At 65.6% G+C, this 56,163-nt stretch carries 55 protein-coding genes (1 of these 55 cut by a window edge); 18 read left to right on the top strand and 37 right to left on the bottom strand.

Annotation, left to right across the window (positions count from 1 at the left end; all coding sequences use genetic code 11):
- From mtrB to truB, 8 genes are all read right to left on the bottom strand, one after another.
- Positions 1-1,601, bottom strand: partial view of an MtrAB system histidine kinase MtrB gene (gene mtrB / locus ACXR2T_RS08610; RefSeq protein WP_458838396.1) — the 5' portion only. The gene continues 88 nt to the left of window position 1, outside the view; only the first 1,601 of its 1,689 coding nucleotides appear in the window; its start codon is at positions 1,599-1,601; the stop codon falls past the left edge of the window.
- Between the two features lie 5 nt (positions 1,602-1,606).
- A complete protein-coding gene (mtrA, locus tag ACXR2T_RS08605) occupies positions 1,607-2,290 on the bottom strand; it encodes an MtrAB system response regulator MtrA (protein WP_458811958.1) in 684 nt (227 codons plus the stop codon).
- 58 nt (positions 2,291-2,348) lie between these two features.
- Positions 2,349-2,801, bottom strand: coding sequence for a metallopeptidase family protein (locus ACXR2T_RS08600; RefSeq protein WP_458811961.1), 453 nt, complete (start codon positions 2,799-2,801; stop codon positions 2,349-2,351).
- An 18-nt stretch (positions 2,802-2,819) separates the two neighbouring features.
- On the bottom strand, positions 2,820-4,211 hold the full coding sequence (locus ACXR2T_RS08595) for a DUF5719 family protein (RefSeq protein WP_458838395.1): 1,392 nt from the start codon (positions 4,209-4,211) through the stop codon (positions 2,820-2,822).
- A complete protein-coding gene (locus ACXR2T_RS08590; protein WP_458838394.1) occupies positions 4,208-7,105 on the bottom strand; it encodes a glycosyltransferase in 2,898 nt (965 codons plus the stop codon). Before ACXR2T_RS08590 ends, ACXR2T_RS08595 begins: the two co-directional genes overlap by 4 nt.
- 129 nt (positions 7,106-7,234) lie before the next feature.
- A complete protein-coding gene (locus ACXR2T_RS08585; RefSeq protein ID WP_458838399.1) occupies positions 7,235-7,585 on the bottom strand; it encodes a WhiB family transcriptional regulator in 351 nt (116 codons plus the stop codon).
- 112 nt (positions 7,586-7,697) lie between these two features.
- Positions 7,698-8,054 carry a hypothetical protein gene (locus ACXR2T_RS08580; protein ID WP_458838393.1) on the bottom strand — a complete coding sequence of 119 codons (357 nt, stop codon included), beginning with the start codon at positions 8,052-8,054 and terminating at the stop codon, positions 7,698-7,700.
- Entirely contained in the window at positions 8,051-9,007 is a 957-nt protein-coding gene (gene truB, locus ACXR2T_RS08575) for a tRNA pseudouridine(55) synthase TruB (RefSeq protein WP_458838392.1), read from the bottom strand. Before truB ends, ACXR2T_RS08580 begins: the two co-directional genes overlap by 4 nt.
- A 91-nt stretch (positions 9,008-9,098) precedes the next feature.
- Between truB and ACXR2T_RS08570 the strand changes: the two genes are divergently transcribed.
- Both ACXR2T_RS08570 and ACXR2T_RS08565 read left to right on the top strand, forming a co-directional pair.
- Entirely contained in the window at positions 9,099-9,554 is a 456-nt protein-coding gene (locus tag ACXR2T_RS08570; RefSeq protein WP_458811979.1) for a DUF2871 domain-containing protein, read from the top strand.
- Between the two features lie 10 nt (positions 9,555-9,564).
- Positions 9,565-10,449, top strand: coding sequence for an HhH-GPD family protein (locus ACXR2T_RS08565; RefSeq protein ID WP_458838391.1), 885 nt, complete (start codon positions 9,565-9,567; stop codon positions 10,447-10,449).
- A gap of 16 nt (positions 10,450-10,465) precedes the next feature.
- Here ACXR2T_RS08565 and rbfA read toward each other — a convergent pair whose 3' ends face one another.
- A complete protein-coding gene (gene rbfA / locus ACXR2T_RS08560; protein ID WP_458811985.1) occupies positions 10,466-10,900 on the bottom strand; it encodes a 30S ribosome-binding factor RbfA in 435 nt (144 codons plus the stop codon).
- Positions 10,901-11,059: 159 nt separating this feature from the next.
- Here rbfA and ACXR2T_RS08555 point away from each other — a divergent pair, with 159 nt between their 5' ends.
- Together ACXR2T_RS08555 and ACXR2T_RS08550 are read left to right on the top strand one after the other, a co-directional pair.
- The gene (locus ACXR2T_RS08555) at positions 11,060-11,698 is read left to right on the top strand and encodes a DUF805 domain-containing protein (RefSeq protein WP_458811988.1); all 639 of its coding nucleotides are present in this window, start codon (positions 11,060-11,062) and stop codon (positions 11,696-11,698) included.
- A gap of 118 nt (positions 11,699-11,816) precedes the next feature.
- Complete coding sequence (locus ACXR2T_RS08550) at positions 11,817-12,704, top strand: DUF805 domain-containing protein (RefSeq protein WP_458838390.1); 888 nt, start codon at positions 11,817-11,819, stop codon at positions 12,702-12,704.
- 485 nt (positions 12,705-13,189) lie between these two features.
- On the opposite strand, the gene infB is transcribed toward ACXR2T_RS08550, so the two are convergent.
- The 10 genes from infB to ACXR2T_RS08500 form a co-directional block, all read right to left on the bottom strand.
- Positions 13,190-16,030: a translation initiation factor IF-2 gene (infB, locus tag ACXR2T_RS08545; RefSeq protein WP_458838389.1), complete on the bottom strand. Its 2,841-nt coding sequence runs from the start codon at positions 16,028-16,030 to the stop codon at positions 13,190-13,192.
- A 74-nt stretch (positions 16,031-16,104) separates the two neighbouring features.
- Entirely contained in the window at positions 16,105-16,362 is a 258-nt protein-coding gene (locus ACXR2T_RS08540) for a YlxR family protein (protein ID WP_458838388.1), read from the bottom strand.
- Positions 16,363-16,446: 84 nt separating this feature from the next.
- Complete coding sequence (gene nusA, locus ACXR2T_RS08535; RefSeq protein ID WP_458811997.1) at positions 16,447-17,442, bottom strand: transcription termination factor NusA; 996 nt, start codon at positions 17,440-17,442, stop codon at positions 16,447-16,449.
- A gap of 116 nt (positions 17,443-17,558) precedes the next feature.
- The gene (locus ACXR2T_RS08530; RefSeq protein ID WP_458838387.1) at positions 17,559-18,347 is read right to left on the bottom strand and encodes a hypothetical protein; all 789 of its coding nucleotides are present in this window, start codon (positions 18,345-18,347) and stop codon (positions 17,559-17,561) included.
- Positions 18,344-19,927, bottom strand: coding sequence for an alpha/beta hydrolase (locus ACXR2T_RS08525; protein WP_489945511.1), 1,584 nt, complete (start codon positions 19,925-19,927; stop codon positions 18,344-18,346). The genes ACXR2T_RS08530 and ACXR2T_RS08525 overlap by 4 nt, the downstream gene beginning before the upstream one ends.
- A gap of 254 nt (positions 19,928-20,181) precedes the next feature.
- On the bottom strand, positions 20,182-20,508 hold the full coding sequence (locus tag ACXR2T_RS08520; RefSeq protein ID WP_458838385.1) for a hypothetical protein: 327 nt from the start codon (positions 20,506-20,508) through the stop codon (positions 20,182-20,184).
- A gap of 78 nt (positions 20,509-20,586) precedes the next feature.
- Positions 20,587-20,880, bottom strand: a complete 294-nt coding sequence (locus ACXR2T_RS08515) for a WXG100 family type VII secretion target (protein WP_458812009.1) — start codon at positions 20,878-20,880, stop codon at positions 20,587-20,589.
- Between the two features lie 293 nt (positions 20,881-21,173).
- Complete coding sequence (locus ACXR2T_RS08510; protein ID WP_458838384.1) at positions 21,174-22,964, bottom strand: proline--tRNA ligase; 1,791 nt, start codon at positions 22,962-22,964, stop codon at positions 21,174-21,176.
- A 121-nt stretch (positions 22,965-23,085) separates the two neighbouring features.
- Positions 23,086-23,763 carry a LuxR C-terminal-related transcriptional regulator gene (locus ACXR2T_RS08505; RefSeq protein WP_458812015.1) on the bottom strand — a complete coding sequence of 226 codons (678 nt, stop codon included), beginning with the start codon at positions 23,761-23,763 and terminating at the stop codon, positions 23,086-23,088.
- The gene (locus ACXR2T_RS08500; RefSeq protein WP_458838383.1) at positions 23,760-25,055 is read right to left on the bottom strand and encodes an ATP-binding protein; all 1,296 of its coding nucleotides are present in this window, start codon (positions 25,053-25,055) and stop codon (positions 23,760-23,762) included. Before ACXR2T_RS08500 ends, ACXR2T_RS08505 begins: the two co-directional genes overlap by 4 nt.
- A 113-nt stretch (positions 25,056-25,168) precedes the next feature.
- Here ACXR2T_RS08500 and ACXR2T_RS08495 point away from each other — a divergent pair, with 113 nt between their 5' ends.
- Together ACXR2T_RS08495 and ACXR2T_RS08490 are read left to right on the top strand one after the other, a co-directional pair.
- Positions 25,169-26,581 (top strand): PspC domain-containing protein, encoded by a 1,413-nt coding sequence (locus tag ACXR2T_RS08495; RefSeq protein ID WP_458838382.1) that lies wholly within the window; start codon positions 25,169-25,171, stop codon positions 26,579-26,581.
- Positions 26,581-26,841: a hypothetical protein gene (locus ACXR2T_RS08490; protein WP_458838381.1), complete on the top strand. Its 261-nt coding sequence runs from the start codon at positions 26,581-26,583 to the stop codon at positions 26,839-26,841. The genes ACXR2T_RS08495 and ACXR2T_RS08490 overlap by 1 nt, the downstream gene beginning before the upstream one ends.
- A gap of 16 nt (positions 26,842-26,857) precedes the next feature.
- Here ACXR2T_RS08490 and ACXR2T_RS08485 read toward each other — a convergent pair whose 3' ends face one another.
- Positions 26,858-28,366 carry a sensor histidine kinase gene (locus tag ACXR2T_RS08485; RefSeq protein ID WP_458838380.1) on the bottom strand — a complete coding sequence of 503 codons (1,509 nt, stop codon included), beginning with the start codon at positions 28,364-28,366 and terminating at the stop codon, positions 26,858-26,860.
- A 440-nt stretch (positions 28,367-28,806) separates the two neighbouring features.
- Here ACXR2T_RS08485 and ACXR2T_RS08480 point away from each other — a divergent pair, with 440 nt between their 5' ends.
- Positions 28,807-29,271, top strand: a complete 465-nt coding sequence (locus ACXR2T_RS08480; protein WP_458838379.1) for an Rv3235 family protein — start codon at positions 28,807-28,809, stop codon at positions 29,269-29,271.
- Positions 29,272-29,279: 8 nt separating this feature from the next.
- Here ACXR2T_RS08480 and rlmB read toward each other — a convergent pair whose 3' ends face one another.
- The 3 genes from rlmB to phoU form a co-directional block, all read right to left on the bottom strand.
- The gene (gene rlmB / locus ACXR2T_RS08475) at positions 29,280-30,296 is read right to left on the bottom strand and encodes a 23S rRNA (guanosine(2251)-2'-O)-methyltransferase RlmB (protein ID WP_458838378.1); all 1,017 of its coding nucleotides are present in this window, start codon (positions 30,294-30,296) and stop codon (positions 29,280-29,282) included.
- Entirely contained in the window at positions 30,293-31,786 is a 1,494-nt protein-coding gene (gene cysS / locus ACXR2T_RS08470) for a cysteine--tRNA ligase (protein ID WP_458812034.1), read from the bottom strand. Before cysS ends, rlmB begins: the two co-directional genes overlap by 4 nt.
- A gap of 86 nt (positions 31,787-31,872) precedes the next feature.
- Positions 31,873-32,514 carry a phosphate signaling complex protein PhoU gene (gene phoU / locus ACXR2T_RS08465; RefSeq protein ID WP_458812037.1) on the bottom strand — a complete coding sequence of 214 codons (642 nt, stop codon included), beginning with the start codon at positions 32,512-32,514 and terminating at the stop codon, positions 31,873-31,875.
- Between the two features lie 161 nt (positions 32,515-32,675).
- Here phoU and ACXR2T_RS08460 point away from each other — a divergent pair, with 161 nt between their 5' ends.
- Together ACXR2T_RS08460 and ACXR2T_RS08455 are read left to right on the top strand one after the other, a co-directional pair.
- The gene (locus ACXR2T_RS08460) at positions 32,676-33,863 is read left to right on the top strand and encodes a sensor histidine kinase (RefSeq protein ID WP_458812040.1); all 1,188 of its coding nucleotides are present in this window, start codon (positions 32,676-32,678) and stop codon (positions 33,861-33,863) included.
- Positions 33,863-34,558, top strand: a complete 696-nt coding sequence (locus ACXR2T_RS08455; protein WP_458812043.1) for a winged helix-turn-helix domain-containing protein — start codon at positions 33,863-33,865, stop codon at positions 34,556-34,558. Before ACXR2T_RS08460 ends, ACXR2T_RS08455 begins: the two co-directional genes overlap by 1 nt.
- A 79-nt stretch (positions 34,559-34,637) precedes the next feature.
- Here the strand turns inward: ACXR2T_RS08455 and ACXR2T_RS08450 are convergent, their stop codons facing one another.
- Positions 34,638-35,228: a DNA modification methylase gene (locus ACXR2T_RS08450; protein WP_458838377.1), complete on the bottom strand. Its 591-nt coding sequence runs from the start codon at positions 35,226-35,228 to the stop codon at positions 34,638-34,640.
- Between the two features lie 166 nt (positions 35,229-35,394).
- Here ACXR2T_RS08450 and ACXR2T_RS08445 point away from each other — a divergent pair, with 166 nt between their 5' ends.
- From ACXR2T_RS08445 to ACXR2T_RS08430, 4 genes are all read left to right on the top strand, one after another.
- Positions 35,395-35,880 (top strand): CarD family transcriptional regulator, encoded by a 486-nt coding sequence (locus tag ACXR2T_RS08445; RefSeq protein WP_458812049.1) that lies wholly within the window; start codon positions 35,395-35,397, stop codon positions 35,878-35,880.
- A gap of 127 nt (positions 35,881-36,007) precedes the next feature.
- Positions 36,008-36,775, top strand: a complete 768-nt coding sequence (gene ispD / locus ACXR2T_RS08440; protein ID WP_458812052.1) for a 2-C-methyl-D-erythritol 4-phosphate cytidylyltransferase — start codon at positions 36,008-36,010, stop codon at positions 36,773-36,775.
- A complete protein-coding gene (ispF, locus tag ACXR2T_RS08435) occupies positions 36,772-37,239 on the top strand; it encodes a 2-C-methyl-D-erythritol 2,4-cyclodiphosphate synthase (RefSeq protein ID WP_458812055.1) in 468 nt (155 codons plus the stop codon). Before ispD ends, ispF begins: the two co-directional genes overlap by 4 nt.
- Before the next feature lie 57 nt (positions 37,240-37,296).
- Positions 37,297-37,896, top strand: coding sequence for a CG0192-related protein (locus ACXR2T_RS08430; protein ID WP_458838376.1), 600 nt, complete (start codon positions 37,297-37,299; stop codon positions 37,894-37,896).
- A 183-nt stretch (positions 37,897-38,079) separates the two neighbouring features.
- Here the strand turns inward: ACXR2T_RS08430 and purM are convergent, their stop codons facing one another.
- Complete coding sequence (purM, locus tag ACXR2T_RS08425; protein WP_458812061.1) at positions 38,080-39,189, bottom strand: phosphoribosylformylglycinamidine cyclo-ligase; 1,110 nt, start codon at positions 39,187-39,189, stop codon at positions 38,080-38,082.
- A 133-nt stretch (positions 39,190-39,322) separates the two neighbouring features.
- On the opposite strand from purM, the gene purF reads away from it, so the two are divergent.
- Entirely contained in the window at positions 39,323-40,783 is a 1,461-nt protein-coding gene (gene purF, locus ACXR2T_RS08420; protein WP_458812064.1) for an amidophosphoribosyltransferase, read from the top strand.
- Positions 40,784-40,849: 66 nt separating this feature from the next.
- On the opposite strand, the gene ACXR2T_RS08415 is transcribed toward purF, so the two are convergent.
- The 4 genes from ACXR2T_RS08415 to ACXR2T_RS08400 form a co-directional block, all read right to left on the bottom strand.
- Positions 40,850-41,158 carry a twin-arginine translocase TatA/TatE family subunit gene (locus ACXR2T_RS08415; protein ID WP_458838375.1) on the bottom strand — a complete coding sequence of 103 codons (309 nt, stop codon included), beginning with the start codon at positions 41,156-41,158 and terminating at the stop codon, positions 40,850-40,852.
- A gap of 64 nt (positions 41,159-41,222) precedes the next feature.
- Positions 41,223-41,390, bottom strand: a complete 168-nt coding sequence (locus ACXR2T_RS08410) for a twin-arginine translocase TatA/TatE family subunit (RefSeq protein WP_458812070.1) — start codon at positions 41,388-41,390, stop codon at positions 41,223-41,225.
- Between the two features lie 52 nt (positions 41,391-41,442).
- Positions 41,443-41,901, bottom strand: coding sequence for a hypothetical protein (locus tag ACXR2T_RS08405; RefSeq protein ID WP_458838374.1), 459 nt, complete (start codon positions 41,899-41,901; stop codon positions 41,443-41,445).
- Positions 41,902-42,098: 197 nt separating this feature from the next.
- Positions 42,099-42,512 carry a sterol carrier family protein gene (locus tag ACXR2T_RS08400; RefSeq protein ID WP_458838373.1) on the bottom strand — a complete coding sequence of 138 codons (414 nt, stop codon included), beginning with the start codon at positions 42,510-42,512 and terminating at the stop codon, positions 42,099-42,101.
- A 23-nt stretch (positions 42,513-42,535) separates the two neighbouring features.
- Between ACXR2T_RS08400 and purD the strand changes: the two genes are divergently transcribed.
- Positions 42,536-43,792 carry a phosphoribosylamine--glycine ligase gene (gene purD, locus ACXR2T_RS08395; RefSeq protein ID WP_458838372.1) on the top strand — a complete coding sequence of 419 codons (1,257 nt, stop codon included), beginning with the start codon at positions 42,536-42,538 and terminating at the stop codon, positions 43,790-43,792.
- A 453-nt stretch (positions 43,793-44,245) separates the two neighbouring features.
- Here the strand turns inward: purD and ACXR2T_RS08390 are convergent, their stop codons facing one another.
- Positions 44,246-45,817: an SRPBCC family protein gene (locus ACXR2T_RS08390; RefSeq protein ID WP_489945510.1), complete on the bottom strand. Its 1,572-nt coding sequence runs from the start codon at positions 45,815-45,817 to the stop codon at positions 44,246-44,248.
- Positions 45,818-46,011: 194 nt separating this feature from the next.
- Here ACXR2T_RS08390 and ACXR2T_RS08385 point away from each other — a divergent pair, with 194 nt between their 5' ends.
- From ACXR2T_RS08385 to purQ, 3 genes are all read left to right on the top strand, one after another.
- Complete coding sequence (locus ACXR2T_RS08385; RefSeq protein ID WP_458838370.1) at positions 46,012-46,929, top strand: phosphoribosylaminoimidazolesuccinocarboxamide synthase; 918 nt, start codon at positions 46,012-46,014, stop codon at positions 46,927-46,929.
- 119 nt (positions 46,930-47,048) lie between these two features.
- Entirely contained in the window at positions 47,049-47,318 is a 270-nt protein-coding gene (gene purS, locus ACXR2T_RS08380; RefSeq protein ID WP_458812088.1) for a phosphoribosylformylglycinamidine synthase subunit PurS, read from the top strand.
- Positions 47,318-48,022, top strand: a complete 705-nt coding sequence (gene purQ, locus ACXR2T_RS08375) for a phosphoribosylformylglycinamidine synthase subunit PurQ (RefSeq protein WP_458812091.1) — start codon at positions 47,318-47,320, stop codon at positions 48,020-48,022. The genes purS and purQ overlap by 1 nt, the downstream gene beginning before the upstream one ends.
- Before the next feature lie 174 nt (positions 48,023-48,196).
- Here purQ and ACXR2T_RS08370 read toward each other — a convergent pair whose 3' ends face one another.
- The 7 genes from ACXR2T_RS08370 to ACXR2T_RS08340 form a co-directional block, all read right to left on the bottom strand.
- Positions 48,197-49,576, bottom strand: coding sequence for an aspartate aminotransferase family protein (locus tag ACXR2T_RS08370; RefSeq protein WP_458838369.1), 1,380 nt, complete (start codon positions 49,574-49,576; stop codon positions 48,197-48,199).
- Positions 49,573-50,517 carry a porphobilinogen synthase gene (hemB, locus tag ACXR2T_RS08365; protein WP_458812209.1) on the bottom strand — a complete coding sequence of 315 codons (945 nt, stop codon included), beginning with the start codon at positions 50,515-50,517 and terminating at the stop codon, positions 49,573-49,575. The genes ACXR2T_RS08370 and hemB overlap by 4 nt, the downstream gene beginning before the upstream one ends.
- Positions 50,518-50,660: 143 nt before the next feature.
- On the bottom strand, positions 50,661-51,494 hold the full coding sequence (locus tag ACXR2T_RS08360) for a uroporphyrinogen-III synthase (RefSeq protein ID WP_458838368.1): 834 nt from the start codon (positions 51,492-51,494) through the stop codon (positions 50,661-50,663).
- Positions 51,491-52,525 (bottom strand): hydroxymethylbilane synthase, encoded by a 1,035-nt coding sequence (gene hemC, locus ACXR2T_RS08355; RefSeq protein WP_458838367.1) that lies wholly within the window; start codon positions 52,523-52,525, stop codon positions 51,491-51,493. Before hemC ends, ACXR2T_RS08360 begins: the two co-directional genes overlap by 4 nt.
- Positions 52,522-53,739 (bottom strand): ferrochelatase, encoded by a 1,218-nt coding sequence (locus ACXR2T_RS08350; RefSeq protein ID WP_458838366.1) that lies wholly within the window; start codon positions 53,737-53,739, stop codon positions 52,522-52,524. Before ACXR2T_RS08350 ends, hemC begins: the two co-directional genes overlap by 4 nt.
- A 26-nt stretch (positions 53,740-53,765) precedes the next feature.
- Positions 53,766-54,581 carry a hydrogen peroxide-dependent heme synthase gene (gene hemQ / locus ACXR2T_RS08345; protein ID WP_458838365.1) on the bottom strand — a complete coding sequence of 272 codons (816 nt, stop codon included), beginning with the start codon at positions 54,579-54,581 and terminating at the stop codon, positions 53,766-53,768.
- The coding region (locus ACXR2T_RS08340) for a protoporphyrinogen/coproporphyrinogen oxidase (RefSeq protein WP_489945509.1) at positions 54,578-56,163 on the bottom strand (1,586 nt) is incomplete at its 5' end. The genes ACXR2T_RS08340 and hemQ, both read right to left, overlap by 4 nt.

Here is a 56,163-nt window from a genome sequence, read left to right as displayed (position 1 = left end):
CCCTCAGGTATCAGCGGGAGCGGCGAGACGAAGCTGTTGACGGCGTCGCCGCGGGGCAGGGTCAGCCTAAAGTTTGTGCCCTCGCCCAGTCGTGACCAGACCTCGAGCAGCCCGCCGTGCACGGCAGCGTCTTCTTGTGCGATCGCGAGCCCGAGCCCCGTGCCGCCGAGCGTACGTTTGCGTGACGGGTCAGCGCGCCAGAACCGGTCAAACACGTGCACGGTCTGTTCTTCAGACATGCCGATGCCGGTGTCGCGCACGGTCACCGCGACAGCGGTCGCGTTTGAGTCCATAGTCACGATGATCGGCTCGCCCTCGCCGTGTTCAATCGCATTGCCGATCAGGTTTGACACGATGCGATGCATGCGGCGCGGGTCAACGTCGATGGGCGCGTAGCCGCCGACCGCGTTCACCGTGATCTCGCCGGGCGAGAGTGGGCGCAGCGCGTCAGCGACTCCTTCGACCAGTTTCACGAGGTTAGTGGGTTCCGTTTCGACCGTCACCCGCCCCGCGTCATAGCGCGAGATTTCGAGCAGGTCTTCCAGCAGCGATTCGAAGCGTTCAACCTGCGTGCCGAGCACCTCAATTGCCCGCTGCTGCCCGGGCGCGAGCCCGCCCGATCCGGCCTCGAGCACTTCACTCGCGAGCCTAATGGTGGTGAGCGGCGTGCGTAGTTCGTGCGACACGTCTGACACGAATCGCTGCTGCATCTCAGACAGTTGATCGAGTTCGTGGATGCGCGACTGCAGTGTGTCTGCCATGTTGTTGAAGCCTTCAGACAGCACGTCGAAGTGTTCGTCGTTCTGCCGCGGCATGCGCGCCCGCGCCTCGCCCGCGGCCAGCCGGCGGCTCGTGTCTGCCGCCGCTCTGATCGGGCGAAACACGATGCGTGAGATGATCCACACGAGAATGCCGATGAATGCCATCATTACTGCGGCGGTCGCGAGCAGCGTGCGCTGCACGAAATCGAGCGTGTCTTGGGTGTCGGCGAGGCTGTACCCGATGAACAGGTCGTAGTCGCCTGCCCCGGCCGGAAACGTGAGCGTCGACGCCACAATGATGCCCGGCGCGGGTACGCCATTTTCGCCCACAAACGTGACCGCTTGCCACAGCTGCGGTTCGTCACCGTTCGCGACGGCGGCCGATAGTTCGCTCGTGACCGCGTCGGGCAGCATGTCGTTGGTGCGTGACGCGGTGGGGGCGTCGGGAAACGCTGGCTGCCCGGGCTGCCTGCGCAGGTAGACCAGCTGACTCGAGGAGGTGTCTTGCACCGTACGGCGTACCGTCGCAGACAGCGTCGACAGGCTGCCCCGGTCTGAGGCGTCGATCTGCCGCTGCGCCGCGAGTGTGGCGCGAGCCGAGTCCTGTAGCGCTTGGTCGCGGCGCGACGAGTACAGGTCGTCGCTCACGCTCGTCACAATGAACACGCCCGCCACGAGAATCGTGAACCCGGTTACAAGCCCCGTCACCGTCATCGTGCGCAGCATCAACGACCTGCGCCACTTCGCTCGAAACGGGCCGAGCACCGGGTGTGTCAGCTTCACCCAGCGCAGCCGCCACCTGCGCAGCGTGCGTTGCACGCGGTTGCGGCTCGCGGGCACGACGACTACGCCGTTTGGGCGCCGGCGCGGTAGCCGACGCCGCGCACCGTGGCCACGATGGTGGGGTGATCGGGGTCTTGCTCGATCTTGGCGCGCAGGCGCTGCACGTGCACGTTGACGAGCCGCGTGTCGGCTTTGTACTGGTAACCCCACACCTTTTCGAGCAGCACCTCACGCGTGAACACCTGCTGCGGTTTGCGCGCGAGAATGGCGAGCAGATCAAACTCGAGCGGAGTCAGCGAAATCGGTTGGTTACCCCGGCGTACTTCGTGTGCTGACACGTCGATCGTGAGATCACCAATGCGCAGCGTCTCGCTCGCTTCTTGCTGCGGTTCACGCAGCCGCGCACGTATGCGGGCGATCAGCTCGACCGACTTGAACGGCTTCACGACATAATCGTCGGCGCCCGCTTCGAGCCCGCGCACCACGTCGCGGGTGTCGGTGCGCGCCGTGAGCATGATGATGGGCACACCCGACTCTGTGCGAATGCGCTCGCACACTTCAATGCCGTCTAGCCCGGGCAGCATCACGTCGAGCAACACCAGGTCGGGTTTCATGCTGCGAAACAGCTCGACCGCGTCGGTGCCGTCTGCAGCGTGCTCGGTTTCGAAACCCTCGGCCTGCAACGCCATGCTCAGCATTTCGGCGAGTGCCCTGTCGTCATCAACCACCAAGATGCGCGCGCTCATGAGTCCCATTATGGCTGTAATCCAGTGAAACCGGTGAACGTGAGCGCGTGGGCGCGGCTCAGTAGTGCTCGAAGTGGCCGGGCAAGAGCTCCCACGGCTCGCGCCCGAGGTACTCGCACACGGCCTGATACACGCAGTGCTGCACAAAATACCGGCGGTGTTCGTCGTCGTTCACGTGCAGCCCGCGAGCCCGCTGAATGGGCATCCGAAACATCATGATCGTGCTTGTGCTGCGGTCGATGGAGTAGAGCAAAGGAAACTTGCTCTCGCCCTTTTGCCCGGGAGCCGTCTGAAATCCGATGCGCACCCCGCGTAGTTCTTCAGGAAAGTGGGACTGCAGCAGGTGCACCGCACCGCGCGCGTCGGCCTCGAATCGGTTGAACCGGCTGTGCGGGTTCGGCAGCGTGGGGCCGGTAATTGACGACCTAATGGGCCTTCGTTCATGCCGTCTGCTCACCGACGAACGCGATGCGCTGGCGCGCTCGCTCCCAGATTTCTTGCGACCAAACATATGTTGCAGTCTACGCCGCTACCTGGTGTATACGGTCAGCGTGCCGTCGCGCTGGCTCGGCGGCAGCACAGGGTAGGCTGCAATGTTTGCGCCCTCGAGATACCGCACACCGGCGTACACGTCGCCCGTAGCGCTGAGCTCGGCGCCCGCGGGCACCTTGACGGCCTTCGCTTGGCCGGCAGACAGTTTGCTCACCGACTCCTTACCCTTTGCATCGGTGACGGTCACCTCGACCGATCCCTCCCCCGGGTGCACCACGAACACTTCGCCGCCAGAGACGACGGGAACGGCGACTTGCTCGCCCTCGGCGATTCGCGGGGCGGGGGTAAACCATTCGTAGTCGTGGTCTGCGCCCTTTTGCGCGGCCCCGAGCGCAGCCGCCACGACGGGCACGGTTGATGTCATCTCGATGGCAGCAGCCCCCTCGGGCCAGGTCGTCACGAGCAGCTCGCCCACGGCGCCCGCCTGCAGTTCGATCTCGCCGAGCGCGGTCAGGTGGCCCTTCGCGTCGAGCGCGCGCACCGAGGCGGTGCCGCTTTCACCGCCCGGCGCGAACGCGCGCACGGTAACCGGGTACGGGTCGCCCTCGCCCGCATCGCTCGGCACGTCGGGGTCTGCCGGCGCGTTCGCCACGCCCACGATCACAAGTTCGGTGTCGGGTACCGCCTGCCGGTCGACAGAAGACACGCCAAACGACTCGAGTCCCACGCGGTGCCCCACGCTGAGCGCGGCGGTGACGGGCGCACCCGTGCTTGTGACGCGCACCGCGAGCCGGGCGCGGTCGGGGGCGTACCCGTTGAGCGACACCGTGTGCTGCGTGCCCGGCGCCACGATCACGCCCGCCGTTTGCACCGCGTCGACCTCGCCTGCCTCGTCAAACACGGTCACTTGCACGGTCGCGGGCACCAGACCGGGGTTGCCGATTGTAAGCGTGGTTGTTACGCCCAGGCTCGTCGCACCCCCTATGAGCCACTGTTCATTGAGCGGTTCGGCGCACGCGCTCGCGACGGCTCCACGCAGGGTTTCGGTCGATACCTGCTGCAGCTGCGCGGCCGCGATCGAAGCCTCTCCGCTCGCGGTAAACACCTGCGGCAGCCCCGGCTCACCCACGGCGCGAGCGAGCGTACGGCCCTCTGCTTCGGCCCCCGCATACGCGATCTCGGGAGCCCCGGTGGGCAGCGCGACATCTGGCTGCGCCGGATCAGCACCAAGCTCAGCAAAACCGCCATCGCACACGAGAGTGCGGGCCGTATTGTGTGTCGTGTCTGCCGTGAGCGCGAGCGGCTGTCGCTCCACCGTGGGAGCGTCGTACAGCCCCACGAGCACGACCGCACCCGCGGCGGCAGCAACCACGAGGGCCCCCACCGACGCCCGAATTCCTACGGCGAGCCGGGTCTTTGCGTGCGTCATGAGCGCTTCCTCACTTTGGCGGCGCGCGGTTGTTTGCGGCGCTTCTCGGGCCGCCACGTAACCTCACCTGTGGGCAGGGCGAGCAGCAGCATACCCAGCAGCACGACGATCTGGCCGAGCCAGATGGTGTGGCCGCTGATCGAAGTGCCGTCGAGCTGCTCGGTGCTGTCGCCCGGCACCTCGCCCGCTGCACGCGAGTCCGTCACCCGCCACAGCAGCCCCTGATCGGTAAGATTCGACGTGGCAAGCGCCGCATTTTGGTCGAACACGCGCTGGAGTTGTGCGCGCTCCACGTCGTCGCCGCCGTTCCCCAGCAGCACAAACCCGATGTGTGCTTCGCGCAGGGCGTCGCTCATGTCGGCGCCCCCCTCGCTCGCAAGCCCGGCGGTGATGTCTGCCACGGCCAGATCCTCTTCGGTTGCCTCGGGCGCTTCGGGGGCCGATCGAATCTGGTCGAGCCGCTCCCCCGATCCGGTCACGAGCGCAGCCTGCACCGTGTGCGGGGCCTTCGCTTTGAGCACGAGCGTGCGCACGCCGGGGTCGGTTTCGCCCGCGGCGCGCACGATGGCCGGCATCTGGGTTGATCCGGCAGCGAAAGGCACCTGGCCTGTCGTGAGCTGCGCGCCGAGCGGCAGGATCGCAATGACCGCTCCCACGAGCGCGAGCGAAGCCGCGGGAGTTGCGGCGCGGCGCAGCGCCGTAGCGCCGAGGCCCGCGAGACCGAGCACCGACAGCCAGTAGACCGTGAGGCCAGATCCCGCCCACAGCGCGACCGCGGTGTCGCCCAGCACGACGAGCCGGAGGTGGTCAGCCGCGAGCGCGGTGATCATGCCGAGGCCGCCCGTGAGCGTAAGAAACACGGTCGATTTGACCTGTGCGGTGACGGCGCCCGCGACCGCGAGCACCGCGATGGGGGCGAGCATGAGCCCGACAAGCAGCGTTGCGGGGGGCCCGCCAAAGCCAAAGCCGTCGAGCAGTTCACCCCAGCCCTCGAGCCCAAACTGGGCGAAACCGAGCAACATGTGCCAGGTCGTGCCCGGGGTGTAGTTCTGTGTGACACCCGGGTCAATGAGCAGGTCGAGCGCGCGCCCCTCGATCACGCAGATCGCGATTTTGGGGGCGAACAGTACGAGCGGCACGATCGCTGTCGTGAGCACGCGTGCGATCCCGCGCGCCGAGATCACAAGCCCGGCGACAAGCATAACCACCGCGGCGGGCAGCAGCGTGGGCGCTGCCGCAAGCGCGATGCCAGCGAGCATAGAAGCCGTGCCCGCCCAGCTCCACGATTCCCTGCAGCGCGACGCCGCGAGCAGCAGCCAGGGCAGCACGATCGCGAGAATCAGGCTGGGCAGTCGTCCCGAGGCGAGCGCGCCGAGCACGACAGGGCTCAACGCGTACCCGAGCGCTACGAGCGCGCGGCCCGCCTTCGACTCAGTAAGCCCGGCAGCCCAAATCCAAGCGCCCAGCGCAGCAAGCGGCACCGCCACAATGAGCAGCAGCACGACCGCGTGTGAAGGGTTCCAGAACGTGAGCGTCCCCACGAGGGCGAGCACCCACGTGAACGGGTCTGCGGCGACGCCGTCGACAATGCGCGTGTTCCACCACAACTCGCCAAACGAGCTGAGCGGCAGCAGTCCGCCACCCACGAGACTCGTGCGGGGCAGCGCCCACCAGGTGAGCGCGATCGCAGCCACCACGGCGGCCGTTACGACGGCAAGCCCTCCCGAGGAAATGAAGTGCAGCTCTCGCCGCAGCCGACCGGTTGAGGCGAGCACGGCTTCGCGGTCGATCATGCGCGCGGTGCGCACGGACTTTGGGTCGATACGCAGCCCGCGTATCGCACCCCAGCCCACCTTCGACCCGCGCCCCAGCCTGCGACGTGAAGCGATGAGCGCGTGTGGCTTGAAAAACACGGTGAACGCGGCCACGAACTCGCCCAACATGTGGCCCGGCTGTTCACGAATCAGCGCCCACAGCACGCGCACGAGCCCATACAACGGTAGGCCCAGCCACTCGAGAAACGCGACGGGTGCGGGTGCGTACGTGATGCGTCGGTGCAGGTGCGAGGCGCGCGCCTGTCGATGCGCCGCGCGCATCACGCCCGCACTGCGGTCAATGCGGGGACCCGCGACGCCGCTGCGCGCAAACCTTACCCGCGCTTCTGGTGCGACTTCAACGCGGTGACCCGCGAGCCGCGCGCGCACGCAAAAGTCAAGTCCGTCGTCATACACGGGTAGCGCTGCGTCAAAACCGCCAAGCTCGGCCCACACGTCGCGGCGCACGAGCATGCCCACTGGGCCCACGCCCATGACGTCTTGGAGGTGATCGTACTGCTGTTGATCAAGTTCTTGCCGCCGCAGCATCCAGCGCGCACCGTAGCGGGTGAGGCTCTGGCCGAGCTCGATGATGCGATCTGGGGCGTCCCAGTCGACGATCTTGGGGCCGGCGACCACCACTGAGGGTGCACGCTGCACGCGACCCAGCATCGCCTGCAGCGCTTCTGGCTCGGGGCATGAGTCTTCACTCAAGAACCAGAACCATTCGTTAGCGACATTGGGGTCGCCGTTCGCGGCTGTGCCTGGCTGCTCGTCTGGCTGCAGGCCGCCGTGAATCGGCTCGATCGCGGTGCCGTCAGACACCGGCAGCGTGGGACCCTCCCCGATCGAAGCGACCGCCTGCGCGATGGCGCGCCCAAACGATACCCGCTGGTTGATGCCGATCACCCGGTCTGCGCCGCTATCAAGCAGCTGCGCGGCGAGTTCACTGCCGCCGCCGTTATTCACCGCAATGATCGCTGCGGGGGCCGCTTGTTGCGCGGCTATCCCAGCGATGGTCTCTTCGAGCCATGTACCGCCCCGCTGGGCGACCAGAATGGCGGTTACTCTCGTGCGCATAGTCGGGCCCAGTCTAGGGGGATCTTGGTGTGTGCGTGCTGAAGCCATGCCGTCATGTGCTTCGAATGTGTTCACGCGACCGTCACGTCGCGCTCGGTGCGATCGACGTGATCGGTGCGGTTGACGCGGTCACACCGCGTCGCGGCGCAGTTTGCGACGCTCTCGCTCAGACAGCCCGCCCCAGATGCCAAACCGCTCGTCGTTTTCAAGGGCGTACGTGAGGCATTCAGAGCGCACTTCGCAACTGTCGCAGATGCGCTTAGCTTCGCGCGTCGACCCACCCTTTTCAGGGAAGAAGGCTTCGGGGTCGGTCTGCGCGCACAGCGCGTCGGCCTGCCACGCGAGTGCTTCATCGGCCTGCGGCACCCCCGGAACACCGAGGTACACGGGGTCTACAAACCAGTTACTGGGAACCGGCGCGTGCGGTGATTCACTCAACGGGCGCTCCTTTCTGGTTCGGCGCAATGCGTCACACCCCATAATTACACCGGTGTGATTCGCGCAAGTCAAGCCGAGAATTGTAAACCCTCAAGGATTGATTGAGAGCGCAAGACACACCATCGTGTCTGAAACGTGTATTGAGCAGGTAAAGCTACCCCCAAATCACGAGCATGCGATAGGTCATCACAGCCACCGACAGGTGCAGCACAGCCAGCACAATATTCGCCCAGCGAGTGCGGTCCACGAGCGCCCAAAACCCGCCGCCAAACGGTAGCGCAGCCGCGACGATCAGGTACATCCAGAACTCGAGCGGGTCCCCCACTGCGGTATTACCCGTGAAAGGCGCCACAATACTAATGACAATCTGGGCGACTAGCAGCAGCCCCACGACGAGCGTCGCCCCCATTGTGTAGTCATTGGGGGCGCGCTTTCGTGCCGCCTGCACACCGCACACCGCAGCGCCCAGCGCCGCCACCGCGATGATGGCAATCGCAAACCAGGTGATCACGCGCGCTCCTCCTGCCACGGAAAGTTGGTGACGACGCGGGTGCGGCCGCGCTTAACCTCAATCAGCCCGACGAGGCGCCCGTCGGGCGCGATAGCCGCCACGAGCCCGGCGTCGGCGCAGCGTGACGCCTCAACCTCGAAGCGCTTGCCATGCCCCAGGTCGCGCGTCTCGTCTGCTGTCATCTCGAGCACGGGAAACAGTTTGCGAGCAATATCGGCGGGCGACTCGAGTACCCGCACGCTGCCTTCCACGAGCTCAGCAATCGGCGTGCTTCCCTCAACCTGAAACGGGCCCACCTCGGTGCGCCTGAGCGCGATGAGGTGCCCGCCGATGCCCAGGTCCGCGCCCAGGTCGCGTGCCAGCGCGCGAATATACGTGCCCGTCGAGCACCGCACGGTCGCATCAATATCGATCACGGTGACGCCATCATCGGTTTGTGAGAGCCTTGCCGGCCCCGCCTCAAAAGCGTGAATCGTGACGGGCCGCGCCTTCAGCTCTACGTTCTCCCCCGCTCGCACCCGATCATAGGCTCGCAGCCCATCGACCTTAATCGCACTCACCGCGCTCGGTGACTGCTCGATGGGGCCCGTCAGGCGCGCGATCGCCGCGGCAATGAGATCCGGATCAGCCGCGACCCGGGCCACATCGGCCGCGCCCGCGGTTTCGAGCCGGCCGCCCTCGCGGTCGTCGGTGACGGTCGTGATGCCGAGCCGGATCGTCGTCGTGTAGGTCTTGTCGAGCCCAACGAGGTGCGTGAGCAGTCGCGTCGCGGGCCCCGCACCGAGCACGAGCAGGCCCGTCGCCATCGGGTCGAGCGTGCCCGCGTGACCCACCTTGCGCGTGCCCAGCGTGCGCCGAGCCTTCGCGACGACGTCGTGGCTCGTCCAGTCGGGGGCCTTGTCTATGAACACGATCGCGCCCTGCGGCGGCAGTTTTACGGGGTCATTCAGCACCCCTCCAGCCTACCCGGGCGAAACTTGCGAACCCGTGGATCTCACCCTTTTGGGCGATGCCCGCTGCCGCGGTGTGTCGGAGTCTAGAACCATGAAGAATCCACTCAACCATTTGCTCGGCTCAGCCTTCGCCTACGCGATCGTGGGCGTCTTGTCTGGACTGTTTTATCGCGAACTCACGAAAGCCGTCGGCTTCCCTGAGGGTGCATTCACCCAGCTCGGACTCGCCCACACTCACCTGCTCGTGCTCGGTTTCATTCCTTTCTTAATCTTCTTGGCCCTTGAGCGTCTCTTCACGATGTCGCATGCACGTACCAGCTATCGCTGGTTCTTGGGGCTCTACCACGCGGGACTCATTGTTACAGCGGGCATGTTGATCACCCACGGCACGCTCACCGTGCTCGGACTCGAATCAAACGCAATGATCGCGGGCATCGCAGGCATTGGACACATTTTACTCACCGCCGCGTTCGTGATGCTGTTCGTGGTACTGCGAGCGGCGGTGAAGCGGGCTCCCGCACCTGCCGCAGCCTCGCAGGCCTCGTAGACTGGCCTGGATGGATCAAAACGAGTTTGCGGGCGCACTGAACGGCTGGTTCACGGCTTCGGCCCGCGACCTGCCGTGGCGCAGCCCTGACACCACGGCGTGGGGCGTGCTGGTGTCGGAGTTCATGCTGCAGCAAACCCAGGTCGACCGTGTAAGACCCAGGTGGCTCGAGTGGATGGCGCGCTGGCCGACCCCCTCTGCGCTTGCTGCCGCCGAACCCGGTGACGCAGTACGCGCGTGGGGGCGACTCGGGTACCCCCGTCGCGCGCTCTGGTTACACCGCGCCGCCTGTCAGATCGCTTCTGAGTACGACGACGAGGTTCCCGCCGACGTCGACGCGCTCCTGTCACTGACCGGGATCGGTCCGTACACAGCGCGCGCCGTCGCCGCGTTCGCGTTCGGTGACAGGCATCCCGTCGTCGATACGAACACGCGCAGGGTAATCGCACGCGCCGTGCACGGCCGCGCCGCGGCCGGGATGCCCGCCCCCGCTGATCTCGAGGATATGGCGGCCTTACTACCCGTTGATCCGGAGCGAGCGGCCGTATTCAACGCGGCCGCGATGGAGCTGGGAGCCGTGATCTGCACCGCCCGTGCCCCGGGTTGCGCAAGCTGCCCCGTGGCGGCCTGGTGCGAGTGGCGCGGTGCCGGGTACCCCGATAACGCGCCTTTGAAGCGCCCACGACAGGCGAAGTTCGAGGGCAGCGATCGGCAGGTGCGCGGGCGCATCATGGCACTCCTGCGCGAGCGGGCGGGCGCGGTGCCCGTGGCGGCCGTGCTCGACGCGGCACGCGAAGGCGGCGTGCGCGACGAGAAACAGCCCCGCCGCGCCTACGACTCGCTCAAAGCCGACGGGCTGCTGATCGAGTTCGAAGGCACCGCGAGGCTGCCGTAGTTCTTGGCTACGTGCGCTATTCGCCCAACTCTTCGTCGCGGGGCTTCACGTATGGGTCGGCCTCGCCAGCGTAGTTGGCGTTTGAAGCCAGTGCGGCAGCGGCCTCGTCACGACGTTTAGCCTCTGCGAGTAGGTCGTTCATGTGCTGCGCTGTCTCGGGCAGCTCGTCGTGAATGAACTCGAGCGTGGGCGTGAGCCGCGTGCCGAGCTGTTTGCCAACCTCGCTACGCATCATGCCAGTGGCGGCCTTGAGCGCGGCAGCTGAACCGGCTTGGGCTTCTTCGTCGCCATAGACGGTGTAGAACACGCTCGCGTGCTGCAGATCGCCCGTGACGCGAACCTCGGTGATTGTGACAAAGCCGAGCCGCGGATCGCGCAGCCCCTTATCGAGACGCCTCGCAATGATCTGCTGAATGCGCTCGGCGACCTTTCCGGCCCGTGGATTACTCATACCCCAAGGTTACCGTGCCGCGCCCCGGTTTATATTTTCTTCGCGGCGCACTACCCCCACCCCCTACGCTTGTAGTTAACTGCACTCAGCACAGTTAGACACCATCGGCTCAAGTTTTTCGCACACGCGAGGGCGCGAGTCCTCTACAAGGAGAAGCGAATGACGATTCCTGTACCGCCCGAAGGCAACGAAGGACCCCAGCAGCCGCAGCCGCCCGTGCAGCCGCAGGCACCGCAAGCGCCGCAGTACCAGGCGGCCCCCGTTCAGCCGCAGGCTCCCGTTCAGCCGCAGGCTCCTGCAGCGCCTCAGTATCAGGCGGCTCCCGGGTACCAGCAGCAGGCACCCCAGTTCCAGCAGCAGTACCAACAGGCGGGCCCCTACGGCGCTGCTGGCCCCGGCGAACCCTTCAACGGCGCAAGCACAGTAGATGACCTTGGCCGCCCGCTGTACGGCGCATCATTCGGGCAAGCCATCTCGCGGTTCTTCAAGAACTACGCCACCTTCTCGGGTCGCGCATCGCGCAGCGAGTACTGGTGGGCTGCACTCTTCACTGCGCTCATCGCCATCGTCCCGTCGATTCTCGCCGCAGCACTGCCCATCGTTGGCATCATCTTGCTCGTCATTGTTGGCCTCGGAACCATCATTCCAAGCCTCGCGATCACCTGGCGTCGTCTACACGATGCCAACTTCGCTGGTCCGTTCTACTTCTTGAGCCTCACGTACATCGGCTCGATTGTGGTGCTCGTGTTCCTGCTGCTTCCCTCGAAGCCTGAGGGGCGGAGGTTCGACCGCATCTAAGTCACGTCGGATCGCTTTAGCGTCAAAGCCAAAGCCCGTACGCTTAGAGGTAGTCACCGCAAGATAACGTGGCTCAACTACACCGAGCAGCGGTGTTGGGCCTGGAACGGAGAAACACATGACCATCCCACAGCCGCCCGAGGGGAGCGTGCCTGGGCAGCCCGAGCACGGGACCCCGCAGCAGCCCCCCACGTCTCAGGCTCCCCAAGGTCCTCCGCAGCTGTCGCGAGAGCAGCTTGAGGCTCAATACAACGGCCAGGGTGCCGAGCCTCAGCAGCCGGCAGCGCCGCAGTACCAACAGCCCGCCCAGCCGCAATACCAGCAGCCGCAGCAGCCGCCCCAGTACCAGCAGCAGCCCACACAGCCGCAGGCGCCGCAGTACCAGCAGCAGTATCAGCAACCGGCTCAGCCGCAGTACCAGCAGGCAGCGTACCAGCAGCAGTACCCGCAGTACCAGGCGCAGCAGCCGCAGTACCAGGCGCAGCAGCCGCAGGGGTTTGCCTACGGTGCGCCGGGCCCCGGCGAGCCGTTTGACGGAACAACCGACCCAGAAGATCTCACTCGTCCGCTTTACGGTGCGAGCTTTGGCCAAGCCATTCGACGCTTCTTCAAGAACTACGTGAACTTCAAGGGCCGAGCCTCACGCAGTGAGTACTGGTGGGTTCAGCTGTTCTACGGCCTCGTTATGCTCGTGCCTGGGATCTTCTATTTTATTGGTCTGCTTATGGTCGTTAGTGACCCATACGCGTTCTACGGCGGGCCTTCGGGCATCGGCTTCGTGATGTTACTCATTAGCGGCATTCTCTTCTTCGGCTTCAGTTTGGCTATTCTGTTGCCGGCACTCGGGCTCGCGTGGCGCAGGCTGCACGACGGCAACTTCGCCGGCCCAATGTACTTCTTGTCGTTCATTCCTTATGTTGGGAGTCTGATTATGATCGTCTTCATGATTCTCCCGTCAAAGCCCGAGGGGCGCCGGTTCGACGAGGTCAACATCGTGCGCTACTAACGCGTAGCGTCTCACCGCCACGAAGCCGCGGTGCAACGTGAAGGCCGGTCAGTTTTACATAAACTGACCGGCCTTTGCGTTTGCCGTGCGGGCGCTGACGTTGCTCATTACGAGATGAGCTGTCTGCCGGCATTCAAACGGCACGAACCAGGTCACACGCAGGAGCCAAAAACATCGTGCGGCCAAAAGTGGGTGTTATCAGGTCTGATAACACCCACTTTTAGCCGCACGCCCTCTTTGCCAGATGAATCGATCTTCGGTGCAACGGATGCGGGGGAAAGCCTCATTCGCCTGGGATATTGCCCCAAAGCCTCGACATGTGCACTGCACGCCAGCATTAACGTGGCACGAGTCAGGAGTGAAGTCGACCCGCGCACGGTTCGAAGCAGCGATGCCGTGAGGACACGGCAAAGGCCCGGCCAGTTCGCAAGAACTGACCGGGCCTTCAGCGTGAGTGGGAGCCGATCCGGCGCCGCACTTGAGAGTTAGCCGCGGGGCTTCTCAACCATCTCGGTGGTCTCGATCTCGTCACCCGGCTGGATGTCGTTGAACTTGCCGAGACCGATGCCACACTCGAAGTCAGTCTTGACCTCGGTGACGTCGTCCTTGAAGCGGCGCAGCGACTCGATGGCCAGGCCATCGGCGAGCACGACACCGTCGCGGATAACGCGAGCCTTGGCGTTACGCGTGATGGTACCGCTGCGCACGATAACACCGGCGATGTTGCCGAACTTCGAGGAGCGGAACACCTCGCGGATCTCGGCGACGCCCGACTGGACCTCTTCGTACTCGGGCTTGAGCATGCCCGTGAGCGAAGCCTCAATGTCATCAAGCGCGTTGTAGATGACGTTGTAGAAGCGGATGTCGATACCCTCGCGCGCTGCGCGCTCGCGAGCCTTGACGTCGGGGCGCACGTTGAAGCCGATGACGATGGCGTTGTCGATCGTGGCAAGATCCACGTCGGACTCGGTGATCGCGCCCACACCACGGTGCAGAATACGCAGCTGGACTGACTCGTCGACCTCGATCTTCATGAGCGATTCCTCGAGCGCCTCAACAGCACCCGACACGTCACCCTTGATGATGAGGTTGAGCGACTCAACCTTGCCATCTTCAAGCGCCTTCGTGAACTCTTCGAGGCTGATGCGCTTGCGTGCCTTCGCAAGCATTGCGTTGCGCTGTGCAGCCTCACGCTTCTCAGCGATCTGTCGCGCGGTGCGGTCTTCGTCGGTGACGAGGAAGGTGTCGCCTGCACGAGGCACGCTCGACAGACCCTGCACCGACACTGGACGCGACGGCGTGGCTTCCAGGACAGGATCGCCGTTCTCGTCACTCATCGCACGCACGCGGCCGTAGGCCGTGCCCGCCACGATCGCATCGCCAACGCGCAGCGTACCCGACTGGATGAGCACGGTAGCGACCGAGCCGCGACCCTTGTCGAGCTTTGCCTCAATCGCAACACCGCGAGCACCCTTGTTGGGGTTTGCACGCATGTCGAGACCAGCGTCTGCCGTGAGAAGCACTGCGTCGAGGAGCTCGGTGATACCGATGTTGCCCTTCGCCGAGACGTCACGGAACATGACGTCGCCGCCCCACTCCTCAGAGAGCAGACCAAACTCGGTGAGCTGCTGACGCACCTTGTCGGGGTTTGCACCCTCTTTGTCAATCTTGTTGACCGCAACAACAATCGGCACGCCGGCCGACTGAGCGTGGTTAAGCGCTTCAATCGTCTGTGGCATGATGCCGTCGTCTGCCGCGACCACGAGGATCGCAATGTCGGTGACCTGCGCACCACGGGCACGCATGGCGGTGAACGCCTCGTGACCGGGGGTATCGATGAAGGTCAGTGCGCGGTCAACACCGTCGTGCTCGGTGTGTACCTGGTAGGCACCGATGTGCTGCGTGATGCCGCCAGCCTCGCCACCGCCGACGTTTGCCTTACGGATCGCGTCGAGCAGGCTGGTCTTACCGTGGTCAACGTGACCCATAACGGTAACAACGGGCGGGCGGGGCTGCAGAACATCGTCGCCCTCTTCTTCGAGCTCTGCTTCGATATCGATGTCGAAGCCTTCGAGCAGCTCGCGGTCTTCGTCCTCGGGCGAGACGACCTGGATCTTGTAGCCCAGCTCGTCGCCGAGAATCTCGAACGTTGCCTCGTCGAGCGACTCGGTTGCAGTCGCCATCTCACCGAGGTGGAACAGCACGGTGATGAGGTTCGACGCGCTCGTGTTGATCTTGTCTGCAAAGTCAGAGAGCGAAGCGCCACGGCGCAGACGAATCAGCGTCGTGCCGTCGCCGCGAGGTACGCTTACGCCGCCAAGTGACGGCGCCTCGCGCATCTCGAACTCTGCGCGTTTCGCCCGCTTCGATTTGCGTGCCTTGCTCTTGGAGCCACCACGGCCGAATGCGCCAGCGGTGCCTGCGCCACGGCCGCCACGACCACGGCCAGCGAATCCACCACCGGGACGGGGACCGCCGAAGCCACCGGGACCACCCGTGCCTGCACCGGGGCCTCCGCCGGGGCGAGTGAAGCCACCGGGGCGACCGCCGCCACCGCCGGGACGACCTGCGCCGCCGGGACGACCTGCACCGGCTCCTGCACCCTGCGGGCGCGGAGCGGGACGCGGGATGTTACCCGGGTTGGGTCGACCTGCGCCGCCACCCGGGCGAGGCATGCCCTGGTTCGACGAGAACGGGTTGTTACCTGGACGGGGCGGACGGGGAATGCCCATGCCCTGGCTCGTGGCAAAGGGGTTGTTCCCGGGACGAGGCCCACCGGGCTTGGGAGCGGGCTTCGCGCCGGGCTTCGGCGCGCCTGCACCGGGCTTAGCGGCACCAGGCTTAGCGGCACCGGGCTTAGCGCCAGGCTTAGCAGCACCGGGCTTAGCAGCGGCAGGCTTAGGAGCCGCAGCGGGCTTTGCCGATGCTTCAGCTGCAGGCTTCTCTGCAGCAGGCTTCGCTGCTGCGGGTTTCGCTGCTGCGGGCTTCGCAGCGGGTGCTTCCGCGGCGGGAGCTGCAGCTGCGCCGGGCTTAGGAGCCGGCTTTGCGCCGGGCTTCGGAGCAGCACCGGGCTTCGGAGCAGCACCGGGCTTCGGGGCAGCACCGGGCTTGGGAGCGCCTGCCGCGGGCTTTGCAGCTGCGGGGGCGTCTGAGGACTGGGGGGTTGCTTCAGCAGCGAGGGCTGCCTTCACCTTGCGTGCTACCGGAGGTGCAACGCTTGACGAGGACGCTTTCACGAACTCGCCCATTTCTTTCAGCTTGGCCAGAACGACCTTGCTATCGACACCGATCTCAGCTGCGATCTCGTGTACGCGTGGGTTAGCCACTTTTCTCCTGTCTGGGTTCACGCCAGACAGGCGGGAACCAAAATTAACGGACGGGTCTCATCGTGAGCCGCTCATTAGTTGTCCATAAGTGTTTTCAGCCTGTTCTCTATAGGGCCAGCATCGGGTTTCCCCGATACGCGCAGCGCACGCGCAAATGCTGAACGCGTGACTGCTTGTTCGAAGCACTTGAGGCTGGGGTGCACCCAAGCGCCGCGCCCAGGGAGTACTGCGCGATCATCAACAGTGAGTTGATTTTCGCTCAGAACCACTCTGAGCAGATCTGTGCGTGAGGCACGTTTGCGACACGCAACACAGGTCCGAACCGGAACCATCCTACCAGCTCCCTTAAATATCCACTCACAGGCGCGTCGCATCCGCGGCACCGGCGGCCCAGCCGCCGGTGCCGCACGCGCGAACTAGTCGTTCATGATCGAATCGGGCTGGATGTCGATCTTCGCGCCCGTGAGCTTGGCGGCGAGTCGGGCGTTCTGCCCTTCCTTGCCGATCGCGAGCGAGAGTTGAAAATCGGGGACGAGCGCTCGTACCTGCTTGAGGGACTCATTGAGCATGAACACATCGGTCACCTTCGCGGGCGACAGAGCATTCGCAACGAACGCGGGCAGCTCGGGCGAGTAATCGACAATGTCGATCTTCTCGTCGCCCAGCTCGCTCATGACGGCGCGTACGCGGCTGCCCATCTCGCCGATGCAGGTGCCCTTTGCGTTAATGCCAGCCTTCTTCGCGCGCACGGCTACCTTGGTGCGGTGGCCCGCTTCGCGTGCGAGCGAAACAATCTCAACGAGGCCCTCGGCGAGTTCGGGTACCTCACGTTCAAAGAGCTTGCGCACGAGCCCGGGGTGAGTTCGCGATACGACTACCTGGGGCCCCTTGAGCCCCTTCGACACGCTGGTTACGTAGACGCGTACGCGCATACCGTGTGGATACGCCTCGCCCGGCACCTGCTCTTCAGGAGGCAGGATCGCCTCGAGATCGCCCAGGTCGACGTGCACCATGCGCTTGTTAGTTCCCTGCTGCACCACACCCGAAACGATCTGGCCTTCTTTGTCTTTGAAGGCGCCGAGCACGGCATCATCGCTCAGGTCGCGCAGACGCTGGTTGATGACCTGCTTCGCGGCGCTCGATGCGACTCGACCAAACTCATCGGTCGTAACGAAGGCTTCGCCGACGGTCTGGCCTTCTTCGTTGATCTCAGGGATCCGCACGGAAATCTGCCCCGACTTGCGGTCGAGCGTCACGCGCACATCGCTCTCACGGGGTACCGGAAGGTTCTGGTTCTCTGCGTGGCGCAGGTATGCCGACTGAATTGCCTGCTCGATAATCTCGACCAGCTCGTCGAAGGGAATCTCCTTCTCGCGCTCAATCTGTCGCAGGGTGACGAGTTCAATCTTCACAGTGCTCTCCTTCAGGTATTGAAATGTCTATTCAGCTGTGCGACCCGCGTTACACGGATCGAAGCATCTAGCTTACTTCAACTCCCCAAGGCTTACGCACCCACTTGACGCTGGCCTCAATCATCAGTGTTCTGGGCAACTTGCTCGCCCCGTCTGTCCCAATGGGGCGACATCTCAAGATGTTCTTCGTACGCAACCTCGTTCCAGGCAGGGTACGGCGGGTATTCTCCGGGCCGGATCAGCCCGTTGCCGTCTTCGTTGACGCGTTCTGGCCACCATTCAATGCCCTCGTTGCGCTCGTTCTGTTGGATGTTCCAGATCGCGTTTGACAGGGCTTCTCGGTCACCCCAGTAGACCCCTGAAAATGCCGTAAGGGTAATTTCTCCGTCCATTAGGTCTAGGGCGAGCCAAGTGCCGTCAGGCGTCGTTGTAGTGACCCTGTAGTTTCCTGGTGTGATCTCACTGTCGGTGCGCGCCGATGACCATCCGTTACTCTCCCAAAATGCTCGCGCACGGTCGATTCGGGCGTCTGAGTCAAGTACGGGTGCAAGGTCCCAAGACCGGCGGATGTAGTAGCTATTGTCTTTCTTGGCTTTGGCGCCCAGATTTCCGCCTATTTCATCGCCCGCGAGGGTCATGAAGGGGTTTGTTGTACTCGCATCAATCCACTCACCCGGCTCTAGCTGCTTCTGCGTATCTGCTACGAGATCATTGAGTGCTCGGTATCGCTCAGCGACGTTTGCAAACTGCTCGGGCAGCGAAGGTTCTACCGCTTCTTCAAAGGTGAGCCCGGCCGCGTCCAGCACAGGGGCGGGCCCTTTGGCGGCCCAAGCAGTACACCCTGCGAAGAGCACGGCCGACACCAAACAGACCCCGGCCCCGATGTACCAATTCTTGTGGTTCATCGCTTTCCTCCCATGATTTCGATGACGTTGTTCACGGTGGTCGACGACGGGTTGAGGTACCCAATCTCGTCGTCTTTCGCCACTCCGTCGAGCCCGTCTGCGACCCACTGTGCTGGGCCCCAGTCGATAGCCTCGGTGAGGTTATGCATGGTGACGCGTTTACCCTCTTCGCTCTCCTCCGATGAGAAGACGATCGCGCCCTCGAGGTCCCTCGGGTCCACCCGTGAGCGGTATCCAGGCGCGTCAACCGATGCGGACCTGAAGTGGGCAAACTTGCCGATGGGCGCAATGTTATCGCCCCGCGCATGCGTCGCGTGAATCTCGCTAACCCCGAGCTCTTCTGCTTTTGTGCCAACCGTGAGCCCAGCCGACCCCATCGTGATGTAGGCGTCTACCGAGTGCCCACCTAGCTTGAGCGCCTCGGCGGCGGTGTTAGTACCGTAGGAATGGCCGATCACGGCAAATCGGGTGAGTGGACGCGCAGCGCGGGTCGCTGAGAGGCCGTCGAGGAAGGTGGCGAGGGGCCAGCTGCCCCGTTCGGCCCGGTTCTGTGTAGCTTCTGCAGCGATCCCTGGTGCCCTGTATCCGATCCACGACACCATCGCGACGCCTACGCTTTTGTCGTGTACCTCGCGGAGCCCATCCAGCCCATCACGCATGGTGCGCACCGATGAGTTCATGCCCGACACGAGCACGCCCACCCTGCTAGCCGCGTCCAGATCGCCCACCGAGATGGCGGCGGTGACCACACCGTCGTGACTGCCGAGCATGGCAATCTGCACAATGGCATCTTTGGCAGTGACTGATTTGCGCGCTTCCTTGGCTGCGTCCTTCACAGCCACTAGGTCGCGCCGAAAGTCGGTGAGAGTCATGTCGTCGGGCGACAACCCGAGCCGCGCAAACACGTCTACCAGCTCGGCATTACCCTGCAACGCGTAGTCGATAGCGGCGCGTGCTGCACGGTCTCGCACGCTGAACGGAAGCCCGTCCAACCCGGCCAATTCGACGCAGTAGCGCTCGATGAGAGCATTCGTGTCGGTTTCAGAGGCCACAAGAGATTCCCACAGTTTTGCTACGTCAGCGGGTGTGAGCATTCCATTAAGCAGCCGTTGCACCTCGGGCGACTCCCAGGGGCGGTTCTGCGAAAGTGCTCTCGTCAAAGCCTCAACGATAGCGCCATTCGAAGCGCCAGCCCCCGGCCCCAACGCTGTCACAGCCGTTCGCGTGAGTGCACCGAGCAGCGCTCGTTCCGCGGATTCCCGCTGCGTCACGAGTTCCCGCCACCGCGTGCATGCGTGTTCGATCAGAGCTAACGCACCAGCCCATGCCCCCGCTGCCTGCGACCAGTTAAACGAATCTGCGTCGCCGCTCAGCACGGTCACGGGTTCACCGGCAGAAGCCGGCATAAACGTCGGTGGTGCGACCCGCCAATCGCTGATAAGTGGCAGCCCTTTGCGCAGCGCGATCGATTCAATTGTGTTTGCGTTCATGCGCACTTGCGCGAGCAGCTCGGCTACGTCTTGCTCAGTGAGCAGTGCCTCTGAGTGGATCGCCGCCACACTTTGCGCATACGTGTTCATCGCGAGAAGTGCCGAGGCCGCAGACTGTTCAACCAGAGAGGCACTCGTCTGTAGATGCCCGAGCCGACCCTTGACTGCCTGCACAGCGCCGCCCCGCGCCGCCGAGAGCGCTCGCGAGGCCAAGGCAGCCTGAGACTGACACGTGCTAGTGGCGTTACTCGTGTCTGAAATGAGGCCGGCCACCGCGTCGGTGTCACCCGCGCAAACGGGTGATGGTGTGGGCAGCACTCCAGCCGCCGAGATCGGTACGGCAGTCATCGAGAACCACCGCCAACGAACGCCAGCGAAGCCTGCACCGTAATGAGCGCCGAGAGCGACCCAGCCACTTCATGTTCAATGGCATCGCTCGAGTCTCGGCACGCAGACGCGCCCGCACGCACCCCTTCGACAGCCTCGGTGAGCACGGCGCAAGACACCGCGAGCGATGACATGAACTCTGCCAATCGCGCGGGCATCTCTGTCAGCCCCGAAACAGTGGGAGCCGCGGCGCGCGCGGGCCCTGCGAGCGCTTCGGCCGCGGTGTCACAAGCACTGGTACACGCATCGAACGCTGCGTCACTGAGCGCCAAGTTGTATTCCATGTCATCCCCAAACACCTTTCGTGGGTGAGGCGAGCGCCAGCGGAGAAAGCACGCACCCCACCCACAAGCTGTAAAGCCCTAGTTGATGCGCGCGGCAATCTGTGCGTCCATGTCACGCATTGCAGTAGCGGTCTGCGTGAGAAAAGTCTGAATTTCGGTCAGCTTAGCGATCACCGTGTTCGCGCTTGTCGTGTATTCGGTGTACGCCTCGTTGAACCTGCCCGACGCTTGATCCGTCACAAATCCTGACCCCACCAGCGTGCTAATGAGCTGCTGCATCTGCTGGAGTTTTTGCGTGATCTCATCGCGACCGGTGCCGAGCTGTGTGCTTGCTTGCTCCATCTCGGCATACGAAACGTTGATATTAGCCATGGTGAATCCCCCTCGATTCGCTCCCGCTGGGCCGCTTCGCCCGCGGTGATTGCGACCGAACTGGCCGCGTAGCAAGCACCATAGCCCGATAAACACCTGCAAAACCGACCGGGCACCAATCTGTGGATAACTTCGCAGGTGTCGCCGATCCGGAGCCCCTGTGGACGCCTCGAACGGAAGATGACTCGAGAGCGAGCCACTGGGCCCCAAACGCGATACGGGGGCCCGGGCTCATTATGAGCCCGGGCCCCCGTCCACACGCCGTCTGAAGAACGGCGAACAGCGCCTAGCGCCTACGCAAACAACGCCGGAATTTCGGCGATCGCAACCTTCTCCTTGACCCCGGTGCTGCGGTCCCACACCTCGGCGAGGCCCTCAGCAGCGTCACGCCCCACGACAACCACGCGAGGCACACCAATCAGCTCAGCGTCGCCAAACTTAACGCCGGGCGAAACCTTGGGACGGTCGTCGAACAACACCTCGACGCCCGAGCCCTCGAGCGTTGCTGCGAGCGTCCCAGCGGCCTCGAAGATCGCCGGGTCCTTGCCCGTGGCCACCAGGTGCACATCAAACGGCGCCACCGACTTGGGCCAGATTAGGCCGCGGTCGTCGTGGTTCAGTTCGGCGAGAATCGCCATGATGCGAGTGACACCGATGCCGTACGAGCCCATCGTGACGGTAACAAGTTTGCCGTTCTCGTCGAGCACCTTGAGACCGAGCGCCTCGGCGTACTTGCGGCCGAGCTGAAACACGTGTCCGATTTCCATGCCGCGTGCTGTTTCGATGGGGCCAGACCCGTCGGGGGCGGGGTCGCCGTCGCGCACCGAAGCGATATCGATCACGCCGTCGGCGGTGAAGTCGCGGCCTGCCACGAGGTGGGCAACGTGCTTCTCGGCGACGTTGGCGCCCGTGACCCAGCTCGTGCCCGGCACGATGCGGGGGTCGAGCAGGTAGCGCACGCCGGTCTCAGACTCGACACCGAGTACCGCAGTCGTTGATCCGTCGGCTGCGACGCGCGCGGCACCAATGTAGCCAGCGACGAGACCGGGGTGCTTGGCCAGGTCGCCAGCATTCGCGGGCTCAATGTCACAGCCCGGGAACGCGACTTCAGCGCGCTTCAGGTCTGCGTCACGATCGCCAGGAATGCCGACGACAACGATCTCGCGCTCACCCGCGTGCTCCCCCGCGGTGGGCGTGATGGCGAGCACCACGTTTTTGAGCGTGTCTGCGGCGTTCCACGCGCGACCGTCCACGCGCGGCAGCACTGCGTTCGTGTGCGCGACGAGCGTGTCGATCGTGGGGGTGTCGGGCGAATCGTAGACAACTGCGGCGGGCTGTCCCTCGATCGGCAGCGCCTCGGGAACGGGCGTCACATAGGCCTCGACGTTGGCGGCATAGCCGCCCGCCGAGCGCACAAACGTGTCTTCACCGATCGCGGTCGGCAGCAAGAACTCTTCGCTGCGAGAGCCGCCCATGGCACCGGCGTCGGCCGACACAATGACGTATTCGAGCCCCAGGCGCGCGAAGATGCGCTCGTAGGCATCACGCTGTTTCTGGTAACTAGCGGCCAGTCCCTCGTCGGTCACATCGAACGAGTACGCGTCTTTCATCGTGAACTCGCGACCACGCAGCAGGCCGGCGCGGGGGCGCGCCTCGTCGCGGTACTTGTCTTGAATCTGAAACAGCGACAGCGGCAGGTCCTTGTACGAGGTGACAATATCCTTCACCATCACGGTGAAGGCCTCCTCGTGGGTCGGTGCGAGCAGGTGATCGGCGCCGTGACGATCTTGTAGGCGGAAGAGCGCGTCTCCGTACTCCTCCCAGCGGCCCGTCGCTTCGTAGGGCTCGCGCGGCAGCATCGCCGGGAAGTGCACCTCGTGTGCGCCCGCCGCGAGCATCTCCTCGCGCACAATCTGCTCAAGTTTGCCCTTCACACGCAGGCCCAGCGGCATCCAGCCGAAGACGCCCGGCGACTGCCGTCGAATGTAGCCGGCGCGCACCAGCAGCCGGTGGCTGGCGACCTCGGCGTCTGAGGGGTCCTCACGAAGAGTCTTCAGGAAGTAGTTGCTGAGCCGTGTAATCACCCCACCATCGTAGCGCGCGCCGGATCAGTCACCAGCTCACGTCTCACCCCGCGGTCGAAGCTCATACTCGCCCGCGGTCGAGCCCCCGTGCGAGTGCCCGCGCGAGTGCCCGCGCACTCTGTTACAACAGGCGCCGCGACAGCGCCCACGCCGTGAGTTCGTGCCTGTTCGAAAGCTGCAGCTTGCGCAGCACCTTTGACACGTGCGTTTCGACAGTTTTGACCGAAAGAAAAAGCTCTGCTGCTACTTCTTTGTACGCGTAACCGCGCGCGATCATGCGCATCACCTCTTGTTCTCGGGCAGACAGCCGGTCGAGTTCGTCGTCTGCCGCAGCGGTTTCGCCACCGCCCACACCAAACGCGTCGAGCACGAACCCCGCGAGCCTCGGCGAAAACACCGCGTCGCCGCCGTGTACGCGCTGCACGGCGCTCGTCACCTCGGCGCCAGACGAAGTTTTCGTGAGGTACCCGCGGGCACCGGCACGAATCACGCTCACGACGTCGTCGGCCGCGTCTGAAACGCTCAGCGCGAGAAACCGCGTCACGCTGTGGGTCGACCCCGTGGCGAACGCGCGCGCCACTTCGGCCCCGCCGCCGCCGTCACCACCGGGCAGGTGCACGTCGAGCAGAACGACATCGGGCCCAAGTGCGGTGATAGAGGCGATGGCTTCGTCAACCGTGGCTGCTTCGCCCACCACGTCGAGTTCGTCACCGAGCGATGCTCGAAGCCCGGTTCTGAAGATCTCGTGATCGTCAACGATCACGACGCTTATGGGGGTAGCCTCTGTGTGCTCGCTCATGCATGCTCCTCGCTGTCGTGTGTGGTGTGTGCCGGATCGCGCGCCACCGACAGTCGCACTGTCGTGCCGGCGCCGCCCGGCCCGGGTCTGATCGAGGCTGTGCCAGACGCCCGCTCGATGCGCCCCAGAATTGACTCGCGTACGCCCATGCGTCCCTCGGGTAGAGCTCCGACGTCGACCCCCGGGCCGCGATCGGTGACATCGATTGAGATGCGCTCTCGGGTGGTCTCGAGGTAGACGGTGACGCTACCGCCCGCGTGACGTGCTGCGTTGAGCATGGCTTCGCGCGCCGCAGCGATGAGCGGCTCGGGCGCGATCACCGTCTCGCCGACCGTGATCACCTCGAATTGGGCCGCGAACGTGGCCTCGAGCGCTGCAGCGTGCGTACGCAGCTCGGTTTCTGCGCTCTCGCGCGGCGCAGCAGTGCCGCCGTCCGCGCCGCGAAACAACCACTCGCGCAGCTCACGCTCCTGGCGCCTGGCGAGTCGAGCAACCTCGCTACTCGGAGCTGACCGCTGCTGAATGAGCGCGAGCGTTTGCAGCACCGAGTCGTGCAGGTGGGCGGCGATGTCGGCGCGCTCGGCTTCACGAGCGTTCGCCGCGCGCTCTGCGATCAGTTCTCGGTTGAGCCGCAGCGCCCAGGGTGCAAGCGCTAGCGCAACGCCGGTAAGCACCGCCAACGCTGCGGCGATCACCGTCCACGCGCTGGGTTGCCGCGCGGTCACGAAGAACATGAGTACACCGACCGCAACGAGCGTGAGCGCACCGAGCACACGCGGCAATACGTGCCGGTCAGGGTGCCCACGGTCGGCAATCTGCCACCACGCGAGCCCGACGCCCACGAGCACCGCGAGCGCCGGCAGCACGAGCTCAAGGTTGATGCTCACCCCGGCGCGATCGAGCACCAGCCCGAGCCCCGCAATGAGCAAGCTCACCCCGAGCAGTAGCTCGGCGACGGGCCAGCGACGCCGTACCGTCGCTGCGCGCTGAGCCGGCCGCGCCGGCCCCGTGGTCTCGCTGCTCAATGGGCTTGCGGGCGCCACGTCGCCTGCGACCACGGCAGCGCTCGGCGTGAGCGCTCGCTTCATCGGCGGTGGGCTTTCGGATGCTGCGGCAGGCACTGTCACCCAGAACCAGGCGTACAGCAGCACCCCAAACCCGCCACAGAGCGCGAGCCCGACCATGATCGCGCGCACGGTCGTGAGCGACACCCCCAGGTGCGCGGCAAGCCCTGCGCACACGCCAGCAAGCAAGCTCTCTTGCCTCGGGCGCACGAGCGGGGGTCTGTTCATGTTTCTATCAAAGCAGCATCTACCGACACCGGCGGCCCCGCGCCGTAAATCTCAGGGTCGGGTCAGGGTGAACCCCGATGGTGCCGGGGCCAACACTCAACGAGACTTGAACCATGACTTCTCAACCCGACCCCTCATCGCAGCAGGGCACCGGATTCTTCGGCTGGCTGCGCGACCTCGGCGTGCAACGCGGGGGTGACCGGTGGCTCGCGGGCGTGGCGAGCGGCCTAGCCACTCGCGCGGGCATCGACCCGCTCATTGTGCGCGGCATCTTCGTCGTGCTCGGCATTTTTGGCGGCCCCGCCGTGTTGGCGTACGTGGCGGGTTGGCTGCTGCTACCCGACAGCACGGGCAAGATTCACCTCGAAGATATTGTGCGCGGTCGCGCCAGTTCGGGTGTCATCACCGCGGCCATCATCGCTGGCGCCGTCATCGTACTGCCGGTTATTCTCTTCGGCATTACTTCTGTCGGCGGCGTGCTCGGTCTCGGTCTCAACTTGGGAGCGGGCGGTCTGGGGGACGTCTTCGGTCTGCCCGGCTGGCTCACGGCTACCTTCGCCTGGCTGTTTTGGCTCGCCGTAGTGATCGCGGGCGGGTTCTGGCTGCGGCACTGGCTCATCCAGCGCGGGCGGGCACAGGCTACCGGATCGGCCGAGAGCCTCAGTGACAACATCAATCACCACGCAGAACGATTTAGCGCCCAAGCGAACAAGATCGGCGATCAGGCCGGGCGCTGGAGCCAGGAGGCGGGCGAGCGAGTCGACGCGTGGAGTGCCCGCCTTGCCACCGAGCACGATGCACGAAAGATTGGCGCGGGCCACGTCTTGATCACTCTCGCATTCGCGCTGTTGGCGGCGGGCCTCGCCGCGTTTCTCACGCTGCAAACCGGGTTCCAGTTCACTGCCTCCGGCTCCACGGTGGCCGCGTTCGCCGCCCCCCTGGTTGCCGCGATCATCGCGGCGCTCGCGGTACTCGCGCTCTCGCTCATCGTGGCTGGCCTGCGCGGTAGGCACGTGGGCGTGCTTGGATTCTTGTCATTCTGTGGTGTCGTCGCGCTGCTCATCACCGCGGTGCTGCCGTGGGGCACCAGGTTTCAGCCGGTCGGAGAAATGCTCGTTGACGGCCGCAGCGCCCCCGGCGCGGTCAACATCGTGGGCAACGTCGAACTGGGTCTCAGCGACCTCGACCGCCACACTCAACACCGCGTCAATCTCGACGTGTGGCAGGTCGCTGGAGACGTCAATGTGACGCTGCCTGCGAGCATGCCCACAGTGCTCGAGGTGCGCATGCTCGCCGGCCGCATCAACGAGCAGACCGCCACGTCTAACGGCTCTGACGTGCAAGATCGCAGCACCTCGGGCCCCTTTATTAGCCGCAGAATCGGAGTGAATCTCGCTCCCCGAGCAACCGTAGATTCCCCGGGCAACGCGAGCCGCGTGACCGTGACGGTGCTCGCGGGCACCGTCGATGTCACTCACCCTGAACTGTCACAGATGCAGCAGTGGCTGCGCCAGGAGACGAACTAATGACCGCACCGCAGGAGCCAGACCAGGCCCCCTCACCCGCATCAGCAGAGCCTGCTCAGCCCGCCGCACACACTGGCCCGCGCACAAGCCCCATCATCTGGGGCGCGCTGATACTCGCGTTCTGCGGCTATATCACCCAGCGCAGCTTCGGCGGAGCTGGCCTCGACGGCAGCTGGTGGATCATCGCCACCGTAGTAGGCCTCGGCCTACTACTGCTCGGAGTCGGCCTCACGGTGATCTTGCGCGGCCGCGGCCGCTGATCCGGAGCGAAAAACGCTACTGCGGAATACGCGGAATCTCGCGCGTTTGGGCGGCGATCCAGTGCAGCGGGATCTGGATCGCGACGCGCGTACCGCCGCGGGCATCCGGGCCCCAGGTGATGCTGCCGCCGAGCTCTCCCTCGATGAGGGTGCGCACGATCTGCGTGCCGAGGCCGTCACCGACGGTGCCGCCGGGCAGGCCCGTGCCTGTGTCGATCACCTCGACAACGAGGCGATCTTCGGTGCGATCGGCTGTGATGTAGACATCGCCCTCGCGGCCCGCGAGGCCGTGCTCGACCGCGTTCGTGACGATCTCGGTGAGCGCGAGCGCGAGCGGGGTCGCGTATTCAGAGGGCAGCTCGCCAAAGGAGCCCTCCTTGTGGGGGTGCACAGTCGTGCCGTGCAGGCTCGCCACCTCGGCGGCGAGCCCCAGCACCCGGTCAAATACGACGTCAAAGTCCACGATCTGCGACAGGCCCGTCGAGAGCGTGTCGTGCACGACCGCGATCGCGGCGACGCGACGCATCGCCTGCCCGAGCACCTCTTTGGCCTCCTCGCTGCGCGCACGCCGCGCCTGCACGCGCAAGAGCGACGCCACGGTCTGCAGGTTGTTCTTCACGCGGTGGTGAATCTCGCGAATCGTCGCGTCTTTGGTGATGAGCTCCTGCGCCTGCAGTCGCAGGTCAGTGACGTCGCGGGTGAGCACGATACCGCCGACCCTGGTACCGTCTTCGATCACCGGAATCGAACGCAGCGCGACCGTGCGGCCGCGCGCATCGATCTCGACGCGCTTCGAGATCTTGCCCTGCGCAACGAGCGGCAGTGACTCGTTCGTGTCGAACTGGCCCTTGACGATTTCGGCGATGACCTCGCTAAAGTTCTCGCCTTCGATCTCGTCGCGAAACCCGAGCGCGTTGAACGTGGTCTGAGTGTTGGGGCTCGCGAACGTGGCGACGCCCTCGAGGTCGAGTCGTACGAGACCGTCTGAGGCTCGTGGTGCGCCCTGTTCGCCGCCGCGCGAATCAAGGTGGGCGGGGAAGAGCCCCGTGCGAATCATTGCGAACAGCTCGCTCGACACCTCGTAGAACGCCGCGCCGATGCGTGACGCCTTCTGTGTGTCAACAACGCTGGAGTGACGCGTGACGACGGCGAACGGGCCTCGAATCCCCGTGTCGTCGGTGCGGCTCACAGAGTAGGCGGTGAGGCGCATCGGGTTTTCTTCGAACCACGCGGGTGACGTTGATTCGACCGGCTCCCCCGTGACCATCGCTTCATCGACCAGTTCGCGCCAGTCGGGGCGCAAGAAATCACCGATCACATCGCGGTAGAACAGTGTTACCGAGCCGGCTGGGCGCGAGTGTGCGATCGCGAGGTAGTCGCCGTCTTTGGTCGGCGCCCACAGCACGACGTCACTCAGGGCCAGATCTGCGAGCAATTGCAGATCAAGCGAGAGCGTTTCAAGCCACTCGATTTCTGGCTCGTCGAGGGTCGAATACTTGGTCGCAAGGTTACGCAAAGTCGCCACAGCTTAAGCGTAGAGCACCCCGCTTACAGCGGAGAGCAATCCTGCGTTCGTGTCGCGGTTCGTGTCGCGGCTCGCGCTTCCCGGCTGGACCGTATGGGCCGTATGGGCCGTATGGGCCGCCTAGGCCTACGAGGTTCGACATCATACGTCGTATCGGACTGGATTTCGATCAACAAAACACGTCAAAATTGGTGAGTGCGCCGTGTTTGCTTGACGAGTGTAAGTAAACGAATTCTATGGTTGGTTCTCACACCACACCCCGCCGCTTCAAGATCAACGAGCGATCGCGCGGAGGAAGCACAAGGGGTCTCGAATTCAAGGGGGAAACCATGTCGCAGGCCCTGCGCACAACTCGGCCAACACGGCCAACTCGCGAGTTAGCTCGCGAGTTAGCTCGCGAGCTAGCTCGCGAGTCAGCTCACAAACCAGAAGAAACGACAATGCCCGCTTCTTCACCCGCAGCGTCGCCCGCCGCGGCCCAACCGCCGCCGCGCCACCTCCGCCGCGCCGAAAACCCAGACCTGCACTTCAACGAGGTCGCGTTCGACACGAGTGAGTCCACCGACGTGCCCGCGCCAGAACCGAAGGTGATTCAAAAGCTGGCGCTCTACGCGTTCGAAGCGCTCGAGGGTGTGCGCTCGGTCGCGCAGCTGGCGGGCTGGGTCACTCCGGCTGTTGCCACCGCGCTTCAAAACCGTCGCGCGGCTCGCACCGAGCGGCGCACACTGTACAGCGACCACCGGCGAGTCGTTGCGACTCCCGGCCCGGTACACATAGACCGACCTGTGCCGCATGTCATCGAGGCAGCGCTGTCACTACATGCCGTTCCACGCACACTGCCGGTTGCGATGCGGCTTGAACATCGCAACCGGCAGTGGCAGATCACCGAATTGGTGGTGATGTGACAGCTGAACTAGTTTGCGGGCGCTTCGGCGGGGCTGCGCTCAGCGCGCAGCTTCGCCACCTCGTACAGTGCGACGCTCGCCGCAATACCTGCGTTGAGGGACTCGGTGACCGCCTGAATCGGAATCGACACAATCGCGTCACACGTCTCGGTGACGAGACGCGACAGCCCCTTGCCCTCGCTGCCAATCACGAGCAGCAGCGGGCGATCGGCCAGCTCAAGCCCGGGCAGTTCAAGGTCACCGCCGCCGTCGAGACCGACAACGAAAACACCCTGCTTCTTGAACTCCTTGATGGTCTGCGTTAGGTTCGACGCCATCGCGACGGGAATACGCGCGGCCGCGCCGGCCGAGGTCTTCCATGCCGCAGAGTTGAGGCTGGCTGAGCGGCGCTGCGGCACGATGACAGCCTGGCCACCAAACGCACCCACCGAGCGAATGATCGCGCCCAGGTTGCGCGGATCGGTAATGCCGTCGAGCGCTACAAACAGCGGGGTCTTGTTGTTTGCAATGACCTCGTCAAGCACTTCGAGGGGGTTCGAGTACTCCATCGGCGGCACCTTCAGTACGACGCCCTGGTGCACTGAATCGCGCTCGACCATGCGGTCCATTTCAGGGCGCATGATCTCGAGCACCGCGATCTGACGGTTCGTCGCAAGACGCAGAATCTCACGCATGCGGTCGTCCATCTCGACGCGCGCCGCGATGTAGAGCGCTTTGGCAGGAATCTTCGCGCGCAGCGCCTCGAGCACAGCATTGCGGCCCGTGACCAGCTCGTTCTCGTCTTTACTGCGCTGGCCGCGACCGCGTTCGGGCGCGCGCCCGGTGCGCTCGGCGTGCCGCTTCTTGGCTGCCTCGTAGCGATCGCGTGAGGCCTTGGCCTTGTGTGCCGGGTGGTACTCGCGGTCTACCGCTTTAGGGGTGGGGCCGCGGCCCTCAAGCCCCTGGCGCCCTTGACCGCCGGAGCCGACTGCCTTGCCCAGGCCCTTCTTGCGCACGGCGCCCGTGCGATTACTCTTGTTACTCATGTCAGGCTCCAACGGGTTTGATGTGGCGTGTCTTCCAGCGCGATTCCTGCGTCAAGCAGACGGTCGCGAATCGCATCGCTCGTAGCGAAGTCTTTCTGTGCGCGCGCCTCGGTGCGCTGCGCGATAAGTGTCTCAATGAGCGCGCCCAGCGCGTCGCTCGCCGCGTCTGCTGCGTCAGTTCCGGATCCCGCTGCCCACGGCGTAGCGCGAGGGTCGAGGCCCAGTACGTCGAGCATCGCAACGACCTCGCTCGCCCGGGCCAACACGGTGTCGATGTCGCCGCCGTCGATCGCGGTGTTGCCCGCCCGCACAGCCTCGTGCACCGCGGCCAGAGCTTGCGGCACACCGAAGTCGTCGAGCATCGCCGCGGTGAATGCCTCGGGCAGGCTGCCTACTGTCGCTGTGCCCGCAGCGGGACTTAAGTAGAGTGCCGCGCGGGCTTCGCCCTCGTGCCGGTCTGCGTGAGTCGCGGCCACGGCCTCCCATGCCCGCTCAAGAAAGCCCTCGATGCGTTCGAACGCGGCGGCCGCCTCGGTGAGCGATGTGTCAGAGAATTCGAGCACCGAGCGGTAGTGGGCAGACCCCAGAAAGTAGCGCAGCACGATGGGCCTGGCCGCCTCGAGCAGGTCACTCGCGAAGAGCGAGTTGCCGAGCGACTTCGACATTTTTTGTCCGCCCGTGTTCACGAGTCCGTTGTGCACCCAGTGCCGCGCAAACTCGTGCCCGGCCGCGCGCGACTGAGCAAGCTCATTCTCGTGGTGCGGAAACCGGAGGTCGAGCCCGCCGCCGTGAATGTCGAACGCCGTGCCGAGGTACCGGGTTGCCATCGCCGAGCACTCGATGTGCCAACCAGGGCGGCCCGCGCCCCACGGCGATGCCCACGCTGCCGACTCGGGCTCGGTCTCTCGGTACGCCTTCCACAACGCGAAGTCGCGCGGGTCACGCTTACCCTTAGGTTCGGCGTCTGCCGCGTCTTCCATGTCATCACGACGCTGGCGCGTGAGCTCGCCGTACGCGTCCCAGCTGAGCGTGTCGAAATACACGTTCGCGGTGCCGTCGTCTGCCTGGTACGCATGACCACGGGCGATGAGCAGTTCGATCAACCCGATCATCTCTGCGATGTTGGCAGTGGCACGCGGCTCGTAGGTCGGCGCCAGCACACCGAGTGCATCATACGCCGCCGTGAACTCACGCTCCACACGGTACGCGAGCGCCCACCATTCTTCAGAGCTGCCCTCTCGCTGGCCGAGGCGGGCATTGTCAAGAATCTTGTCGTCGATATCGGTGACGTTGCGAATCAGCGTCACATCATGTCCTGTCGCGGCAAACCAGCGACGCATCTGGTCATAGACAAGCGCGCTGCGCAGGTGCCCGATGTGCGGCGCCGACTGAACCGTGGGGCCACACACGTACAGGCCCACCTTGCCGGCTTCGCGGGGGGCAAAGTCGACGAGCGCCCCCGCGCGCGAGTCATAGATGCGTTGTTTCACCCTGACAGCCTACCTTGCGTCGGTGTGGGCTTGGATGCAAAAAACCGCGAGGGCGTGCGGGCCCGCGCTCCGGGCCCGCACGCGAGTCAATCGATCGACCCGCTCAAGAAGAACTGCATTTGCTTCGCAACGCTCACGGCGTGATCGCCGAATCGCTCGTGGTACCGGCTCGCGAGGGTCGCGTCGACCACGCCAGTGGGGTTACCCACCAGTTTGTCGCTGAGCACCTTCTCGAACACCTTGGCGTGCAGCTCGTCAAGGTCATCGTCGAGGTCCCGCACCTGGTCGATCACGTGCGGCTCTTGCGTGCGCAATAGCTCCACGATCAGCCCCGCCATTTGCACGTCAAGCGCGCCCATGCGCACAAACGTCTTCGACAAACCCGCCGGGATCGCGCTTTCGGGGTAACGGTATCGCGCAAGCTGAGCGATGTGCTGCGCAAGGTCTGCCATGCGCTCAAGCGAGGAGCCCATGCGCAGAGCGCCCACGACAAGCCGCAGGTCTGACGCGACGGGCTGTTGCCTCGCCAGAATGTCGATTGCGAGCTGATCCAGCTCTGCTGTGAGCAGCTCAATCTGATCGCTGCCGTCGATCACGCGCTCAGCACGCGCCACGTCAGACTCACCAAACGCGCCGGTGGCGTCGCCGATCGACTCTTCAACGAGCTCAGCGATCTTCACGAGCCGCTCTTGCACCTCACGCAGCGACTGCTGAAATACTTCGCGCATTCAGATTCCTTTCAAGTTGCGTGGCGGCCGAAACTGCGATCGATCGCAGGCGCACGCCACCTCACAAGTGTGAACGGGCTGGGTAAACCGTACCGCACCGGCAGGTGAACAACGGTTGAACTTCACCTTTCGTGCTCACCGCGCCCCCTACGATGAGAGACATGGAACCCACCGCCCTCGTGCTCGCTGCCACCGCACTCGGGGCCACGGCCGGCACAGGCGCGACGCTCGGCATCATCGGTGCACGTCGCGCAGGCCGGCTGCGATCGGCCGAGATGCGCCCCGAGCTGCCCGAGGTCGTGACCACCCTGCTCGACGAGATCGACGCGTTTGCCGTGATTCTCGACTCATCGCTCGCAACTGTATACGCGAACCCCACTGCTCGTGAAGAACGCAACATGAGTGACGATGAGCTCGGCGCCCCCTCGTTTTTGGCGCGCGTGCGGCGTGTGATGTCTTCGGGCGTTCCCGACACCCACGAGCCCGATCCCGCCGACCACACCGACAACGTGCGCACGCACCTGTTTCGATTGCAGAGACGCTTCGTCGTCGTCCTTGCAGAGGACCTCGGCGAAGAACAGCGCGTAAACGCGATGCGTCGCGATTTCATCGCCAACGTGAGTCACGAACTCAAAACCCCCATCGCCGCCATCGGGCTGCTCGCAGAGGCAGTGCAGCAAGCCGCAGATGACCCTGAACTCGTACGCGAGTTCTCAAAGACGCTCGTCAAGGAATCACGCCGTTTGGGCTCGCTCTCGCGCGACATCATTCAGCTATCAGAGGCGCAGTCAGCGCTGCGCCCCGAGGACCGCGAGCGCGTCGACATTCGCCTGCTCGTGCGTGGCGAGGTCGACGCGCACCGCGCCCTCGCCACACAAAGCGGCATCACGCTCGTCATCACCGACGCAGACGACCGCGAGCGCGATGCGAGCCTGATGGGACGGCCCGCGGCGCTTGCAGCCGCGGTGGCAAACCTCTTGAGCAACGCGATCCGGCACTCGAACGAGGGCGAGCGCGTGGGCATCGGCATGACGTTCGAGAAGAAGCGGTTCGTGGTGACCGTGACCGATCAGGGCGAAGGAATTGCCGGTGAGCATTTGTCGCGCATTTTCGAGCGTTTTTACCGCGTCGATGAGGCACGCAGCCGCGATGGCGGCGGCACGGGGCTCGGCCTAAGCATCACACGGCACACGATGCGCGCCCACGGGGGCGACGTCGACGTGTGGTCACAGCCGGGCGTGGGGTCGAGTTTCACCCTCACATTTCCGCTGCACGAAGACTCAGACGACCGCCGTAAGCGCGCCAAGAAAAAGGTCAAACGCGCTCTTGATCGAAAGGACCCCAAGTAGTGCCCCAGCACATTCTGCTCGTCGAGGACGAAGAGTCGATCTCGCGCCCGCTCGCCTTTCTGCTTGAGCGCGAGGGGTACCAGGTGACAGTCGCTGGTGACGGTGCGGCCGCGATCACCGCGTTCGCCGAAGTCTCACCAGGCCTCGTATTGCTCGACCTGATGTTGCCCAACGTGCCGGGCACCGAGGTATGCCGCACGATTCGCCAGACGTCGCAGGTACCCATCATCATGCTCACCGCGAAAGACAGTGAGATCGACATTGTCGTGGGGCTCGAGTTAGGCGCAGACGACTATGTCACGAAGCCCTACTCGACCCGTGAGCTGCTCGCGCGCGTACGCGCTGCGCTGCGCCGCGGCGCCGCTGCCGCTCCCGAGCCGGCAGAGCCAGAGGACTCGCTCGTGATCGACGAGCTGGGCATCAAGCTCGACGTCGAGCGGCACACGGTGCTCGTACGCGGTGACGAGACCGCCATGCCGCTGCGCGAGTTTGAACTGCTCGAGATTCTCATGCGTCACGCTGGTCGCGTACTCACACGCGGGCAACTGATCGACCGCGTGTGGGGCAGTAACTACTACGGTGACACGAAGACTCTCGACGTGCACATTAAACGTATTCGCGCCCGCATTGAAGAAGAGCCTTCGAAGCCGCGACTCATCTCAACGGTGCGCGGCGTGGGCTATCGCTTCGGGTAACCCGCTCACACACAAGAACGCCCCTGGCCGCGGCCCGGGGCGTTCTTGTGTGTGAGCGCTGTTCGCGCTGACGCGAAAGCTACTTCTCGTCTTCTTCGATGTCGTCGCCGACCTTCGACTGCGAAGCTGCATCGTCTTCTGCGACAACCTTCTTGTCGTCGGCCGTCTCATCGGCCTTCTGCGAGAAGTTTGCCGGCAACACGTAGTCGCGGTACTCCGCGAGCGTGCCATCGAGCACGGGCACGTTGTGCTCCACCTCGGGCGCGCCAGCGAGCTGGAAGTACGTGCTCACGGTCGAACCGACCATGAGGCCGGGCATGCTCACGAGCACGGGTGCGACCTCGCCTGCGGGGTTACCGAAAGCGGTCGTGCCGACGGGAACAGTGAACTCGGCGCTCGCCTTGTCACCGTTCTCGGCAACGAAGCTCATAGTGATGACCTGTTCCTGGCCGGTGCGGTTCATCGCGGTGTACACCACGTTGAAGTTCTCACCGGTCTCGTCGGCGACGAGCAAGATGTTGCGCACATCAATGCCCTCGACGTTCACGTCAACACCGTCACTGGGTGCGTATGGCTCAAGCGTGCCCTGGGGCGCGATCAGGCTGCATCCTGTTGCGCCCAGCGCAAGCGCTGCAGCAAGAGCAATGGATGAGGCGATCCGAATCTTCAAGGTGGTCCTCCGAGCCGTGGGTCGATTCGACATCGTGCGCGGCGAGCCGCAAGCACGGTTTGAATCCATCATAACCGCGTCCACCGACGTGGCGCAGCTTAGGCAAGCCTAACCCACCCGCAGCGAATGTGGTATTCTAGTGGTTGGACTGTAAAGGAGCCACTCAATGCAATTTGAGGTCGGAGAGACTGTTGTCTACCCCCACCACGGTGCCGCCAAGATCATCGAGGTAAAGAAGCGCAAGCTCGGCGGAGAAGAGAAGCTCTTCCTAAAGCTGCAGGTCAACCAGGGCGACCTGACGATTGAGGTTCCGGCTGAGAACTGTGATCTGGTTGGCGTTCGTGACGTTATCGATAAGGCCGGTCTCGAGGAGGTGTTCGAGGTGCTGCGCGCCCCGTTCACCGAGGAGCCTACAAACTGGTCACGCCGCTACAAGGCAAACCTTGAGAAACTCGCCTCTGGCGACGTGATCAAGGTGTCCGAGGTTGTGCGCGACCTGTGGCGCCGCGACCAAGAGGTGCGCTCGCTGTCGGCTGGCGAGAAACGCATGCTCGCGAAGGCTCGTCAGATTCTCGTGTCAGAGCTCGCGCTCGCCGAGAAGACCGACGAAGAGAAGGCTGGCGAGGTTCTCGACCAGGTTCTCACCTCGTAGGCTGAGCAACAGGCTGCATCGCAGCCGCACCGCAATATTAAAAGGCGCCCCGCACTTGTGCAGGGCGCCTTTTGCTGTCTCTGCTTGCGCCGCTGCACTGCAGCGCCCACGCGAGTACCCTTGAGCTATGAGCAGCTCTGCGCACTCCCCCAACGAAACTCAGCCCCACACGCTCGCGTCACTCGGCGTGGTGCTCGTGGCAGCCGGGCGCGGCGAACGCCTCGGCGCCGAGGTACCCAAGGCGTTCTTCGAGCTGCACGGGCGCGCCCTACTCGAATTCAGCACGGCGGTCATCACCTCGCTGCCGCACCCCGGTCAGCTCGTGATCGTCGCTCCCGAGTCTCACGCGGCAGACGCCCTCGACATTATCGACGCGGTGCTACCCGAAGGCTCGTTGTGGGAGGTGTCTGTGGTGCCTGGGGGACGCGAGCGACACGAATCCGTGCGGTTTGGGCTCGCCGCGCTCGGTGAGTCCGTCGACACCGTGCTCGTGCACGATGCGGCGAGGCCGTTTGCGAGCGCCGCCCTGTTCGAGCGCGTCATCGCCGAAGTGCATAAGAGCGGGGCGGGCGTTATCCCCGCACTGCCCGTCGTTGACACGATCAAGCGCATCGACTCCTCGGGCGTCGTCCACGAGACCGTCGACCGCTCGGCGCTGGTCGCTGTGCAGACCCCGCAGGGCTTTCCGCGCGACGTGCTCGAGTCGGCACACGCCACCGCGCAGCTACACGGCGACCTCCCGACCGACGACGCCGAGCTTGTGCAGCGCGACGGCGGCATCGTGCGCACCGTGCCCGGCGAGATGCAGGCGCACAAGCTCACGTCGCCGGCAGACCTGCCGGTGCTCGAACATTTTCTCTCGGCAAACGCAGCGGGCCTCGGGAGCGACGCGTGATCCGCGTGGGCACGGGGTTCGACACCCACGCGTTCGACCCCGCGGCGCCGCTGTGGCTGGCGGGCCTCGAGTGGCCCGGTGAGCCTGGCCTGTCGGGCCACAGCGACGGCGATGCGGTGTGCCACGCTGTCGTCGACGCGCTGCTGTCTGCCGCAGGTCTCGGCGACATCGGCGGTCTCGTGGGGGTCGACCAGCCTGAAACCGCTGGCGCCGCGAGCACCGGGTTCGTGCGGCTCGCCCTCGAACGCCTCGCCGCTGATGGTTGGCGTCCGGTCAACGTCTCGGTGCAGATCATCGGCAAGCGGCCCAAGTTCGCGCCGCGCCAGGGCGAGGCCCAGGCCGTCATGTCTGAGCTCGTCGGCGCGCCCGTGTCGCTCGCCGCGACCACGACCGACGGCCTCGGGTTCACTGGCCAAGGCCTGGGCATCGCGGTGATCGCCAACGCGCTCATCGAGCGCGCTTAGGCTCCGGATCAGCGCTCACCCGGCGAGCGTTACGCTGATGGGCCGTAGGATCGCCGTATGGCTCTGATCTATTCCACGACCTTGCGCCCCTCAAAGCTCGAACTCATCGCGGGTTGGCTGCCTGACCAAGACTGGTTTCACGGTGACGTTTCACTTATCGAGGCCGTCGGCGCTTATCGCTTCGACGACCCCGAGGGTGAGGTTGGCATAGAGGGGCACCTGCTGCGGGCAGGCGATGACACCGTCTATCACGTGCCGCTCACTTACCGTGGAGCACCGCTGGCGGGTGCCGAGGCGGCACTGCTCGGTACCGTCCAGCACGGCGTGCTCGGCACCCGCTGGTTCTACGATGCCACGGCCGACCCCGTCTACGCAGCGGTGCTGACCGACACGATCACGGGCGGCGGGCGCGAAGCGCAGGAGTTCGTCACCGACTCCCCCGAGGCCGAAGCATCGCCCCGTGAAACAGTGACTAAGGTGTGGGGCTCGGGGTCTGCCGGTTCGACACTCGGCTCAGCGCTTCCCAATGCGGGCAGACTTGAGGTGCTGCGCGAACTCGGCAGCGCGACCCCCGAGTCCCCCTACGGCTGGGTGCTGCGCGGCACGTGGCCCGGCCTCAAACTGCCGGCCCTCTTCGCAGTCATCCACGAGGGTTAGCTTCGCGGTCGCACTCTGGCCCCTGCGCGCCGAAAATATGCGCGACTACTTCCGCTTCTGACCCCGGGTTAAACGGAAATAGTCGCGCATATTTTGGTAACGAACGACATACCCCAGATACAAAAGATCCGGGCCCCGGGCGTGCGCCAGGGATCCGGATCTCTTGAATTACTGCCGAGCGAGCTAGGCAGCGTAGGAGCCGACGAGACGCACTGCGCCTCCGTCGACGCCCTTGGCACCCTGCTCGAAGCCGGTGAAGTCGCGCTCAGAGGTCGAGATCTGACCGGCGACCCAGGTGTCGAGCCCCTCGGCGGTCAGCGCCGCGGCGACGTGCTGCGCCTTCGCGCCGTCGACGACGGCGAACATGCCGACTCCGAGGTTCCAGGCACCCTCGAGCGACTCGAGCGAGTGCCCGCCCAGCTCAGCCAGGTGGCGGAACACGGGCAGCGGCGACCAGCTCGCGCGCTCGACCTCGACCCAGGCGCCCTGCGGCAGCACGCGGGCCAGGTTCGCAGCGATGCCACCGCCGGTGACGTGGCTGAGGGCGTGAATCGCGCCGTCGAGCGCGGGATCCTCGAGCACGCGCAGCAGCGGGCTCGTGTACAGCGCTGTCGGAGTAAGAAGCGCCTCGCCGTAGGTCGCGCCGAGCTCGTTCGAGTGCTGCTCGTAGCCGATGCCCTTCTGCGAGAGGATGTGGCGCACGAGCGAGTAGCCGTTCGAGTGCAGGCCCGACGCACCCATCGCGAGCACCACATCGCCGTCCTGCACCCGGCCGGGGTGCAGCATCTTGTCGGCCTCGACCACGCCCGTCGCGGCGCCCGCCACGTCGTAGTCGTCGACGCCGAGAAGTCCGGGGTGCTCGGCGGTCTCGCCGCCCGTGAGCGCGGTGCCCGTAGCCTCGCACGCCTCAGCAATACCGCGCACGATATCGGCGATGCGCTGCGGCACTACCTTGCCGCACGCGATGTAGTCGGTCATGAATAGCGGTTTCGCGCCCACCACGACGATGTCATCGACGACCATGGCCACAAGGTCTTGGCCGATCGTGTCGTGCTTGTCGATCGCCTGCGCGATCGCCACCTTGGTCCCGACGCCGTCGGTGGAGCTGGCCAGCAGCGGACGCTTGTAGCCAAGGAGCGCGGACGCGTCGAACATGCCTGCAAAGCCACCGACACCCCCCAGCACCTCGGGGCCGTGCGTGCGCGCCACGGCCGACTTCATGAGCTCGACGGCGAGGTCACCCGCCTGGGTGTCCACTCCGGATTGGGCATAAATCGACGTGTTTTCGGTCACCCGTCAAGGATACCCTGCCCGTACGCCGAGTGCGTGCCCCTGTGAGTGTTCACGTCATGGTTACGTGTGCGAAACTAGAACCTGCGCGCAAACTTGCCGCATCACCCATCTCGCAGGGAGCAAACACCACAGCATGTGCGGCATCGTCGGCATCGTTTCCACTGAGCACGTCAACCAGCAGGTCTACGACAGCCTGCTGCTTCTGCAACACCGGGGTCAAGACTCCACAGGCATCGCCACACTCGACGGTGACTTCTTTCACATGGTGAAGGCGAAGGGCCAGGTGCGCGAGGCGTACCGCACCCGCGATATGCGCAGCCTCACCGGATCGGTTGGTCTCGGCCACGTGCGCTACGCCACTCGCGGCGACGCAGAACGCGAAGAAGAAGCCCAACCGTTTTACGTGGGCGCGCCGTACGGCATCATCCTGGTGCACAACGGCAACCTCACGAACACGCGTGAGCTCACGGCAGAGCTCTACAACGTCGACCGCCGCCATCTCAACACGCACTCTGACACCGAACTGCTGCTCAACGTGCTCGCGCACGAGCTGCAGGACGGCATGACCGGGCCGCAGCTTGATGAAGAGCAGGTGTTCTCGGCTGTGTCGCGCCTGCACAAGCGCGTTGAAGGTTCTTACGCGTCGATCGCGATGATCGCGGGGTACGGCCTACTCGCGTTTCGCGACCCGTTTGGCATTCGCCCGCTCGTATTGGGCCGCCGCGACTCAGCGAACGGCAAAGACGAGTGGATCGTCGCCTCAGAGTCGCTCGTACTCGAATCGGGTGGCTACGAGGTAGTACGCGACGTCGCCCCAGGCGAGGCGATTTTCATCTCGCAAGACGGCACGATGGCATCGCGGCAGTGCGCTGAGAACCCGCAGCTGATTCCGTGTGCGTTCGAATACATCTACCTCGCTCGCCCCGACTCGGTGCTCAGCGGTATTTCGGTGTACGACAGCCGGCTGCGCCTGGGCGAAACCCTCGCAGAGCAGGTTGCGCGCGAGATCCCCATGGGCGATATTGACGTGGTCATGCCTATTCCCGAGTCGGGTAGGCCGAGCGCCATGCAGCTCGCCCACAAGCTAGGCATTGACTACCGCGAGGGCTTCTTCAAGAACCACTACGTCGGCCGCACCTTCATCATGCCCGGCCAGGCCGTACGCAAGCGCAGCGTACGCCAGAAGCTCAACACACTGGGTGTCGAGTTTAAGGGCAAGAACGTGATGCTCGTTGACGACTCAATCGTGCGCGGCACCACGTCGAAGGAAATCATCGAGATGGCGCGCGCCGCGGGCGCTAACAGCGTCACCTTTGCGTCGGCTGCCCCGCCCGTGCTCTACCCGCACGTGTACGGCATCAACATGCCCACCCGCGCCGAGCTGATTGCGCATAACCGCAGCAACGACGAGATAAACGCAGCCATGGGCAGCGATCGACTGCTCTACCAGACGGTCGAAGGCATGAACCGCGCAATTCTTTCCGGCCAGGAGGCCGTAACAAAGCTCGAGGAGAGCTGCTTCACGGGTGAATACGTCACCGGCAGCATCGACGCCGAGTACCTCGCCTGGGTTGAGGCAACGCAGGTCAGCTAGTCCCCAGCACAAATAAGAAACCCTCGGCGCCGGGCGCCGAGGGTTTCTTATTGCAGCTCGTGCGAGCTAGGCCTTCTTGTCGTCGGCGTCGGGCGCCTTTGGCGTAGAAGGCTCAGCGGGCTCTGCCGCAGCAGGCTGAGCAGGCGCGGCCTCAGCAGCAGGCGCGGTCGCAGTGGTCGTCGCGGGCCCCGTGGCCTGCGCATCAGACGCATTCGAAGTGGTTGCTCCAGCGTCGTCGCCGCGCACCTCCTTCTTGAGAATCTTCATCGACTGGCCGAGGCTCTTCGCAAGCCCGGGCAGCTTGGGAGCGCCGAACAACAGCAGAACGATGAAGAGGATGACAAACATCGTGGGGCCGGAAAGATTTCCGATCATTCGGGTGAACTCCGATCGTAGGCGTCAGGCCAGTAACTCAGTCTGGCCAGTATGACAGGCTGGCTTAGCTCTGGGGCGTTGCGTCGTGCGAGGCGGGTTTCGTCTCGTCGGTGTCGCCGCTCACTTCTTTCTTCAGAATGCGCATTGACTGGCCCAGGCTTTTCGCGAGCCCCGGCAGCTTGGGAGCCCCGAACATCAACAGCACGACAAACAGAATGGCAAACAAGTGCATTCCGGTCAGGTTTCCAAGCATCAGTGGGCTCCGCTCAACGTAGGTAACGCGATTATCGCACGTCAGTCTGGATCGCCACACCACTGCCAGTACGGCGCTTTGCAACGAATCCCAGCACTACGCCGAGGAGGCCCCCCACGCCCAGGCCGATCACGCCGCCGATGAGCGCCATAAACCCTACTGCCTGGCCAAGCGTGTAGTTCGCGTCGGGTGCGACGGGCATCAACGCGCTCACCATCATGGCGACGATCGCACCCACGATGCCGAGCGTCACAACAATACGGCCGTATCGCACCCCGCGCACGAGCGTCACCTCGCGTTCGACCTGGTGCACGATCGGCTCGTGCGGCGCTTCGGCGTGCTCCTCACCCTCGGCAGCATCCTCAGTCGTAACGCCCTCGGCGGCAGTATCTACTGCCGGATCAGGGTGCCCCGTCACCGCAGCGTCAGTTTCAACCGGGTTGCCGTTCTCGTCGCGCGGCGCGTCGGCCACGGGCTCTGAGGTGTTCATGGTCTCCATTCTCGCAGGCTCTGCCTGTGCATCTGGCGGGTTTCAGCGTCCGAGCGTTTGCACTCATGCAGGAGATCAGCACTCATGCAGGACTCGTTTCGCGATTCGATCCTGCAGGAGCGCTGATCTCCTGCAGGAGCGCTAATCTCCTACACAAGCGCTGCGGCTAAACCGCCCACGCCCTCAAGCCCCAGACCCTAATCTCGGGCGCGCATGACGGGCAGAAGCCCTTCGAGGGTGGCGCGCGATCCGGACGCCACGACGCGAGCCGCGCTCACGGCGTCGTCCCAGCTGAGTGAGCCGGTTGCGAGCCCCAGCCAGGTGTCTGGGCTCATCTCGATCACATTCGGCGGTGTGCCGCGGGTGTGCCTGGGACCTTCGACACACTGGGTCGCGCCGAACGGCGGCACGCGCACCTCAACCGTGTTTCCCGGCGCGATCGCCGCGAGCTCCTCGAGCAGATATCGCACCGCGGTCGCTACCGTGGCCCGCGGCGCCCCACCGGCGCTGCCTGCTCCGACAGCACCGGTTGCCGAGCTTGCGCTGCCCGCAGCCCGCACGATTGCGAGCGCCGCGAGCCCATCTTCGTCTGAAATTCTTCGTCGTGCCACGCCCCCAGGATAAGCTGGGCACCGTGAAAATCCTCGTCTTGGGGCCGGGTGCCCGCGAACACGCCATCGTCCTTGCCCTCCTCGCTGAATCTGCCGACCATGAGATCGTTTGCGCACCCGGAAACGCGGGCGTCGCCGCGAGCGGTGTCGAGGTCGCTGAGCTCGAGTACACGAGCCCGGCCGCGGTCACGCCCTTCGTGACTGAGCGCGGGTTCGATCTCGTGATCATCGGCCCCGAGGCGCCGCTGGTCGCCGGTGTGGCCGATCCGCTGCGGGCCGCGGGCATCGCGGTGTTTGGTCCGGATCAGGCCGCCGCCGCTCTCGAGGGTTCGAAAGCATTCGCCAAGCGCATCATGGATGAGGCGGGCGTGCCGACCGGGCGCGCCGTGCAGGTGACCTCGGTCGACGATGCTGCCGCGGTGCTCGATGAGTTTGGCGCGCCCTACGTGGTGAAGGCTGACGGTCTCGCCGCAGGTAAGGGGGTGCTCGTGACGAGCGACCGCGACGCTGCGCTCGAGCATGTTGCCACTTGGGCACCGAAGGGTGACGTGCTCGTCGAGGAGTTCTTGGACGGGCAAGAGGTGTCGCTGTTCTTCTTGGCCGACGGTCACGACGTGCTGCCGCTGTCGCCCGCGCAGGACTACAAGCGCATCTTTGACGGTGATGAGGGCCCCAACACGGGCGGTATGGGCGCCTACTCGCCGCTGCCCTGGGTCGCAGATGGCTTTGTCGAAGAGATCACCCGCGACGTCGCAATTCCTACCGTGCGACAGCTCGAAGCCGAGGGCACACCGTTTGTCGGGCTGCTGTACTGCGGCCTGATCGTCACGTCGAAGGGCGTGCGTGTCATCGAGTTCAATGCTCGTTTTGGTGACCCTGAGACCCAGGTCGTGCTTGCACGCATGGAGTCGCCGCTGAGCGAGTACCTGCTCGCGACGGCCGAGGGGCGCCTGGCTGCTCTGCCCGCGCCGACCTTCTCGCCCGACCCCGCAGTGATCGTTGTGGTCGCGAGCGAGGGCTACCCCGAGACCGCCGTTACCGGCCGCGAGATTACGGGGCTTGCTGCCGCCGAGGCGGTGGCCGGTGTGCACGTCGTGCACGCTGCGACCGAGCGCGGCGACGATGGTTCGTGGGTGTCGACCGGCGGCCGCGTACTGGGTGTCGTTGCACGCGGCGCCGACTTTGCTGAGGCGCGCGCCCGCGCCTACGAGGCGGTCGGCGAGATCTCACTCGAGGGGTCCCAGCACCGCACCGACATCGCCGCCCGCGTAGCACACTAGCGCGGGCTGACAGGTACCTCCCCGCGCGAAGTCGCGAGTGTCGCCCAGCCAGGCCAGCGGGTACCCCGTTTTACGGTAACTCCCCACACAAGGTGGCGAGTCGGCGTCGAAGTGACGAGACGGCATCGAAAACACGTGTTTTCGATGCCGTCTCGTCACTTCGATGCTGTTTGGCTCTCACCTGACTCAAGCTGGCCCTGTGAGCCTGCTCGGCGCTGTCCACTGAAGTGTATGAGTTCGAGTCAGATGTATGAGTTCGTGGCCTCGCGGTGCCGCGATCCCGTACGCTTCACTCGAACTCATACACTTCAGTGGGTGAAAGAGCGAATCTGCTGCAGAGATGTCCGTTTGATAGGGCACGTTGCCTCAGCTGTGGCAGGGGTGCGAGCGCGGCGCGGCCGCGAGCTTAATGTTGCTGGTTCGACAGTGTGCTGCCTCGCCAGCGTGCTGGCGCTATAGTCCGCGCAGCAACGAATCGAAGTCTGGCTCTTCTGGCTCGTCGTCGCTGTCACTATCTCTGTCACTATCGCTGCCGCTGCCGTTGCCGTTACCGCTGTCGCTGTCGGCTGCGGTTGCGGCTGCGGCTTCGGCTGCAGCTGCAGCTTCGGCTTCGGCTTCGGCTTCGGCTTCGGCTTCGGCTTCGGCTTCGGCTTCGGCGCGACCGTTCTTGGCGTTGACGGCGGGCACAAATTCGATGCGCGGCAGCGCCACCGTGTCATCACTCACGTCGGCGCTGCTCGCACCGGCATCACTCACACCGGCGCCACCCACACCGGCGCCGCCCACACCGGCGCCGCCCGCACCGGCATCACTCACACCGGCATCACCCGCACCGGCGCCGCCCACACCGGCGCCGCCCGCACCTGCGCCGTCACCCGACGCGGCTTCGACTGGGGGGCCGGGCAACACGAGCGGCACGAGGTTAGGGTCAAGCTCGACCTCGTCAGAGTCGCCAAACTCGCGGTCCATCAAATCGCGATCTATGACCTCGCGCCTTCGTGCAGCGTGAAACATAAGCGCGTCAGCGGCACTCTGGTCGCTCTGATCACCCTGGCGTTCTGGCTCTTCGATCGCCGTCCGGCCGTCAGACACCGATGACACGTCAGTCGCCGAAAACTCTTCAGAGATCGAGAACTCGTCAGCGTTCGATGCCTCCTCCGCGCTCGAAGGCTCCTCCGCGATCGACTGCTCCTCAACTACTGACGCTTCGCCCTCGAGCGACTCCCCGCCCTGTGGCAACTCGATCGGGCCGGTCACCAGCTCGAGACGATCACCTACGCTCGGTTCTGCGTCTACCTCGATCGGCGCAAGTTCTGCTTCGTGAGTGAGTTCACCCTCGACCGTAAGCGGAGCCCGCTCGAGGTCGGCAGCGCTTGCCGCATCAGTCGCGATGCCGCTCGCGACAGCAGGCTCGGCGGTAGCAGCGGCGGTAGCAGCGGCGGTAGCAGCGGCGGTAGCAGCGGCGGTAGCAGCGGCGGTAGCAGCGGCGGTAGCAGCGGTAGCGGCGGTAGCGGCGCCAGCGGCAGCGGCGGCAGCGGCAGCGGCGGCAGCGGCAGCGGCTTCATCGAGACTTGCCTCTGCTAGCGCCGTCACGAACCTGTTCCAGTCACGGCCGGCCGCGTCAGCGCGCACCGCGCCGCCCGGCAGCGCGTCGAAGCCTGTCTCGGTGACCGTTACCCCTGTGTGGTGCCCCTGCGAGCGCAGCGTGATGAGCACGGCCGAGCCACGCTCCTCACCGGGCACGTTCCAGGTGAAACCGAGAGCGTGACCGTTCACCCACACGTCAACTGTGCCCGCGAGTTCGCGCGCCGACTGTAACTGCGCCGACTGTAACTGCGCCGACTGTAACTGCGCCGACTGTGACACGGCGTTGGCGCCCGAGTCAACAGCAGCACCAGCAGCACCAGCAGCACCACCAGCACCGGCACCGTCTACAACGCGGCCCGCCTGGCGCACCGCTCCGCCGATACCCGGCTCAAGCTCGAGCGTCTGCCACCACTGCGACCGCAGCACAGGGTCGGTCAAATGCGCCCAGACAGACGCCCGTGAGGCTTTGGTACGGCTTCTCGCAACGACTGGACCCAGCGGAATCATAGTGCTCCTTCGTCAAACGCCACGGGCCCGCGCCCGCGGTGTTCCTAATAACAGAACTTTAGTCCATGGCCCCTAAAGTCACCCCAGGCGGCGCGCGGCATGCAAACGAGTGCGAGAATGGACGGGTGACGAAGCTTCCCACTCCAACAACTCTGCCCGGATGGACCCACATTTACTCGGGCAAGGTACGCGACCTGTACGTGCCCGAGAGCGGCCCCGACGGCTATTTGCTGGTGGTGGCCAGCAACCGCATCAGCGCGTTCGATTTTGTGCTCGAGCCGCCCATCGAGGGCAAGGGCGCGGTGCTCACTGAGCTCTCAAACTGGTGGTTTGAGCGCATCGACATGCCCAACCACCTGGTGCCTCACACACCCGACCTGCCCGAGATTCCCGCAGATGTCGCCGCGCGCGCGATGCTCACCCGCAAGCTCGAGATGTACCCGATCGAGTGCGTTGTACGCGGCGCGCTGACCGGCTCGGGTTTTGCCGAGTACCAGCGCCTCGGTTCGGTCTGCGGCATTGAGCTGCCCGCCGGCATGCAAGACGGCGACCTGCTCGACCCCCCGATCTACACGCCCGCGTACAAGGCGCCCCTCGGCGAGCACGACGAGAACATCACCTACGAAAAGAGCGTCGAGCTCGTAGGCGCCGAACTCGCGAGCCAGCTGCGTGACGCGTCGATTGACATCTTCACCAAGGCCCGCGACCTCGCAGCACAAAGCGGAGTCGTACTCGCTGACACGAAGTTCGAGTTTGGTCGCGACCCCAAAACCGGTGAGCTCGTGCTCGCCGACGAGGTGCTCACGAGTGACTCGTCACGCTACTGGGACGCCGCCAAGTACGCAAACAAACATCTTCCCCGCGCAGAGCGCCTCGCGTCGTTCGACAAGCAGATCGTGCGCAACTGGCTCAGCACCAACTGGGACAAGCAGGGCACCCCGCCCGTGCTGCCGCAGGAGATCGTCGATCGCACGCTGGGGCAGTACCGCCAACTGCTCGAGCTGCTCTCGGGGCAGGCTGATCCGGATCAAGGAACGGCCTAACCACCCAAGCAGCCAGCGCAGCAACCCAGCTGCGCGTACTGCCGAGCACAGGGGCGCTTGCAGCGCCGCCAGTGTGCGAGAATTGAACCAAGCTTTACCTCTAGAAACGGAGATCCCGGGTGCCCACGATTGTCGTTGATGTCATGCCCAAGTCCGAACTGCTTGATCCCCAGGGCAAGGCCATCACTGGTGCTCTTGACCGCCTCGGTCACGGCAAGTTCCAGAACGTGCGCGTTGGTAAGCGCTTTGAGCTCACCGTAGAGGGCGACGTCACCGCAGAGGTGCTCGCCGAGGTGCGCAAGGTCGCCGAAGACACCCTGTCGAACTCGGTGATCGAGGATGTCGTCGCGATCAGCGTCGACGGTGAGCCCGCGAACGAGGCCGCATAATGGCGACCCGTATTGGTGTTGTCACCTTTCCTGGATCGCTCGATGATCGCGACGCGCAGCGCGCGATTCGCATCGCTGGCGCCGAGCCGGTAGCGCTGTGGCACGCCGACCACGACCTGCAGGGCGTCGACGCGATCGTGCTGCCCGGCGGCTTCAGCTACGGCGACTACCTGCGCCCCGGCGCAATCGCCGCCATTTCGCCGATCATGACCGAGGTCATCGACGCTGCGAACAAGGGCATGCCTGTGCTGGGCATTTGCAACGGCTTTCAGGTGCTCGTCGAGTCGCATCTGCTGCCCGGCGGCCTGATTCGCAACGCAAACCAGCAGTTTGTGCGTCGCGACCAGAAGCTGATCGTCGAGAACGCCGACACCGCGTGGACTCACCGCTTCGCCAAGGATGAAGAGATCGTGATTCCGCTGAAGAACGGTGACGGCGGCTACATCGCGAACGATGAGACGCTCAAGCAGCTCGAGGGTGACGGGCTCATCGCTTTCCGTTATGCCGGAGTCAACCCCAACGGTTCGGTGAACGACATCGCGGGTCTCTCCAACGCGCGCGGCAACGTGGTCGGTCTCATGCCGCACCCCGAGCACGCGGTTGAGGCGGGCTTTGGCCCCGACACCCCCGAGGCTATGCGCTCGGGCCTCGATGGGCTGCGCTTCTTCGAAGCAGCCATCGAGACGATCGCGGCGCGCGTCTAACGCTCTCGCTGCACGGCGCGCGCTTAGCCAGCTCGAGCATCGAGCTTCACGCACACTTTCGAGCTTCACGCACAAGAATTCCCAGAATTCTTGTGCGTGAAGCTCGATTTGTGTTTCTAGCTCGATTTGTGTTTGGCGCGATGTGCGGCGGGGCCGGATCACGGCCGCGGCGGGCTAGGCCTCCCGCGCGGCTCGCGCCGCGGCGGGCAGCGCATCTGCGATGCGCGCAATGGCCACGTCATTGTGCGCGGCCGTCACAAACCACGCCTCATACGGGCTCGGTGGCAGTGACACACCGCCGTCGAGCATCGCGTTGAAGAATGCGCGGTACCGCGCACCGTTGTGTGATGTCGCGCCGTCGTAGTCAACGATCGGTGCGTCTGCATCGGCGAAGAAGACACTAAACAGTGTGCCGGCACGCTGAATGCGATGCGGCACGCCGGCGTCGGTGAGCGCCCCCGCAACGAGCTCTGCCACCTGTTGGGCGGCTCGACTAAGCCGCATGTATGCGTCGGTGTCGGCACCGCGCAGCGTCGCGATTCCGGCCGCCACTGCGACCGGGTTTCCCGAGAGCGTACCGCCCTGGTAGACGGGCCCCACGGGCGCCAGCAGCTGCATGAGTTCAGTGCGCCCACCCACCGCGGCGAGCGGCAGCCCGCCGCCCGTGACTTTGCCAAACGTCACGAGATCTGGTGCGACGGGCACCCGGCCCTCGGCGTATTCAACGCCCCAGAACCCCTCGGGGCCAGCCCGAAAGCCGGTGAGTACCTCGTCGCTGATCACGAGGGCACCGTCGCGGTGCGCGGCCGCGGTGAGCGCCGCGGTGAACCCCGGCACCGGCGGCACGACCCCCATATTGCAGGCAGCCGCCTCGGTGATGACCGCCGCAATCTCCCCCGGGTGGGCGGCAAATGCGGCTTCGAGCGCTGCCACGTTGTTGTAGGGCAGCACAATCGTTTGCGCGGCCGTTACTGCGGTGACCCCGGCAGATGCGGGCAGGCCCAGCGTTGCAAGCCCCGAGCCGGCGGCCGCCAGCAGCCCGTCGGAGTGCCCGTGGTAGTGCCCCGCGAACTTGACGATAAGTGGCCGGTTCGTGGCCGCCCGCGCTATGCGCACCGCCGTCATCGTCGCTTCAGTGCCCGTCGACACAAAGCGCAGCCGCTCGGCGTGGGGCACGCGCAGCGTGATCAGCTCGGCGAGTTCTGCCTCGTCGGGGTGCGAGGCACCAAAACCGAGCCCCGCGGCGGCGGCCCGCTGCACTGCTTCGACCACCCCGGGGTGGGCGTGCCCGAGTAATGCCGGGCCCCACGCAGCGACCAGGTCGACGTAGTCACGACCGTCGGCGCAGGTGAGCCAAGCGCCCTGCCCGCACACAAAAAACCTCGGTGTGCCGCCGACCGATGAGAAGTCACGCACGGGCGAGTTCACCCCGCCCACGATCGTGCGACGTGCACGCGCCGCAAATGCTGCACTCGCGGGCGCAACACCGCCCAAAGCAGCACCGCCCAAAGCAGCACCGCCCAAAGCACCCCCGATCGAGGCAACCCCGCTCATCGCAGCCACCCCGCGAGCTCGATCGCAAAGTAGCTGAGCACCGCTTCGGCGCCCGCCCGACGAATACTCACAATCGATTCTTCGATGGCGGCTCGGCGGTCGATCCACCCGTGTGCCGCGGCGGCCTCAATCATCGCCGCCTCCCCCGACACCTGGTACGCCCAGGTGGGAACGGGGCTTGCTGCCGCCACTTCTGCGAGCACATCGAGGTAGCTCGACGCGGGTTTCACCATCACAATGTCGGCGCCTTCGGCCACGTCGAGCGCAGCTTCGCGCACTCCCTCGCGCCTATTCGCTGGGTCTTGCTGGTACCCGCGGCGGTTACCGCTGAGCTGCGAGTCGACGGCCTCGCGAAACGGGCCATAGAACGCCGACGCATACTTCGCTGAGTACGCGAGAATTGCAGTGTCCGTGTGCCCGGCCCGATCGAGCGAGGCGCGCACCGCCGCCACCTGGCCGTCCATCATGCCCGACAGTCCGAGCACGTCAGCCCCGGCGCCCGCCTGGGCGAGCGCCATTTGCACGTAGCGTGCCAGCGTGGCGTCGTTATCGACGTCGCCGCGCGCATCGAGCACACCGCAGTGACCGTGGTCGGTGAACTCGTCGAGGCACAGGTCGGCCTGCACCACGAGCGTGTCGCCGGTCTCCTCACGCACAGCCGTTATCGCCCGGTTTAAGACCCCCTCGGGGTCGTCTGCCGCGCTCCCCCGGTCATCGCGCACGGCCGGCACGCCAAACAGCATGATGCCGCCGAGCCCCGCTGCGGCGGCATCATGCGCCACGGCACGCACCGAATCGAGCGTGTGCTGCACAACACCCGGCATCGCCACGATCGGTCGCGGCGCAGCGATGCCCTCGCGCACAAACACCGGCAAGATCAGTTCGCTCGGGTGCACGCGCGTCTCGGCGGCGAGCCGCCTGAGCGCGGGCGTACGGCGCATTCTGCGAGGCCGGATCAGCGGGCCCGGCACACTCTGCGCTTGCGCGCTGGGCTGGGTGGGCGCGCTGGGCTGGGTGTGCACGCTGAGAGGGGGGCGCACAGTCGGCGCCACGACGGCTGGCATCGAAAGCGTGGTGTGCTGGTTCATCGGGTTTCTCCTTGACGCGTGTGTTCGTAGGTTTCGCGGGCTCCGGCGATCAGCGCGATCGAGACGGCGTCGAGTAGACCGTCGGTGGTCGAGATCTCGGCGACGATGTCGGTCGCGAGCCCGCAGCTGGCAAGGGTGCGTGCGGTGGGTTCACCGATGGCGGCGACCCGTGTTGTGGCAGGAAGCGGGGTGAGCCGGTCTGCAATCGCGCGGGCCGCTGAGCTGCTGGTCGCAAGCACCACGTCAAACTCGCCCGCCGCCACGCTGGCCCGCAGCCCCGCAATCTCTGGGGTGGTGACAGTTGTGTAGGCGGCGACCCGGTGCACCACGTGACCCGCTGCACGAAGCGCCTGCTCGACCGTCACGTCTGCAAGTTCTGAGACGGGCAGCAGCACACGTGCAGGCTTATTTTCAGCGACGGTGAGGTCTGGGAGCGCCGCGAGCAGTGACTGCGCGAGGCCGTGACCCGAAAAGTCGCGGCCCGGCATGACGTGTAATCGAAACCCGAGGGCCTGAATGGCGGCAGCCGTGACGGGACCCACCGCGGCCGTTTTTGCATGCGGCTGCGCGCCCGCGGCCGCGAGCGCGGCAGCGGTGGTCGCGCTTGTGACGACGAGCCAGTCGTATTCGCCCAAGTTCCAGCGCTCGATCGCTGTGGTGAACGCGGCCGGGTCGCTCGGCGGGGCTGTTTCGAGGAGCCTGGCGATACGGGGGCTCCCCCCGCGGTCAAGCACTTTCTCGTGCAGCGCGGCGCCCAGGTCACCACCGCGGGGAATCAGGATGCGTAGCCCGGCGAGGGAGAGCCTGGGTGGACGTACGTGCGCGATCATCTCGTCGCTCCATTCTGGGTAGGACTCTGGGAGGACTGGGAGGACTGGGAGGACTGTGTGAGCAGTGTGAGTGGCGCGATGCGGGCGGCGCCGGCTGCGAGCAGTTGTGTGGCCACCTCTGCCCCGAGGCGTGAGGGGTCACTGTCACGGGAGACCTCGGCCGTCGCTTCGACGTGCTCGCTACCGTCGACCGCGTAGACGACGCCCGTGAGGCGTAGCGTGTCGCCGTCGCACCGCGCCCACGCGCCCACCGGTGCCTGGCACCCCGCCTCAAGCGTCGCGAGCACGGCGCGCTCGGCGAGCGCACACGCGCGCGCCTCGGCATCGTCGAGAGCGGTCAACGCGGCGGCGAGTGCGGCAGCAAGGTCGGGTTCGTTCGCGCTGCGCACTTCGACCGCGAGCGCCCCCTGCCCGGGAGCGGTGGGAGCCTCGTCGAGCTCAAAAAGCTCGGTGATGGCCGGGTCACGGCCGATCCGGAGCAGCCCCGCCGCCGCCAACACGACCGCATCGAGGTCGCGGCCCGCGCGCGCGAGCCGCGAGTCGACGTTACCGCGCAGGTCACGCACATCGAGGTCGGGCCGCCGTCGCAGCAGCTGGGCGCTGCGTCGCGGCGATCCGGTGCCGACACGGGCGGCCCGGGGCAGCTCGGCGAGGGTGAGCCCGTCGCGTGCGCACAGTGCGTCGCGCGCGTCGGCGCGGGCCGGAATCGCGCCGAGTGTGATGCCGGGGCACTCGCCCGTGGGCAGGTCTTTGAGCGAGTGCACCGCTACATCGCACTGGCCCGCGATGAGCGCGTCGCGCAGCGCGCTCACAAACACGCCTGTGCCGCCAAGCTGCGCGAGCGGTGCGGGCGAAGTGTCTCCCTTCGTCGTCACGATCACGAGCGCGACGTCACACCCGGTTGCCGCCGCGATCTGGCGGGCGACCCCGGTCGTCTGGGTGACTGCCAGCTCGCTGCCACGAGTACCCACCCGGATCAGATTCTTGCGGGCCGCAACCGGGCCACGCACGACCGGCACCCGGGTCGTCACGAGGCGCTCACCCTGGCGTGCTCGGCAGCGCGCGCTCGGCTTGCCGCGGCCCGCGCGGGGGTCTCGCAGCAGCCCTCACCGCACACGTCAAACCACGGGCCAAGCGTGGTGCGCGAGGCCCGCGCTTCGGGTGGCGTGCCGTCGCGGCGCTCGAGCACGAGGTCGATGAGGCCCGAGACGTAGGCGGGTGCGACGCCGGGCGTGGGCACCCGGGCAGCGGCGAGCCCGTGTTCGGCGCAGGTTTCGAGGGCTTCGGTGTCTAAGTCCCAGAGCACCTCCATATGGTCGCTCACAAACCCGACGGGCACGATGACGACGGCGCGCACGCCCTGAGCGGGCAGCGCAGCAATCGCGTCGTTAATGTCGGGTTCAAGCCACGGCTGCTGCGGCGGGCCGCTGCGTGACTGGTAGGCGAGCTCCCAGGTGACGCCGGGGCACGCTTCGCGAGCGATCTGGGCCGCCGCGGCAAGGTGCTGCGCCTCGTATGCGCCCGCGGCTGCGGGCGGCGCGGATGACGTGGGCGGCGCGGATGGCGCGGCAGCGAGCACTGCTGCGAGCGCCGCGTGATCCGGGCCAAACGTGCCCGAGTAAGAGGTGGGAACCGAGTGCGTCGTGAAGACGATGCGCAGGTCGCGCTGGGCGTCGAGTGCCGGGTCGCGTACCAGCAGATCGGCGACCGCTCTGCGCGTGCTGGCAATGAACGGGTCGAGAAACCCGGGGTGATCAAAGTAGGGCCGTACCTTGTCGGCGGTCAGCGTGCGCCCCTCGGCGTGCAGCTGCGCGAGCGCTTCGTCGATGTTCTCCTGGTATTGCTTGCAGCCCGAATATGAGGCGAAGGCGCTGGTGGGTAGCACGAGCACGCGTTCGAAGCCGCGGTCGGCCGCGTCGCGCAGCACGTCAGTGAGGTACGGCGCCCAGTTGCGGTTGCCCCAGAGCACGGGCAGGTCGATGTCACGGTGGGCGAGCTCGGCTTCGAGTGCGGCTTTGAGGTGCCGGTTCTGCTCGTTGATGGGGCTCACTCCATCAAAGTGTCGGTAGTGGTGTGCGACCTCTTCGAGGCGCTCGTCGGGGATTCCGCGGCCACGGGTGACGTTGCGCAGAAACGGGATCACGTCGTTCTGCCCCTCGGGCCCGCCGAAGCCCAGCAGCACAATGGCGTCGTAGCGGTGCGGCGCGGTGTCGAAGCGCGCCGCGTTCGCGGGTGTGGTGTTCATGGGTGTGGTGTTCATGGATGTGGTGTTCACAGGAGCACCTCCGGCACCTCGACGGCCGAGATGCGACGGCCCGTGAAGAACGGGGTTTCTTCGCGCATGTGTCTGCGGGCGTCGGTAGCGCGCAGTGTGCGCATGAGGTCGACGAGCTCGGTGAGGTCGTCGGACTCCATCGGCAGCAGCCACTCGTAGTCGCCCAGCGCGAATGCCGACACGGTGTTGGCAACGACGCCGCGAAACTCGGCGCCCTTGCGCCCGTGGTCTGCGAGCATGCGGCCGCGCTCCGCGTCGGGCAGCAGGTACCATTCGGCATCACGCACAAACGGGTACAGTACGAGCCAGTCGCGTGGCGCCTTACCGCTCAAAAACCCCGGTATGTGCGCGCGATTAAACTCGGCGTCACGGTGCACGCCGAGGGCGTTCCAGGTGGGCAGCAGCTCGGCGATCACTGTCGTGCGGCGCAGCTCACGCAGGGCGTGCTGCAAGTCTTTGGCGCTATCGCCGTGCAGCCAGACCATGAGGTCGGCGTCGGCGCGCAGGCCCGACACGTCGTACCAACCCCGCAGTGTCACGCGCGCACGGCCTGCGCTGTCGGCGGAGGCGCCGGGCCGTGCAGTATCCGCATCTGGACCGGTGACCCGGTCGACGGCCTGTTGCAGCTCGGCGGCGAGCGCTGCCCGATCTGGGCGTGCGGCGGCCCCGTGCTGCGCGGCAGCCCGTGCGAGAGCTGGGTCGCGGCGAAACACCGCCCAGAGCGTAAACCCGGCGGGGCTGTTGTCGCCCGGTACCGGGGTCGCGTCAGTGGATCCAGCTGACAGGTCCGTGGATATGGCGGGAGTGGTCATGGGAGCTCCTTAGTGGACGTTGGGGTTGGTGTAGTCGAGTGGGCGTGGGTGTGAGCGTGAGAGACGTTGCGCGCCACGGCTCGGGCGTGCGGTATGACGCTCGCGAGCCCGGTGCCGGCGTAGGCCTCACCTGTGCACCGAAGCCCCGGCGGTAGCGCGCACGGCCGGGCGCTCGCGGGGATGCGCCAGCGGGCACGAGCGTGCGACACCAGCTGCGCCTGGTCGAGTTCAACGCCCAAGACGGCGGCGGCATCGCGCAGTGCGAGCGCTGCTGCAGTTTCGTCGTCGAGGCCGCTCGTAGCAGGCGGCACGTCTCGGGATCCGTAGGACAGCCGCAGCACGTGCCGCCCGGTGGGCGTTATCTCGCGTAGCCACGGCCACTTTGCTGTCGCGTGTGTGAGTGCCTTCGCGGCGATGCGCGGGTGCGGCTGCCGGATCAGTGCGCCCGTGCCGCGTGGGCCGGGGCGATCGGCTGTGCCGTTCAGGGCCGCCGAATCGACCACGAGCGTGACGGTTTCAACGCACGTTTCGGCGGTGAAGTCGGCGGTGAAGTCGGCGCCGCCGGGTTTGAGGTGTGCCGTGAGGTGTGCCGTGAGGTGTGCAATGACGGCGGGCGGCACGGCCAGGATCACGGTGTGTGCGACGCACTCGCCCCCCGTCCACTGCACACGCCACCGGGGCTGTGGTCCGGCGGCGCTCGGCTGATCCGGAGCTGGTTCGTACTCGGGTGCCGCAGCGGCCGCGGGCGGCAGCGCGGTGAGCCCCGTCACCTCGCTGTTCGTGCGCAGCGCGACGCCGCGGTCACTCAGATCGGTCTCGAGCCGCGTCACGAGCTGGCTGAGCCCGCCCACAAAGCTTGCGACCGCGCCACCCGCGGCGAGGCTCGCGCGCCTCACCTCGCGGGCGGCGCGCACGAGGGATCCGGTGCGCGCATAGGCCCGGGCGAGATCGTGCTGGGCGTCAAACGGCAGCTTCTCTGGCGCCGCGGAGTAGACGCCCTCGACGACCGGGGCGACGAACGCCGTCGTTGCACGCGCGCCGATGCGGGCACGCGCGACGTCGGCGACGGAGGCGCCCGGGGCGTGCTTCGTGCGCGGGCGCCACGGCTCGGTCGCGACCCACAGCGCGGTGGGCAGGCCGATTGCACCGCGGTTGCGCAGCGGCCGCGTCGGGACGCCGAGCGCCCCCGATGCGGGCAGCGGGTGCGCCGCCGCTGCGGTCACGACCCACGCCGAAGCCGCGGCCGGGCGCGTGACGGCCTCGCCCATACCCAGCTCGTGCGCAAGCGCCAGCACCGAGCCGTCACGGGTGGCGAAGGCCTCGGCCCCGAGCTCAACGGGGAGCCCCGCTAGCCTCGTGCGCTGCACTCTGCCGCCCAGCGTGCGGCCCGCCTCAATGAGGCAGACACCGAGCCCAGCCGCGCTCAAGTCACGGGCGGTGACGAGCCCGGCGACACCACCCCCGATGACGACCGCATCGTAGGCCTGCGTATGGGAGGGGTGTGCGTGGGCGGGGTGCGCGTGGGCGGGGTGCGCGTGGGCGGGGTGCGCGTGGGCGGGGTGCGCGTGGGCGGGGTGCGCGT

The sequence above is a fragment of the Leucobacter faecis genome (assembly GCF_054456635.2).
This window is presented reverse-complemented; position numbering and strand designations above follow the sequence as displayed.

What these genes read in the sequence shown, in the direction of transcription:
- mtrA (WP_458811958.1), bottom strand. Translation starts at nt 2,290, where the DNA reads ATGAGCGCGCGCATCTTGGTGGTTGATGACGACAGGGCACTCGCCGAA.
- ACXR2T_RS08600 (WP_458811961.1), bottom strand. Translation starts at nt 2,801, where the DNA reads ATGTTTGGTCGCAAGAAATCTGGGAGCGAGCGCGCCAGCGCATCGCGT.
- ACXR2T_RS08595 (WP_458838395.1), bottom strand. Translation starts at nt 4,211, where the DNA reads ATGACGCACGCAAAGACCCGGCTCGCCGTAGGAATTCGGGCGTCGGTG.
- ACXR2T_RS08590 (WP_458838394.1), bottom strand. Translation starts at nt 7,105, where the DNA reads ATGCGCACGAGAGTAACCGCCATTCTGGTCGCCCAGCGGGGCGGTACA.
- ACXR2T_RS08585 (WP_458838399.1), bottom strand. Translation starts at nt 7,585, where the DNA reads ATGGGGTGTGACGCATTGCGCCGAACCAGAAAGGAGCGCCCGTTGAGT.
- ACXR2T_RS08570 (WP_458811979.1), top strand. Translation starts at nt 9,099, where the DNA reads ATGAAGAATCCACTCAACCATTTGCTCGGCTCAGCCTTCGCCTACGCG.
- ACXR2T_RS08565 (WP_458838391.1), top strand. Translation starts at nt 9,565, where the DNA reads ATGGATCAAAACGAGTTTGCGGGCGCACTGAACGGCTGGTTCACGGCT.
- rbfA (WP_458811985.1), bottom strand. Translation starts at nt 10,900, where the DNA reads ATGAGTAATCCACGGGCCGGAAAGGTCGCCGAGCGCATTCAGCAGATC.
- ACXR2T_RS08555 (WP_458811988.1), top strand. Translation starts at nt 11,060, where the DNA reads ATGACGATTCCTGTACCGCCCGAAGGCAACGAAGGACCCCAGCAGCCG.
- ACXR2T_RS08550 (WP_458838390.1), top strand. Translation starts at nt 11,817, where the DNA reads ATGACCATCCCACAGCCGCCCGAGGGGAGCGTGCCTGGGCAGCCCGAG.
- ACXR2T_RS08540 (WP_458838388.1), bottom strand. Translation starts at nt 16,362, where the DNA reads ATGGTTCCGGTTCGGACCTGTGTTGCGTGTCGCAAACGTGCCTCACGC.
- ACXR2T_RS08530 (WP_458838387.1), bottom strand. Translation starts at nt 18,347, where the DNA reads ATGAACCACAAGAATTGGTACATCGGGGCCGGGGTCTGTTTGGTGTCG.
- ACXR2T_RS08525 (WP_489945511.1), bottom strand. Translation starts at nt 19,927, where the DNA reads ATGAACACGTATGCGCAAAGTGTGGCGGCGATCCACTCAGAGGCACTG.
- ACXR2T_RS08520 (WP_458838385.1), bottom strand. Translation starts at nt 20,508, where the DNA reads ATGGAATACAACTTGGCGCTCAGTGACGCAGCGTTCGATGCGTGTACC.
- ACXR2T_RS08515 (WP_458812009.1), bottom strand. Translation starts at nt 20,880, where the DNA reads ATGGCTAATATCAACGTTTCGTATGCCGAGATGGAGCAAGCAAGCACA.
- ACXR2T_RS08505 (WP_458812015.1), bottom strand. Translation starts at nt 23,763, where the DNA reads ATGAGCGAGCACACAGAGGCTACCCCCATAAGCGTCGTGATCGTTGAC.
- ACXR2T_RS08500 (WP_458838383.1), bottom strand. Translation starts at nt 25,055, where the DNA reads ATGAACAGACCCCCGCTCGTGCGCCCGAGGCAAGAGAGCTTGCTTGCT.
- ACXR2T_RS08495 (WP_458838382.1), top strand. Translation starts at nt 25,169, where the DNA reads ATGACTTCTCAACCCGACCCCTCATCGCAGCAGGGCACCGGATTCTTC.
- ACXR2T_RS08490 (WP_458838381.1), top strand. Translation starts at nt 26,581, where the DNA reads ATGACCGCACCGCAGGAGCCAGACCAGGCCCCCTCACCCGCATCAGCA.
- ACXR2T_RS08480 (WP_458838379.1), top strand. Translation starts at nt 28,807, where the DNA reads ATGCCCGCTTCTTCACCCGCAGCGTCGCCCGCCGCGGCCCAACCGCCG.
- rlmB (WP_458838378.1), bottom strand. Translation starts at nt 30,296, where the DNA reads ATGAGTAACAAGAGTAATCGCACGGGCGCCGTGCGCAAGAAGGGCCTG.
- phoU (WP_458812037.1), bottom strand. Translation starts at nt 32,514, where the DNA reads ATGCGCGAAGTATTTCAGCAGTCGCTGCGTGAGGTGCAAGAGCGGCTC.
- ACXR2T_RS08460 (WP_458812040.1), top strand. Translation starts at nt 32,676, where the DNA reads ATGGAACCCACCGCCCTCGTGCTCGCTGCCACCGCACTCGGGGCCACG.
- ACXR2T_RS08445 (WP_458812049.1), top strand. Translation starts at nt 35,395, where the DNA reads ATGCAATTTGAGGTCGGAGAGACTGTTGTCTACCCCCACCACGGTGCC.
- ispD (WP_458812052.1), top strand. Translation starts at nt 36,008, where the DNA reads ATGAGCAGCTCTGCGCACTCCCCCAACGAAACTCAGCCCCACACGCTC.
- ACXR2T_RS08430 (WP_458838376.1), top strand. Translation starts at nt 37,297, where the DNA reads ATGGCTCTGATCTATTCCACGACCTTGCGCCCCTCAAAGCTCGAACTC.
- purF (WP_458812064.1), top strand. Translation starts at nt 39,323, where the DNA reads ATGTGCGGCATCGTCGGCATCGTTTCCACTGAGCACGTCAACCAGCAG.
- ACXR2T_RS08415 (WP_458838375.1), bottom strand. Translation starts at nt 41,158, where the DNA reads ATGATCGGAAATCTTTCCGGCCCCACGATGTTTGTCATCCTCTTCATC.
- ACXR2T_RS08410 (WP_458812070.1), bottom strand. Translation starts at nt 41,390, where the DNA reads ATGCACTTGTTTGCCATTCTGTTTGTCGTGCTGTTGATGTTCGGGGCT.
- ACXR2T_RS08405 (WP_458838374.1), bottom strand. Translation starts at nt 41,901, where the DNA reads ATGAACACCTCAGAGCCCGTGGCCGACGCGCCGCGCGACGAGAACGGC.
- purQ (WP_458812091.1), top strand. Translation starts at nt 47,318, where the DNA reads ATGGCGACCCGTATTGGTGTTGTCACCTTTCCTGGATCGCTCGATGAT.
- ACXR2T_RS08370 (WP_458838369.1), bottom strand. Translation starts at nt 49,576, where the DNA reads ATGAGCGGGGTTGCCTCGATCGGGGGTGCTTTGGGCGGTGCTGCTTTG.
- hemB (WP_458812209.1), bottom strand. Translation starts at nt 50,517, where the DNA reads ATGCGCCGTACGCCCGCGCTCAGGCGGCTCGCCGCCGAGACGCGCGTG.
- ACXR2T_RS08360 (WP_458838368.1), bottom strand. Translation starts at nt 51,494, where the DNA reads ATGATCGCGCACGTACGTCCACCCAGGCTCTCCCTCGCCGGGCTACGC.
- ACXR2T_RS08350 (WP_458838366.1), bottom strand. Translation starts at nt 53,739, where the DNA reads ATGAACACCACACCCGCGAACGCGGCGCGCTTCGACACCGCGCCGCAC.
- hemQ (WP_458838365.1), bottom strand. Translation starts at nt 54,581, where the DNA reads ATGACCACTCCCGCCATATCCACGGACCTGTCAGCTGGATCCACTGAC.